This is a genomic window from Pseudomonas putida (assembly GCF_001636055.1).
In the GTDB taxonomy this organism is placed as follows: Bacteria; Pseudomonadota; Gammaproteobacteria; order Pseudomonadales; family Pseudomonadaceae; genus Aquipseudomonas; species Aquipseudomonas machongensis.
This window is the reverse complement of record NZ_CP011789.1, coordinates 856,992-914,662: the sequence shown is the minus strand read 5'-3', so window position 1 is coordinate 914,662 and position 57,671 is coordinate 856,992. Positions and strand designations below refer to the sequence as shown.

Sequence of the window (57,671 nt, the reverse complement as noted above, 5' to 3'; positions counted from 1 at the left end):
CATCTACTTCGACCTGCGCGTGGTCTGGGGCGATGAGCAAGGCTGCGAAGTGCTTCGCCAGGGCATCCTCGCCCAGGTTGCCGACAACCGTATCTTCCAGCGCATGATGGCTGACAACGCCCTGCGCCAGCGCCCGCCGGTCGGGCGCCTGCGCGAGTTCGTGCTGACCCGTCAGGGCAACGACAAGGCCGCCACCCTCGACCTCAAGGTCCAGGGCCTGACACCCTTCGTCGATGGCGCCCGCCTGCTCGCCCTGGCCAACGGCATCGGTGCCAACAACACACTGGAACGGTTGCGCCAGCTGGTGGCCAAGGGCGTCATCGATGCCCTCGATGGCGCCGCCTTCGAAGAGGCCTATCACTTCATCCAGCAGACCCGCATGCAACAGCACCAACGCCAGAGTCGCGATAACCTGGCCTACTCCAACCGCGTCGACCCGGACAGCCTCAACCATCTGGACCGCCGCATCCTGCGTGAATCGCTGCGCCAGGCCCAGCGCCTGCAAAGCAGCCTGGCGCAGCGGTACCAGCTATGAAGCTGTTCGCCTGGCTACGCTCCAGCGCACCGGCGCTCGACGATGAACTGCGCCAGCGCCTGGCCGCGCTGCCAGGCCCGGCAGCGTACGGCGTGCAGCCTCTGCGCGAGCAGCGCTGGGTAGTACTGGACCTCGAAACCAGCGGTCTGAACCTCAACCGTGACCAGGTGCTGTCGATCGGAGCCGTGGCCATCGAGGACGGCGGTATCGACCTGGGCCGCCAGTTCGAACGCACCCTGCACCGTCCCGAACAGAAGACCAACGCCAGCGTGCTGATCCACGGCCTGGGGCCCAGCGCACTGTCGGCAGGCAGCGACCCGGCCGAAGCGCTGGTGGACTTGCTGGAGTTCATCGGCGACAGCCCGGTACTGGCCTTTCACGCGCCGTTCGACCAGGGCATGCTCGGGCGCGCCTTGAAGGAAACCCTCGGCTATCGCCTGCAACATGTCTTCATCGATGTGGCGGAACTGGCACCGATGCTCAACCCCGACACCGTGCTACGTGAGGCAGGCCTGGACGACTGGGTGGCACGCTTCGGCCTTGAGGTACAGGCGCGCCATCATGCCAGTGCCGACGCCCAGGTCACCGCAGAGCTGGCCTTGATCCTGTTCAGCCAGGCACGACGCCAGCAACTGGACAGCCCGCTGCAACTGGAACAGCGGCTGAGGCAGTGGCGGCGGCGCGCCGTGCACAGCCATGGCCTGTAGGCAGGCACTGGCCTTTTCGCGGATAAACCCGCGCCCACAGGCATTCTGACCAGCGTCAATTGCATCCCCCCGCCCTCCTCTGCCACAATCGCGAATCATTATCGTTATATAACGCATTCTTCCCCGGGGAACGCCCTTGTCCTCTGCGCACAGCCCACATGCCGAGCTGGTCGGCAGCCTGTACCGCGACCACCGCAGCTGGCTGCTGGCCTGGCTGCAGCGCAGCACGGCTTGCCGCCAGCGCGCCGAAGACCTCAGCCAGGACACCTTCGTGCGCCTGCTCGGCCGCGAACAGTTGATCGCGCCTCGCGAACCCCGCGCGTTTCTTGTCGCCGTGGCCAAGGGGCTGCTGTTCGACCATTTCCGCCGCGCCGCCCTGGAGCAGGCCTACCTTGCCGAGCTGGCGCTGCTGCCTGAAGCAGAGCAGCCTTCGCCAGAAACCCAGCACCTGATCCTCGAGGACCTCAAGGCCATCGACCGCCAGCTGGGCAAACTGTCGAGCAAGGCACGCACCGCGTTCCTGTACAACCGTCTGGACGGCATGGGCCATGCCGAGATCGCCGAACGCCTGGGGGTGTCGGTGTCGCGAGTGCGCCAGTACATTGCCCAAGGCATGCGCCAGTGCTACGTGGCGTTGTACGGGGAACCGACGTGAGCAATACGCCGGTCTCGGCCAAGGTCCTGGAAGCCGCCATTGCGTGGAAACTTTGCCTGGAGGGCGGCGACGGCACCGCCGATGAGCGCAACGAATTCACGCGCTGGCACGCCGCCAGCGAGGAACATGCGCGCGCCTGGTTCCAGCTTGGCATGCTCGACCAACGTGTGGGCGCGGCTGCAGGCCCCGCCCGCCACGCCCTGCTGCAGTCACGCGCCGGCCTGCGCCAGCGGGTTGGCAAGCTCGGTGGCGGGCTGGCCGGGATGCTCCTGCTCGGTGGCCTGCTGGCCTGGATCGGCGCCCCTTCGCTGGCACCCAGCTACTGGCTGGCTGATCAACGCACCGGGACCGGAGAGCTGCGTACCCTGCGCCTGGAGGACGGCACACTGCTGAGCCTGGCCACCCACACCGCAGTCGATATCGACTACGAGGGCGAACAACGGGTGATCGTGCTGCACCAAGGGGAGATCTCCGTGGAAACCGGCCACGACGACCCTCGCCCGTTGTGGGTGCGCACCGACGATGGACGGCTGCGTCCGCTGGGCACGCGCTTCCTGGTCAAACGCGAAACTGCCGGCACACGCCTTGAAGTGCTGCAGGCTCAGGTAGCTGCGCAACCGAGCAACACGGATAACGAAGAAGTGCTGAACGAGGGCCAGCAAGTCTTGATGCACAGCAACGGCCTCGGCCTGATCGGCCCGGTCAGCGCCGGTGCCGACGCCTGGACCCGGGGCATGCTGGTGGTCGACAACGTGCGCCTGGCGGACCTGGTCGCCGAACTCGGTCGTTATCGCAGCGGGCACTTGGGGGTGTCGGATGAAGTCGCCAACCTGCGCGTGACCGGCAGCTTCCCGCTAACGGATACCGACCTGGCGCTGGCTTCGCTGGTGCCGGCCTTGCCGGTGAAGATCGAACGGCGGACGCCCTGGTGGGTGACCGTCGGGCCGCGGTGAATCAGTACCGGCCCTATCGTTCCTCACATCGGTGGTGCACCTGTAGGAGGAGCGGGCTTGCCCCGCGATAGGGCCGGAACATCCCTGCAATAACCCCAGACAAAAAAATCTCCACCCCCCTGTCACTTTCCAAATCTCGCTCGGCAAGGAAGCAGTTAGCACTTATCCGTCTAGGAGCCACTGCATGTCCCGTGCTGTCGAGTCTTACCTGCGTCCCAGCCTGATGGCCCTGGCCATCGGCCTTGCCACCCCTCTGGTCAGCCCCATGCTGCTGGCTGCCGAGCAGTCCAGCGTGCGGGCCTACGACCTGCCCAGCGCGCCGCTGGCCGGCACCCTGAACCGGATCGCCAGCGAGGCCGGCATCGCCCTGGCCCTGGACCCGAGCTTGGCCAGCGGACGTACCTCAGCGCCGGTCCGGGGCACCTTCAATGGCATCGGCGCCCTGCAGGCAGCCCTGCGCGGCACCGGCCTGCAACTGCAGCAGGGCAGCGCAGGCAGCTACAGCCTGGTCGCCGTGCCGGAAGGCAGCCTGGCGCTACCGGAAACCAGCGTGAACGCCTCCAGCGACAGCGAAAGCGCCTGGGGACCGGTCGATGGCTACCTGGCCAAACGCACCGCTGCCGGCACCAAGACCGACACCGCACTGGTCGAGGCCCCGCGCTCGATCTCGGTTGCCACCCGCCAGCAGATGAGCGACCGCGGCGTGCACAGCCTCGATGACGCGGTGAAGTACATGCCAGGTATCGTTTCCGCCAGCTTCGGCAGCGATACTCGCTACGACTGGATGCGCGTGCGGGGCTTCGAGCCGACCCAGTTCCTTGACGGCCTGCCACTGCCACGCGGCGTCTACGCCAACCCAAAACCGGAAACCTGGAACCTCGACCGCCTGGCCCTGCTACGCGGCCCGGCGTCATCAATCTATGGCCAGACCCCACCCGGTGGTTTGCTGGATATCGTCAGCCGTCGCCCGCAAGCCGAAGCCGCACATGAGATCAAGGTGCAGTACGGCAGCGACAACCATCGCCAGATCAACTTCGCCAGCACCGGCAAGATCGACGATGAAGGCCGGTTTCTCTACGGCGTCAGCGGTGTGATCCGCGATGGCGGCACGCAGATCGACCATATCGACGACAAGCGCTACAACATCGCTCCGAGCCTGACGTGGAACATCGACGAGGACACCTCGCTGACCTTCCTCAGCCAGTTCACCCGTGACGATACCGGTGCCACCAGCCAGTTCCGGCCGATACAAGGCACCAAGATCGACATGCCGTTTGGCAAGATCTCGCACCACAAGAACCTCGGAGACCCGGACTACGAGTTCTACGATCGCACCTATTACGCGCTGGGCTATGCCTTCGAGCATCGCTTCAACGACGTCTGGCAGTTCCGCCAGAATCTGCGCTACACCAAGTCGGACCTGGCGTTCCAGACCATCACTCCCGGTAGCTACTATCAACCCGGAGGCCCGGTGAAGGACGATGGCACCGTCAGCCGCATGTCCACCAACACCGATGAAGACATCAGCCAGTTCGCGGTGGACAACAACTTCCAGGGCGACTTCGCCACGGGGGACATCACCCATACGCTGCTGATCGGCCTGGATCACCAGCGTATGAACAGCAACTACCTGTCGATCTTTGGCTTCAACGTGCCAGACAGCAACGTCCTCAACCCGGTCTACGGGCTGCCGATCACTCGCCCGGATCGCTCCACGGCGTTCTACGACTACAACCAGAAAACCCGACAGACCGGCCTGTATGTTCAGGACCAGATGGCGCTTGGCAACTGGCGCCTGACCTTGGGTGGCCGTGAAGACTGGGTGCACACCGGTACCAAGTTCTTCAACAAGAACGATGCCACCAACACCCAGCGCGACAAGAAATTCAGCGGTAACGCGGCGATCAGCTACGTCTTCGACTCGGGCTTTGTGCCCTACCTTTCCTACGCAGAATCGTTCCAACCCTCCAGTAATGCCAGTGCGTCGCCCACCGACTCGTTCAAACCTACCGAAGGCCAGCAATGGGAGCTGGGCGTCAAGTACCAGCCGCCGGGCTCGAATACCCTGCTGACGGCTGCTGTGTATGACCTCACCCAGAAAAACGTCTCGGTCACCAACAACGTGGGTGGCGTATCGATCACCAGCCAGACCGGCGAAGTGAAGGTACGTGGTCTGGAGCTTGAGGCCGTCTCTGATGTCACCGAGAACCTGAAGGTGATCGCTGCCTACACCCTGGCCAAGTCGGAGGTACAGGATGGCATCTACAAAGGCAACCGCCTGCAACTGATGCCCAACCAGCAAGCCTCGCTGTGGGCCGACTATACCTGGCACAGCGGTGTGCTCGACGGCTTCGGCATCGGCGGCGGTGCGCGCTACACCGGCAACACCTACGGCGACCAGGGCAACACCTACCTCGGCAAGGCCAAGGCCTACACCGTGTTCGACGCTTCGGTGCACTACGACCTGGGCCGCCTGGACAACAGCCTCAAGGGCGCCTCGGTGGCGGTCAATGCCACCAACCTGCTGAACAAGGACTACATTTCGACCTGCGATTCGTACTACTGCTACTACGGCGACCAGCGTAGCGTTGTGGTCAGCGCCAACTACAAGTTCTGAGTGACGCATCGCGGGGCAAGCCCGCTCCTACAGGTACACCACAATCCTGTGGGAGCGGGCTTGCCCCGCGATTGCGTCCTGAAAGACAGCACAAGCTGCAAAGGCTGCAACCCTGATGAAAAGCCAAACCATCCGCCGCTGGTCGGCGATCCACACCTGGACCAGCCTGATCTGCACGCTGTTCCTGCTGCTGCTCGCCCTGACTGGCCTGCCGCTGATCTTCCACCACGAACTCGAACACCTGCTCGGTGATGCCCCGGAACTGCGCGAAATGCCTGCCGACACGCCGCATCTGGACCTGCAGCAACTGGTAATCAAGGCCGAGCAACACCGCCCCGGCGAGGTCATGCAGTATTTCGGTTTCGAGGATGACGAGCGCAACGGCGTGGTGGCGATCACCGCAGCCACCGCTGGCACCGAACCCAACGCCTCGCACACCTTCATGCTCGACGCCCGCACCGGCGAGGCGGTGGCCATGCCCGCCGCCAATGGCGGCTTGATGATGACTATCCTGCGCCTGCACGTGGACATGTTCGCCGGCCTTCCCGGCAAACTCCTGCTGGCCGCCATGGGCGTGCTGTTCGTCGTTGCCATCGTCTCGGGCACGGTGCTCTACGCTCCGTTCATGCGCCGCCTGCAGTTCGCCACGGTCCGCACCGATAAATCGCGGCGCCTGCGCTGGCTCGACATGCACAACCTGATCGGCGTTGTCACCCTGACCTGGGCGCTGGTGGTCGGTGTCACCGGGGTGATCAGCGCGCTGTCCGACCTGGTCATCGCGGCCTGGCGCAATGACAGCCTGGCGGCGATGGTTGCGCCCTATCGCGATGCCCCGCCACTCACCGAACGCGCGCCTGCCACGCAGTTGCTGCAGATCGCCGAACAGGCCGCACCCGGCATGCGTGCAGACTTCATCGCCTTTCCCGGTACACGCTTTTCCAGCGAACACCACTACGCGGTGTTCATGAAAGGCGCGACACACCTGACCTCGCACTTGCTGACGCCGGTACTGATCGATGCCCGTACCCTGGAAGTCACCGCCATTGGCGATCGCCCCTGGTACATGGACGCCATGGGCCTGTCACAGCCGCTGCACTTCGGCGACTATGGCGGACGGCCAATGCAGATCCTCTGGGCGGTACTGGATGTGCTGACCATCGTCGTCCTGCTCAGTGGCCTGTATCTGTGGTGGGGCAAGCAGCGCAAGCCCCGCGAGGTGCGGACATGAGCCACCGCTCGCAAAGCACTCGCCGGATCTTCGCCTGGCCAACCGCCATCGCCCTCCTGAGCGCTGCGGGGCTGTTCGCGGCTCTGCTCGGGGATGGCGCCTGGGATGTGCTGTCCTGGGCGGGGCTGGGCATACCGGTACTACTTGGGGTGCGCGGCCTGTCGAGACGATGAGGTAATCGGCTAACGCGCCCACCGAGGCCTGGCACGCCAAGCTGGCCGCTCCATCACTACGGAGCGCAGCCAATGAGCCTGCAACATTTCCAAGCCTTCGATCAACAGCTGAGCGACCTGCTTGCGTCGCCGCCCCGGCCTGAGGCCTCGCAGCCCTGGCTCAAGGCACGCCAGCGGTATTTCGCAGACCTCGCCGAGTATTGGCTCGACACCGGCGTCACCGGCGAAAGTCGTAAAGCACGACTGGTCAGCTTGCTACGCGCGCAACTGCTCGCACAGATCACCCTGCGCGTCGATGATCACACCCTCGGTTCGAACCACGCCGAACTGCTCAAAACCAGCATAGAAATGCCGCTGCCCGGGCAACGCCAGCACCTGCCTCCTGCCGAGCGCCCACAAATCTACCGCCCACTGCTGGACATCGGCACCCCTCACTGGCGCGAGTACCTGCCCGGCGCCTTCGTCATTGTCGAAGGCGGCCCCGAGGGCAGCATGCCCGACCCTGCCGAGTCCAGCGACTACGCCTTGCTGTGCAGTCTGTCCCATGGCATCGAGGCGTTCGACGACCTGGCAGAACTGCACACCGAGCTGTGCGAGCGCATGGACGACCTGCAGCAGAGCAGGCCGCTGTTGCAGTTGATGGCCGGCGATGAACAGCGGGAGCTTGCGCGCAATGCCGAACGCCTGCGCTACGAATGGTTCAACGATGATCCGTTGCAGTTGCAGGTACAGGCCCTGATAGATAGCCAACATGCACGCCTGACCCAGGTCTGGGAAAACGCTGCCCAGACATCGCCAATCGACTGGCCGAACCTGACAGCCCAACTGGACACGGCCGCCGACCTGCTGCCGCTGGCCGACAGCAGGGCGGCCCTGCAGACACGCTATGCCCTGCTGCTGGAAAGAAACAGCCCCGCCTGGCTCAAGAACGCGTCGACACAAGGTCTGATCCATATCATGCAAACCATGCAGGAGCTGGTGATCGCCATCGACAAGGCTGCCGCGCCAGGCATTCTCAGTCACGATCAGTTCCTCGACCGTGAAGGCCTGAGTACATGGATTTGCGAACAACTGCGTTCAGCCATGCGCCAGCAGTATCAATTCGATGCCGACCCGCTTGATCTGCATGTCAGCGTGACGATGGCACGCCAGAGAGGGCCAGTCTTCCATCCCGGCCTCACTACCGGCTACATCCCCGCTGCCAGCCGCCCGCAGGTCGGCGACACTGTGGAGTTGGTGTCGCAGAGCTATCGCCTGGATCAGTTGGCCATGCTCAACGTCAGCTGGCTTGACGTCGACTACTGGCTGACAGCACGAGTGCACCGTACGGACGGCAGCCCCGTGACCGAGATCACCCCGGCGCAGATCAAGCAGATGGTTCGCGCCCTGGACGTTGGCGAGAGCTACAGCCGCTACCTGCGCACGCACCTGCTGGAGTCACCGACGGCCAAGTGGCGACGCGACAGTTATGCCGCCATCAGCAGAGCGCGCATGCGCGCCGAGGCGGCCAAGGCGCGATACGCCGGCCATTACCTGGAAGACCCTTTCGAACGCGGCTATCTGTGGACCAGCACCGTGCTCGACCATCCCGACAGCGAGCAGCGCAAGGCACTGAAGGTTACGCGCCTGAGCGTGCGACAGCTGTTGATAGACGGCCATACCGTACAAGGGGTCATGTTCGTCACCCCCGAGAACGCCGGCATGCAGCGCTTTCTGGTCTATACCCCGGATGCCCCGGATCGCCGCGCCTGGCGTGAGTATCGCAACGCTCGGCACATGCTGCGCTCGCTACGCGAGAGACCAGCTCTGCGTGACTATGTCAAAGACCGCATGCCATTGGCCAACCCGGCCAATGTCGAACGCTGGCTGTCCAAGGGCGGCTTGGGCTCACGGATAAGCCGTCCGGAAATCACCGGCGACTTTCAGCACGCACGCTATCGGGCCGAGGTCCACGCAGCACTCTCAGCGGTGGACGCGGCCACCAATACGAAACTGGAGCTGCTGGGCGATTTCAGCCTGCATGTGCTGTGGGTCATCCTCGACCTGCTCAGCCTGGTTCTGCCCAGCCGGGCCTTGGCAGTACTGTCGTTCGCCAGAGCCGCGATCTCGGTGCTCGACACCCACAAGGCGTACGTCGAAAGTGATCGCATCGGCATGCTGCGCTCGCTGGTCGATGCCTTCAGCTATGCCAGCGACGGCATCAACAGCGTCTCCGGTTCAACGGTGGTTCGCCGGGCAATTCGAGCCATGCCACCGACGCCGCCACTGTCACTCCCCCCGGCCATGGTCAGTGCGGTCAATACCAGCAAGCTTCGCTACCGAGTCGACGGCATCCACAAGGAGGGTATTTATGAACAGCCCTCACCCTATCCAGGATTGACCTTCTACTTCATCAAGGACAGCGCCGGCCAGAGTTACCAGGTCGCGTTCGACGGTTACCGCTGGCGAGTGGTCGATCCGCGCAAGCCGGACGCTTACACCAAGGTCCCGGTCAAGCGTCGCGAGGACGGCGAATGGGTCGTCGACTCCCCCGTGCTGTGGTATGACGGCCTGCCAGACCTGAAAGCATTGTTCGACACCTGTCGGCTCGCCGAAGTGCCTGCGGGGGAAAAACACGAAGATGCCGACGGGTTGTACCAAAGCGACCAAGGGCTTTACCTGCTTGCCGGTGGCCATGCCCTGCAGCTGCGCGCGCATCTGCTCAAGCACCACTACCGGCTGCTACTTGACGGGCAAAACCACGAAAGCCCCGCCTCGGCCATCTTGCGCTGGCAAGACAGACAATGGAACCTTCGCGTGCGCCAGGCCGGTCGCAGCAGCGACTGGCTGACGCTGCCGCAGGCTTACTCGGTGAGCCGAGGCAGCAACTGATCGAGACGTTGGTGCAAGGCACTGCTGCTTGGCCAGTTGCGCAGCAAGCGCGCACGGTCACGTGCGTAGGCAGGAGCGAAGCTGAGCTGAGTGGCGTGCTGGGTCATGGCATCAAGGTCGATCAGCGACCACTGGCCGTTCTGCCAGAACAGGTTGTGGCCCTTGAAGTCACCATGGCTGATGCGTTCGGCAATCAGCCTCTGCATCAGTTTGACCAACGCCTGAACCTGTTCTTCAGGCACTTCGCCATTCTCGACGTAGGGCGCAAAACAGGCCGTGAGATCAGGACCGTCGGCGTATTCGGTCACCAGGTAGGCGGTGCTGCGCAACCCCATCACCCGTTGCTCGAGCACCGCTAGCGGGCGCGGCGTGGCGATGTCGAGAAACTCGAGGCGATGGCCTTCGATCCAGGAATGCCAGGCACGACTCGGGCGCCAGAAACGCTTGAACCAGTGGGCGGTGTTCTTGATGTTGTAGCGCTTGAGCACCAGCGTGCGGCCACCGGCCTCGATACGTGCCACGCTGGCGGCACCGCCGGTCTTGTACAGGTGGCCCTGCTCGATCAGCGTATCGGCCTGCTCCAGTACCGGCACCAGGGCAGACACCTCCTCGCGCCGGATCGCACGCAGGCCTGAGAGGCTTCGCTCGACGCTGAACAGCGTGCAGTCGCGCCCGGCTTTGTCCAGGTAGTCTTTCAAGCGCCAACTGCGCACCTTGTCGACCTGCTTCTGCAGGGCTTCGAGCGGCAGCGCATGCTCGCCATTGGCCAGCAGGTAATGCACCAGCGCCTCTTCGATGAACGGTTCCAGGCGCTTGGGCAACTGGGCGAACAATACCCCGAGGTTTTCCAGCACGCGCTGGCGCGACAGTTGCTGGCCCGGCGTTTCAGCCTTGATGCCGGCACCATCGATCAGGTAGAGGTGGCCCTCGTGGCGCAGCAGGTTGTCCAGGTGCAGGTCTTCCTGCCACAGCCCTTTGGCGTGCATCTGCGCCACTGCGGTCAGCGCCTCGCCGAGCACCCCATGCTGCTCGTCCGCCAGCATCGGCAGATGCTCGACCTTGGCCCAGGCGTCACCCAGGTTTTCAGCGTTTTCAAGAAACTCGAACAGCAGCCAGCCACCCTCGCCATCCTTCAGGCCATCGGCCAGCAGTCGGGGCGTGGTCAACCCCTGCGCAGCCATCAAGCGCGCGCCCTCCAGCTCACGCTGGAAATGGCGGGCGGCGCTGCTGCCGACCAGCAGTTTGGCCAGCACCGGCGTGCCGCGCCAGATACCGGCACCGACATAGCGCTGCCCTGGCAGTACGCGCAGAAGGCTGAGCAACTGCAGCTCGGCACTGCCGGCAGCATCTTCGAGCGTCACGCTCAAGGGCAGGCTCGGGCTGCGCCCGGCATCCTTCAGTTCAGACAAGCGCATCAGCGGGCCTCTTTTTCACGACGGCGTTGCGTCAGGCGTTGCAGCCAGTTGCCGACCCGCGCGCTGTCGGCCGGCTGCGCCAGGTAGGCGGCGAGCAGGCTGCGTACATCCGCCTCGCTCCAGGCACGGGCACGACGCAGCAAGGGCTCGAGGTCCTTGAGGCGGTCACGCATGCCGAACAGCAGTGGCCGGGTCTTTTCCAGGTCGATCAGCTGGGCCTGCCAGCCTTCGCGGCGTTCGCGCAGGAAAATATGCTTGGGATAGAAACAACCATGCACCTGGCCGGCGCCGTGCAGGGTACGCGCGAGCTCGCCACAGGCCGCGAGAATACCCTGGCGTCGAGGCTCGGGCAGTTGCGGCCATTGGCCGAGGAAGCTCTCCAGGTCGCTCCAGTCGTCGAGCGCGCGGGTCATCAGGATCGCCCGATGCTGGCCGCCCTGCTTGCGCTCGCCATAGAACACCGCCTGCAGTGCCGGGATGTTGAGCTTTTCGTAGCGGCTGATATTGCGGAATTCGCGGGCAAAGGTGGGCTCGCCGAACGGCCGGTGCAGGGTACGCGTGAGGTAGTCGCTCTGGCGCTTGAGGTAGTAGCCCTTGCCCTCGAGTTCCAGGCGGAACACGCTGCTCCAGCCGCCGCGCCCGGTGTTGGGTTCGTCGACGGCATCCAGTTGCAGCGCCCACAGCGCCTCGAAGTCGTTCAGGCCATGGCGTTGCAGCAGCGCATGGTCGGCGCTGGCCAGGTAATCGGTCATTCCCTTCCCTCGAAGAAGCTCACCACCTGGCGAATCCGTCGCTTGTCACGGGCATTGAGCCGCGCGTGCCCGCGATATTGCAGGTAGAAGCGCAGGCGCTGGGTGGCCGAGAGGTGATATTTGGCGACCTTGTCCAGGCACGCCAGATCCTTGATAAGCCGGTGGCGGAGCATGAAGCCACGCCAGAAATCGCCCGTCGGGCAATCGATGAAGAACAGCGTCGCCTGATCATCCACCAGCAGGTTGCGCCACTTCAGGTCGTTGTGGGCGAAGTGATGATCGTGCATGACCCGGGTATGGCGAGCCAGTTGACGACTGACATGCTCGACCCATGTGCGATCAGCCAGGCGCGGATCGTTGCGCTCGGCCAGCGCCGAAAGGTCTTCGGTGCGCGGCAGCTCGCGGGTGATCATCGCCCCACGGCCGAACGACAGACCCTTGCGCTCCAGCCCCCAGGCCACCACTTCGGCGGTAGGAATGCCCCACTTGGCGAACTGCTTGAGGTTCTGCCATTCAGCCTTGATCCGTGGCCGTCCGAGGAAGCGACGCATGTGCTTGCCGGCACCGGTGTAGCGTTTGACGTAGTAGTTGACCCCATCGCGCTCGATGCGGATGACCTCGCTGAGCGGGTCACGGGTCAGGCGCTCGCCGTCGAGGGCGAACACCGCGTCGATACTGCCGAAGTCCGCCGCCAGGTGTTCGTAGCCCGGCGCCAGTGTCCAACCCGCCATCAGAGCGCATCCCCATAGCGTTGCTTGCGATCGTAGAGTTTCTGCGCCTTGCGTTCGAGCCAGGCGAGCAGTGCGGCTTCCTCGGCGAGCACCTGGCGCAGCGGGCGCTGGAAATAGCCCTTGAGGAAGCGCAGCTTGTCGCGACGCGTCAGACCGATGTCCAGGGCCGAGAAATACAAGGCGGCCAGGTCCTTGTCGCGCCAGCGACGGGTGATTTTCGTACGGGTCTGTGCGCGGTGCAGGTCGATCACCGACAGTTTGAAGTCTTCAGGCGTCACGGGCCGGTCAGTGTGCAGCAGGAAATGGCAGATGTAGCAATCACGGTGGTTGACGCCTGCACGGTGCATGCCGCCGACCATCTTCGCCACCTCATCGATCAGCGCACGCTTGAGACGCGGCTCGGGGGGCTGCCTGAGCCAGTCGATGCTGAAATCTTCCAGGCTGACGGTGGGGGCCAGCTCTTCGGTGACGATGAATGAATGCTGGGTGGCCGGGTTGCTGCCACGTTCGCCATAGGCGACGGCGGTCATGGTCGGCACGCCGACCTCCTGCAAGCGCTGGATCGCCAGCCATTCCTGGCCGGCACCGAGTACCGGAAGCTTGGCGCTGAACAGGTTCTTGAAAATCTCGCCCCAGCCGATGCCGCGGTGGATCTTGACGAAATAGCCCTCGCCCTCGACCTCGGTGCGCAAGGTTCGGCGCCCTTCGAGCTCACGGTATACCTCGCCCTGCAGGGCTTCGACGGCATCGAAAGGGTCGCGCCCGGCCCACAGGCGCTTGAAGGGTTCGGCCAGCATCAGCTTCATGCGTGCTCCTGGCCGAGAATCACATCGGCGGCGTGCTGCGGCATGCTGTAGAGATCGGCGCTGTCGGCAAAGGCCAGGCCGTTGCGCGCCCAATCGGCGCGGGCCTGGGGGTCTTCGAGCATGTGCTGCAGGTAGGCGTTGAGCTGCTCTTGCTCGAACGGCTCGTCGAGCACCAGACCGCTGTCGGCCTCGGCGATGTAATGGGCGTAGCCACAGACCTTGGATACCAGCACCGGCAAACCGGCGACCAGCGCTTCGAGCAGCACGGTGCCGGTATTTTCGTTGTAGGCCGGGTGGATCAGCAGGTCGGCGCCGAGCAGGAAGCGCGGGATGTCGCTGCGCCCCTTGAGGAACTGCACCTGGTCACCCAGGCCGAGCGTGGCGCTCTGCAACTGGAACACCTTCGGGTCATCCTGGCCGATGACCATCAGCCGGGTGCGCTTGCGCAGGCTCGAAGGCAATGCGGCCAGGGCCTTGAGGCTACGATCGACGCCCTTGGTCTTGAACCCCGAGCCAATCTGCACCAGCAACAGGTCGTCATCGTCCAGCGCGAACTCCTGGCGAAACGCGGCGCGGATCTCGGCCGCATTGGTCGGCGCCCGGCGATCCTGGGAGATGCCCGGTGGCAACAGGTGGAAACGCTCCACAGGGGTGTCGTAGTGCTTGATGAACAGCGGCTGCTGCACTTCAGAGATCATCAGGATCTCGGTGGCAGCCTCCTTGGCGAACACGGCACGCTCGTATTCGGCAAAATGCCGGTAGCGGCCCCAGCGACGATACAGGCCGCCGCGCAGGGTCTGTGCCTTGTCCTCGAAGCAGCCGTCGGCGGCATAGTAGACGTCCAGCCCCGGCATCTTGTTGAAGCCAATCAGACGGTCGACCGGGCGTTTGGCCAGGTCGGCAGCCATCCAGGCGCTGAGTTTTTCGTTGCGGCGGTGGTTGAACAGGGCCTTGACCGGCGCCACCAGCACTTCGAAGCCTGGGGGGATGTCACCTTCCCAGATGAGTGTATAGACGCGGATCTGATGCCCACGCTTCTGGCACTCTAGGGCGATGCGCATGAAATCGCGCTGCAATCCGCCGAAGGGGAAATATTTGTAAAGCACGAAAGCCAGTTGCATCAACGAACATCCTCAGCCAGCAGCAGCGCGCTCAAGCGGCCCGCCACATGCTCGGGATTCAGGCGAGTGAAGCACAGCGGCCACTCGCGTTTGAGATCGAACCGGCGCAGGTCCTCGGCGCTCGGTTTGTAGGTGCACTTCTTCTGCAGGCAAGGCGCACAGGGGAAGTTGCTGGCCTGGTGGATCTGGGCGCGTCCGTAGGCACCGGTCAGACCAGGATTGGTGGGGCCGAACAGCGAGATGGTCGGCACGTCCAGCGCTGCGGCCAGGTGGCCGAGGCCGGTGTCCACCGCCACGCAGGCCTTGGCCGCCGCGAGTATGCGAGCGACCCCTGCGAGGTTCAATTTGGGGAGTACCTGGCAGTTTTCCAAGCCTTGGGCGATGCGATCGGCACGAGCCTTCTCCGCAGGATTGCCCCAGGGCAGCACGACTTTCATCTTGCGCCGCCCCATGCGCTCGGCCAGCTCACGCCAGTAGGCTTCCGGCCAGTGCTTGGTGGCCCAGGTGGTGCCATGCAGGAACACCACGTAGGGGGCTGTCGGGGGCAGTTGCAGGCGGTTCAGGTCCAGGCCGTACTGGCCGATGCCTTCAGGCAGGTCGTAGGCCAGGGACAAGGCGAACAGCTGGCGTACCCGTTCCACCGCATGCTGGCCGACCGCTACCGACAGGCGTCGGTCATAGAAGCGGCTGGCCCAGCCTTCGCGCGCCGAATAGCGGTCGAGCCCGGCCACCGGCGCCTTGACGTAACGGGTCAGCCAAGCCGATTTGACCAGCCCTTGGGCATCGATCACCAGGTCGTACTTGCGCTCGCGCAGGCGTTGCTTGAACGCCTTCCACTCGCCGCTCTTGAGCGTTTGCCAGAGATTCTTGCGCCAGCGCCGGATCGCCACCGGGATCACCTGGTCGACCGCCGGATGCCAGCTCGGGATCTCGGCAAAGCCCTCCTCCACCACCCAGTCGAAACGAATGCCGGGGATGGCGTGGGCGGCGTCGGTGAGCGCCGGCAGGGTGTGGATCACATCGCCCAGCGACGAGGTCTTGATGATCAGTACCCGCACTTAGTCGACCTCGGCCACGGTATCGATCAGGTTCGGACCACCCAGGCTGTGCAGGGCGGCAATGACTTTTTCGGGCTCGAGCAGGCGCAGGCAATTGTAGTGACCGAAGCGGCAGGTACGTTCGAAGCACGGGCTGCACTCGATACCGGTGCGCACCACCTCGACCTGGTCGGCCAGTGGCGGAGTGAAGCCCGGCGAGGTCGAACCATAGACCGCCACCAGCGGGCGGTTCAGCGCCGCCGCCACATGCATCAGGCCGGAATCGTTGGACACCACCGCATCGGCGCAGGACATCAGGTCGATGGCTTCGGCAAGCGAGGTCTCGCCGGCCAGGTTGACGGACTCTTCACGCAAGCCCGGAATCAGGCGGTCGCGGATCTGCTCGCCGACCGGATGATCGTTCTTCGAGCCGAACAGCCACACCTGCCAGCCCTGGCGAATCATCGCATCGGCAACGGCGGCATAATGCTCCGTCGGCCAGCGCTTGGCCTCGCCGAACTCCGCACCTGGGCACAACGCAAGCACCGGGCGATCCAGCTCCAGTCCGAACTTGGCCAGGGCGACCTCGCGGCTCTGGTCTTCGATGCGCAGGCTCGGGCGGGGATAGGGTTGTGGCAACTGGGCGCCCGGCTCATAGGCCAGGGCCATGAAGCGTTCGATCATCAACGGGTAGCGCGCCTTGTCGAGCTTGCGCACATCGTTGAGCAGCAGGTAGCGCATCTCGCCACGCCAGCCGGTGCGCTGGGGGATGCCGGCGAAATAAGGCACGAGTGCCGACTTGAGCGAGTTGGGTAAGAGGATCGCCTGGTCGTACTGGCCGGCCAGTGACTTGCCGATGCGCCGGCGCGTGGCCAGCTCCAGGGCACCGTGGCCGAGCGGGAAGCTCAAGGCCTGGCGCACCTCGGGCATGCGCTCGAGGATCGGCCGGCTCCACTCGGGGGCCAGCACGTCGATCACGCAGTCGGGGTGACGCTGTTTCACGCACTGGAAGAGGGTCTGCGCCATCACCATGTCGCCGACCCAGCTGGGTCCAATGATCAGTATTCTCATGCTTTATCCAGAAACATTCGGGGAGGCTGCAGGCTGCTCTACAACCTGGCCTCCCCTCTTTATATTCAGGCTATGTGGCGGACAGTGTACCACTGACATGCCTCATTCGCGGGCAAGCCCGGTCCCACAGGTACCACACAGACCTTGAGTGCTGTGGTGTACCTGTGGGATCGGGCTTGCCAGCGAATGAAGCCAGCACGATAGTCAGCTCAAACCCAGCTCACCCCAGATCCGCCGCACCTCGCGGCGCTCATCGACAAGCTGCCCGGCATCGATCACCCCGGCCTGTTTCTGCAGTGCCTGGCGGTGGGAGGCGGAGCGGAAGGTCTTGTACACCTCGCGCAACAAAATCGCGTCTTCGGCGGGCATCAACCCGGCCTGCTCCAACTCTTCGAGGATGCGAATGTTATCGGTCCAGCGCAGCAGGGCCGGATGGTCGTGGGACCAGGCCAAAGCGGCGTATTGCACCATAAATTCGATATCCACGATACCACCGGCATCCTGCTTGACATCGAACGGCTGGCCGGGCTCGAAGGCGTTGTCGGCGGTACCGGCAACGGTGCTCTTGCTGCCCAGGCTGGCGCGCATCTTGGCGCGCATCTCGCTGACCTCCTGACGCAGCGCGTCGAGATCGCGGGCCTTGCCCAGCACGCCGGCACGTACCGCTTCGAAGGCACTGCCGACCTGCTTGCAGCCCACCAGCACACGCGCCCGCACCAGGGCCTGGTGTTCCCAGGTCCAGGCCTCGTTCTGCTGGTAGCGCTCGAAGGCCCCGAGCGAGCTGACCAACAGCCCCGACGCACCGGAGGGGCGCAGGCGCATGTCCACATCATAGAGCTGGCCGGAGTTGGTCTGGGTAGTCAGCAGGTGGATGATGCGCTGGCCCAGGCGGGTGAAGAACTGCGCGCCGTCGATGGGCTTGGCGCCATCGGTCTCGGCGTTCGGGTCGCCGTCGTGGATGAATACGAGGTCCAGGTCCGAGCCATGTCCCAGTTCGATGCCGCCGACCTTGCCGTAGCCGACGATGATGAAACTTGGGTCGCACAGGGTGCCATCACTGCGCTTGGGCTGACCATGACGGGACACGGTCTGACGCCAGGCCAAGGCCAGCACCTGGTCGAGGATGGCCTCGGCCAGCCAGGTCAGGTAGTCGCTGACCTTCATCAAGGGCAGGTTGCCGCTGATTTCAGATGCCGCCACCCGCAAGCTGTGGGCCAGCTTGAAGTGACGCAGGGCCTCCATCTGCTGCTCCAGGTCGTCCTCGGGAATGCGCGTCAATCTCTCGCGCAGCTCCGACGCCAGCTCAGGCGCCAGCGGCGGGCTGAACAGGCGGCCTTCGTTGAGCAGTTCGTCGAGCAGCAGCGGGAAGCGCGTGATCTGCTCGGCGATCCAGGGGCTGGCGGCGCACAGGGTCAACAGACGGCGCAAGGCGCCTGGGTTTTCGGTCAGCAGCACCAGGTAAGCCGAACGCCGAGCCACCGCTTCCACCAAGGGGAGCACTCGCTCCAGCACCAAGTCAGGGTTCTGGTGCTCCACGGTCTGCGCCAGCAGGCGTGGAATGAAGGCGTCCAGACGCTCGCGGCCAATGCGCTGCATCGAACGCAGCGACGGGCTGGCACGCAAGGAGGCCAAACGACGCAGGGCCTCGCCCGACTGCTTGAACCCGGCCTCTTCCAGTTGGCGACCGGCGGCCTCCTCGTCCTGCGCCTGCTCCCACAGCGGCGACCACTCGCCGCCCACTACCAGCTCGCCCTCGGCTTCCTCTTCATCTGGATCGGCGATCACCTGGCGGAAGTGCCAGTCGACCCGGCCACGCCACTGCATCAGTTGGTCGTGGAACGCCTGCCAGTCGGCAAAGCCAAGGATGTAGGCGACCCGTTCGCGGTCGAGCTCCGAGTCCGGCAGCATCTGGGTCTGGCGGTCGGCGATGGCTTGGATCGCGTGCTCGGTGTAACGCAGGAACTGGTACCCATCACGCAGTTCGCTTACCACTGCCGGTGGCAGGTAACCCTGCCCCTCGAGCGTTGCCAGGACCTTGAGCAGCGGCCGCTGCTGCAGGCTCAGATCGCGCCCGCCGTGGATCAGCTGGAAGGCCTGGGCGATGAACTCGACCTCGCGGATGCCGCCGGCACCGAGCTTGATGTTCTCTGCCATGCCCTTGCGCCGCACTTCCTGCTGGATCAGCTGCTTCATGGTGCGCAGCGCCTCGATGGCAGAGAAATCCAGGTAGCGCCGATAGACGAACGGTCGCAGCATCTCCTGCAACTGCGCACCGGCCACCTGGTCGCCCGCCACCACGCGGGCCTTGATCATGGCGTAGCGTTCCCAATCGCGCCCCTGATCCTGGTAGTACTGCTCCAGGGCATTGAACGAGAGCACCAACGCGCCTGCCGAGCCATAGGGGCGCAGGCGCATGTCGACGCGGAACACGAAACCGTCGACGGTCACCGGGTCCAGCGCCTTGATCAGGCGTTGCCCGAGGCGGGTGAAGAACTCCTGGTTATCCAGCGAGCGCTTGACCCCTTCGGTCTCGCCGCCTTCAGGGAAGGCGAAGATCAGGTCGATGTCCGACGACAGGTTGAGCTCCACCGCGCCCAGCTTGCCCATGCCCAGCACCACCATGTGCTGCGGCTGGCCAGTGCGGTTGCCGATCGGCGTGCCGAACTGCTGGCAATGGCGCGGGTACAGCCATTGATAGGCTTCGTCGATCGAGGCGTCGGCTAGCTCGGACAGGTCGCGGCAGGTCTCGCCCAGTTCGGCCTGGCGGGTGATGTCGCGCCAGATGATCCGCACCTGCTGGCGATTGCGCGCACGGCGCAAGTTGCGCGCCAGCTCGTCTTCGCTCTGGGCCGCGTCTGCGGCAGCTTTTATATGGGCACGCAACTGGCCGGGGCCATAGGGGCGATCCATTTCGCCGCTGGCGAGCAGCTCGAACAGCGTTGCCGGTTCGCGCTGCGCCTGCTCGAGGACGAAATCACTGGCTGCAGCCACCTGATCGAACTGCAGGCGATGCACCGCGTTCCAACTGTCTGGATCAAGATCCGGATGCGCCGCCAGCGCCTCCTGCAGGAATTGTCGGTTACGGGCGACCAGCGGTTGCAGGGCGCCAGGCAGATCGAGCGGCAAAGGCAGGCGCATGGTCTATCCTTGATCGGCGTGAATGAGAGGGGTGAGTGCAGGCGAAAGAGGGACGGACCGCGGTTGGACTGTCATACAAAAGTTGTAAATAGCTGAAAAACTCAAATCATTGGTACGAAACATCAAGAAACCTCTTGTGCCAGTGCGATACCAACCAACAGGAACGTTTTTCTCCACAACCCGAAAGGCGGCCACAAGCCGTTTTTCTGTAGTATTACTACTCCCCCGACTGCTCAAAAGCATGAAATGCCGAAGCATTTGTAGTAAAACTACACGGCGCCGGATGACTGTCCGGCAAATCCAAGAATTCACGACGTCTGCCCAAAAGGCCAGTCGCAAACTCAGGCTTCCGATTCTGGTTGCCTTTCCGCCCTGGAGCAAGCCATGCAAGACCTCGATCCTATCGAAACCCAGGAATGGCTGGATGCCCTGGAGTCGGTCCTCGACAAAGAAGGCGAAGACCGCGCTCATTACCTGATGACCCGCATGGGCGAGCTGGCCACCCGCAGTGGTTCCCAGCTGCCTTACGCGATCACCACGCCATACCGCAACACCATCCCTGTCACCCACGAAGCACGCATGCCTGGCGACCTGTTCATGGAACGCCGCATTCGCTCGATGGTGCGTTGGAACGCCTTGGCCATGGTCATGCGCACCAACCTGAAGGACTCGGACCTGGGCGGACACATCTCGAGCTTCGCCTCCAGCGCCACCCTCTACGACATCGGCTTCAACTACTTCTTCCAGGCCCCGACCGAAGAACACGGCGGCGACCTGATCTTCTTCCAGGGCCACGCTTCGCCAGGCGTCTACGCCCGCGCCTTCATGGAAGGCCGCATCAGCGAAGAGCAGATGAACAACTTCCGCCAGGAAGTGGACGGCAACGGCCTGTCTTCGTACCCGCACCCATGGCTGATGCCTGACTTCTGGCAGTTCCCGACCGTTTCGATGGGTCTGGGTCCGATCCAGGCGATCTACCAGGCACGCTTCATGAAGTACCTGGAAGCCCGCGGCTTCATCCCGGCCGGCAAGCAGAAGGTCTGGTGCTTCATGGGCGACGGCGAGTGCGACGAGCCGGAATCCCTGGGCGCGATCGCCCTGGCCGGCCGCGAGAAGCTGGACAACCTGATCTTCGTCATCAACTGCAACCTGCAGCGCCTCGACGGCCCGGTTCGCGGCAACGGCAAGATCATCCAGGAACTCGAAGGCGTGTTCCGTGGCGGTGGCTGGAACGTCAACAAGGTCGTCTGGGGCCGCTTCTGGGACCCACTGCTGGCCAAGGACACCAACGGTGCCCTGCAGCGCCGCATGGACGAAGTCATCGACGGCGAGTACCAGAACTACAAGGCCAAGGACGGCGCGTACGTCCGCGAGAACTTCTTCAACACCCCAGAGCTCAAGGCCATGGTCGAAGACCTGTCCGACGACGAGATCTGGAAGCTCAACCGTGGCGGCCACGACCCGTACAAGGTCTACGCGGCGTACCACCAGGCTGTGAACCACAAAGAGCAGCCGACCGTCATCCTGGCCAAGACCATCAAGGGTTACGGTACCGGTGCTGGCGAAGCCAAGAACACCGCGCACAACACCAAGAAAGTCGACGTCGACAGCCTGCGTCACTTCCGCGACCGCTTCGACATTCCGGTCAAGGACGCCGACCTCGAGAACCTGCCGTTCTTCAAGCCTGAAGAAGGTTCCGCCGAAGCCAAGTACCTGGCCGAGCGTCGCGCCGCACTGGGTGGCTTCGTGCCACAACGCCGCGCCAAGAGCTTCAGCGTTCCGACCCCGCCACTGGAGACGCTCAAAGCGATCCTCGACGGCTCGGGCGACCGCGAAATCTCCACCACCATGGCCTTCGTGCGCATCCTGGCGCAACTGGTCAAGGACAAGGAAATCGGCCAGCGCATCGTCCCGATCATCCCGGACGAAGCCCGTACCTTCGGTATGGAAGGCATGTTCCGCCAGCTGGGCATCTACTCGTCGGTCGGCCAGCTCTACGAGCCAGTCGATAAAGACCAGGTGATGTTCTACCGCGAGGACAAGAAGGGCCAGATCCTCGAAGAAGGCATCAACGAAGCCGGCGCCATGTCGTCCTTCATCGCTGCCGGTACTTCGTACAGCTGCCACAACCAGCCGATGCTGCCGTTCTACATCTTCTACTCGATGTTCGGCTTCCAGCGTATCGGTGACCTCGCCTGGGCCGCTGGCGACAGCCGCACCCGTGGCTTCCTGATCGGCGGTACCGCCGGCCGTACCACGCTGAACGGCGAAGGCCTGCAGCACGAAGACGGTCACAGCCACATGATGGCGGGCACCATCCCGAACTGCCGCACCTACGATCCGACCTACGGCTACGAGCTGGCGGTGATCATCCAGGACGGCATGAAGAAGATGACCGAAGAGCAACAGGACATCTTCTACTACATCACCGTGATGAACGAATCCTACCAGCAGCCTGCCATCCCGGCCGGTGCCGAGGAAGGCATCATCAAGGGCATGTACCTGCTGGAAGAAGACACCCGCGAAGCGGCGCACCACGTTCAGCTGATGGGCTCCGGCACCATCCTGCGTGAAGTCCGCGAAGCGGCGAAGATCCTGCGTGAAGAGTTCAACATCGGTGCCGATGTGTGGAGCGTCACCAGCTTCAACGAACTGCGTCGCGACGGCCTGGCCGTGGAACGCGCCAACCGCCTCAAGCCTGGCCAGAAGCCACAGCAGACCTACGTCGAGCAGTGCCTGAGCGGTCGCAAGGGTCCGGTCATCGCCTCCACCGACTACATGAAGCTGTTCGCCGAGCAGATTCGCCAGTGGGTACCAAGCAAAGAGTTCAAGGTCCTGGGTACCGATGGCTACGGTCGCAGCGACAGCCGCAAGAAGCTGCGTCACTTCTTCGAAGTCGACCGTCACTTCGTGGTGCTGGCTGCCCTGGAAGCCCTGGCTGACCGTGGCGAGATCGAACCGAAGGTTGTCGCTGACGCCATCGTCAAGTTCGGCATCGACCCGGACAAGCGCAACCCACTGGACTGCTGAGGAGTAACTTAAGTGAGCGAACTCATTCGCGTACCTGACATCGGCAGCGGTGAAGGTGAAATCATCGAACTGTTCGTCAAGGTCGGCGACCGCATCGAAGCGGACCAGAGCCTGCTGACCCTGGAGTCGGACAAGGCCTCCATGGAGATCCCGGCCCCCAAGGCCGGCGTCATCAAGGAGCTGAAGGTCAAGCTGGGCGATCGCCTGAAAGAAGGCGACGAACTGCTGGTCCTGGAAGCCGAGGGCGCCGCTGCGGCGCCTGAGGCTCCGGCCGCCGCTCCGGCTGCTGACGCCCCTGCGGCCGCAGCACCCGCCGCTGAAGCCGCCCCTGCTCCTGCGCCTGCCGCAGCACCGGCTGCCGCCAGCGTGCAGGACATCCACGTGCCGGATATCGGTTCGTCGGGCAAGGCCAAGATCATCGAAGTGCTGGTCAAGGTCGGCGACACCGTCGAAGCCGACCAGTCGCTGATCACCCTGGAATCCGACAAGGCTTCCATGGAAATCCCATCGCCTGCCGCTGGCGTGGTCGAGGAAGTCCTGTGCAAGCTGGAAGATGAAGTCGGCACTGGCGACCTGATCTTCAAGCTGAAAGTCGCGGGCGCAGCTCCGGCTGCCGCTCCGGCACCTGCTGCTGCCCCCGAAGCCGCCAAGGCCGAAGCTGCTCCGGCCGCCGCACCCGCCGCTGCCGCCGCTGCCGCCCCAGCTGCTGCCCCTGCACCGGTTGCTACCGCACCGGCTGCTGGCAGCAACGCCAAGGTTCACGCAGGCCCTGCCGTTCGTCAGCTGGCGCGTGAATTCGGTGTCGACCTGGGCGCTGTTGCCGCCACTGGCCCGCACGGCCGCATCCTGAAAGAAGACGTGCAGGTCTACGTCAAGGCGATGATGCAGAAGGCCAAGGAAGCTCCGGCAGCCGCCGGTGCGACCGGTGGTGCCGGCATCCCGCCGATCCCGGCCGTGGACTTCAGCAAGTTCGGTGAAGTCGAGGAAGTCGCCCTGACACGCCTGATGCAGGTCGGTGCTGCCAACCTGCACCGCAGCTGGCTGAACGTACCGCACGTGACCCAGTTCGATTCCGCCGACATCACCGAGCTGGAAGCCTTCCGCGTTGCGCAGAAGGCCGTGGCGGAGAAGGCCGGCGTCAAGCTGACCGTTCTGCCGCTGCTGCTCAAGGCCTGTGCCCACCTGCTCAAGGAGCTGCCGGACTTCAACAGTTCGCTGGCGCCGAGCGGCAAGGCCATCATCCGCAAGAAGTACGTCAACGTCGGCTTCGCCGTGGACACCCCGGATGGCCTGCTGGTCCCTGTGATCAAGAACGTCGACCAGAAGAGCCTGCTGCAACTGGCTGGCGAAGCAGCTGCGCTGGCTGAAAAAGCCCGCACCAAGAAGCTGTCGGCCGACGACATGCAGGGTGCCTGCTTCACCATCTCCAGCCTCGGTCACATTGGCGGCACCGGCTTCACGCCGATCGTCAACGCGCCGGAAGTGGCGATCCTCGGTGTTTCCAAGGCGACCATCCAGCCAGTCTGGGACGGCAAGGCCTTCCAGCCGAAGCTGATGCTGCCGCTGTCGCTGTCCTACGATCACCGTGTGATCAACGGCGCTGCCGCTGCGCGCTTCACCAAGCGCCTGGGCGACCTGCTGACGGACATCCGCACGCTGCTGCTGTAATGCTGCACCCCGCCTCCCCCAACCGGGGAGGCGGTACCGATTTCGAGCTGCCACGCTCGTACCTCAACCCCGCCCCTGGCGGGGCTTTTTTTGCCTGGAAACACCCTCCCCATGAAGGGCCGCGAGGCGCACAAGCTTCAGATTTCCCACGCCCAGCCGACAACCTGCATACGCTGCCCCATATGGCCGCTTGCCAGCCCACGGGACATGATGCACCCTTGCTCAACGCACCGCCGCTTACCTGCGGCATACCGCGCCAAACGCCTTGTTCAAGCGAGTCTTCGATGAAAAGCCAACCCGATGCCGCCAGCCGTGTGGCGGCCGAGGTCGTGACGCAGTTACCCGTGCCCTCGCGGCTCGGGATGCTGCGTTTCGAGCGGCTGAACGAAGCCAGTTGGGCGATGCTCTACCTCGACCCTGGCTGCGATCGCCAGTTCGGCCTGCCCGCGGCCGAGCTCTGCGCCCTGATCGGCTCGCCCTATGCCAGCCTCATGGAGCCTGAAGCGCGCTACAAGCTGCATGACGAGATCCAACTGCAACTGGCGCGGCGCAACCACTACCGCGTGCGCTATACCCTGCACGCGGGCTCCGGGCCCCTGCGCTTGCTGGAAGTCGGCGAGGCCTACAAGCAGCACAATCGCCAGCTGCTGCGCGGCTACCTCACGGTGCTGGACGACCAGGCCGAGGAAACCCCAGGCCAGGACGCAAACGATCTCGAGTCACGCAACAGCCGCCTGCAGCTGGCCCTGCAACTCAACCAGCGCGCCCAGCAGGAGCAACTCGAACACCTGGAGCGGGTGCGTGCCCAGCAGGACCTGATCCTGCGCCTGGCACGCCAGCGCTACAGCGCCAGCAACTCCTTGCTCGAAGCGGCCGAACTGATCACCCGTAGCGCCTGCGAAATCTACAAACTCGACTGCGCCAGCATCTGGTACCTCAACGAGCAACGCCTGGAACCGATCACCGCCTGGTTCCAGCACGAGCAGGCCCACCGCCTGCCGCAGCCGATCGACGCCAGCCACTACCCGGATTACCTCGACGCCCTGCACGCCAGCCGCGCCATCGACGCCCACAACGCCAGCCATGACCCACGCACCCGGGACATGGTCCAGGGCCTGCTCAACACCGCCGACAATGCCATGCTCGATGCCAGTATCCGCGTCGACGGCCAGGTAGTCGGCGTGCTCTGTCTGGAGCAGACCGGCCAGCCGCGGGCCTGGCAGTCCGACGAAATCGCCTTTGCCGGTGAGCTGGCCGACCAGTTCGCCCAGGTCATCACCAACCACAACCGCCGCACCGCCACCAGCGCCCTGCACCTGTTCCAGCGCGCGGTAGAGCAAAGCGCCAGCGCCTTCCTGCTGGTCAACCGCGACGGGGTGGTGGAGTACGTCAACCCAAGCTTCACCGCCATTACCCAGTACAGCACCGACGAAGTGCAGGGCCACCACCTGGCCGAGCTGCCGGCACTGGAAAACCTCAGCCAGATCCTGTTCGACTCACCGTCGAGCCTGGCCATGGGCAACAGCTGGCAAGGTGAATTCAAGAGCCGGCGCAAGAGCCTGGAGCCCTACTGGGGCCAGTTATCGATTTCCAAGGTGTATGGCGACAACCGCGAGCTGACCCACTACATCGGCATCTACGAAGACGTCACCCAGAGCAAGCTTGCCCAGCAACGCATCGAGCGCCTGGCCTACACCGACAACCTCACCAGCTTGGGCAACCGCCCGGCGTTCATCCGCAGCCTCGACGAACGCTTCGCTCGCGACGGCGACAGCCCGATCTGCCTGCTGCTGGTCGACATCGATAACTTCAAGCGGATCAACGACAGCCTCGGCCACCAGACCGGCGACAAGCTGCTGATCAGCCTGGCCCGCCGTCTGCGCAACAGCCTCAGCAGCGGTGGCAGCCTGGCGCGCTTTGCCAGCAACGAGTTCGCCGTGCTGCTGGACGACACCAGCCTCGAAGACGGCCAGAACATCGCCCAGCAGTTGCTGCGCACCCTCGACAAACCCATGTTCGTCGACAACCAGCTGATCAACGTCACCGCCTCCGTGGGCCTGGCCTGCGCGCCCCTGCACGGCGCCGACCCGCAGACCCTGATGAAGAACGCAGGCCTGGCCCTGCACAAGGCCAAGGCCAACGGCAAGCATCAGGTCCAGGTGTTCACCGAAGTGCTCAACGCCGAGGCCAGCTACAAGCTGTTCGTCGAGAACAACCTGCGCCGGGCCCTGACCCAGAACGAGCTGGAGGTCTTCTACCAGCCCAAGCTGTGCCTGCGCAGTGGTCGCCTGCTGGGCCTGGAGGCGCTGCTGCGCTGGAACCACCCCGAGCGCGGCATGATCCGCCCCGACCAGTTCATCAGCGTGGCCGAGGAGACCGGCCTGATCATCCCCATCGGCAAATGGGTGGTGCGCCAGTCGTGCCGCATGAGCCAGGAATTGCGCGAGGCCGGCATGGGCAACCTGCATGTGGCGATCAACCTGTCGCCCAAGCAGTTTTCCGACCCCGAGCTGGTTAGCTCGATTGGCGCCATTCTCAAGGAAGAAGCGCTACCCCCGCACCTGCTGGAGCTGGAGCTGACCGAGGGCCTGCTGCTTGAAGCCACCGAAGACACCCGGCGCCAGCTCGACGAGCTCAAGCAGCTGGGTCTGACCCTGGCCATGGATGACTTCGGTACCGGCTATTCATCGCTGAGCTACCTGAAGAAGTTTCCCATCGACATCATCAAGATCGATCGCAGCTTCATCAGCGAGATCCCCGCCAACCAGGACGACATGGAGATCACCTCGGCGGTGGTGGCCATGGCCCACAACCTCAAGCTCAAGGTGGTCGCCGAAGGCATCGAGACCTCCGAACAACTGGCATTCCTGCGTCGCCACCGCTGTGACGTCGGCCAGGGCTATCTGTTCGACCGGCCGATCCCCGGGCGCGAGCTGGTCGACAAGCTCAGGCGCTACCCGCGCGGGCCGGTGGCCTGACAGGCGCGCAAACCTCGGGCACTATAGGGGCCATGTGGGCCTCTTCGCGGGCAAGCCCGCTCCTACAATGGCAGGCTGCAATGCAACCCTGCAGGAGCGGGCTTGCCCGCGAACAAGCCACAACCGCTCCCACTGTCAGACAGAGGAACAATCATGGTCCTGCGCTCGGAAATCCTCGTGAACAAAAACGTCATGCCCACTGCCGAACAGGCCCTGCCCGGCCGCGAAACTCCCATGCCCCTGCCCGAATTCCACTATGTGTTCGAAGGCACCCCCCTGCTCGGCCCATTCTTCGAGGGCAGCATCGACTTCGCCATCTTCGGCCTGGGCTGCTTCTGGGGCGCCGAACGACGCTTCTGGCAGCGTGAAGGCGTGGTCAGCACCGTGGTCGGCTACGCCGGCGGTTTCACCCCGAACCCGACCTACGAAGAGGTCTGCTCGGGGCTGACCGGCCACACCGAGGTGGTACTGGTGGTGTTCGACAAGGACAAGGTCAGCTACCGCGAACTGCTGGCGATGTTCTGGGAACTGCACAACCCGACCCAGGGTATGCGCCAGGGCAACGACATCGGCACCCAGTACCGCTCGGCCATCTATTGCACCTCGCCCGAGCAACTGGAGCAGGCCAAGGCCAGCCGCGATGCTTTCCAGGCCGAGCTGAACAAGGCCGGTTTCGGCGAGATCACCACCGAGATCGACCAGGCGCCGACCGTGTACTTCGCCGAGGCCTACCACCAGCAGTACCTGGCCAAGAACCCCGAAGGCTACTGCGGCATCGGTGGCACTGGCGTGTGCCTGCCGCCCAGCCTGCAGGGTAATTGACATGGGTATGGTGCTGTTCCATGCGCCGCTGTCGCCTTTCGTGCGCAAGGTCTTGCTGGTGCTGCACGAGACCGGTCAGCTCGACCGCGTACGCCTGCAAACCGTCAACATCAGCCCGGTGAGCGGTGACGAGCAGCTCAACCAGGACAATCCGATCGGCAAGATCCCGGCCCTGCGCCTGGAAGACGGTAGCGTGCTGCACGACAGCCGGGTGATCTGCGAGTACCTCGACAGCCAGCACGTCGGCAACCCGCTGATCCCCCGCGAGGGCTCGGCGCGCTGGCGGCGCCTGACCCTGGCCTCCCAGGCCGATGCGATCATGGATGCGGCGGTGTCGAGCCGCTATGAAAGCTTCCTGCGTCCTGAGGACAAGCGCTGGGATGGCTGGCTGCAGGCGCAGTCACAGAAAATCCGCCGAGGCCTGGCGGATCTTGAGCAGCATCACCTGGCAGAGATCGCCTCCGGCTTCGACATCGCCGCGATCGGCGCGGCCTGCGCGCTGGGCTACCTGGACCTGCGCCAGCCGGAGTTCGGCTGGCGTGAACAACAGCCTGGGCTGGCTGAATGGTATGCCCAAGTGAGCCAGCGCGCGTCGATGCTGGCTACCGTGCCGGTCGCCTGAAACCCCTTCGCGGGCAAGCCCCTCCCACAGACATATCCCCTCTGTAGGAGCCAGCCTGCCCGTGAATGCCTTACCCCGGCCTGGCAGGAAACAACGACCCCACCCGAACCGCCAACCAGCGCCCGATCACCTTGTCCTCCCTCATGCCGCCCTCCCCACCCGCGACCAGTCCAGCCGCCGGGTCAGCACCATGAACACGCCAAGCAAGCCAAAGCACAGCAGCGAGCCCATCAACAGCGCATAGTCCTCCGCGCTCAGCAGCCCGTACAGCAGCCCATAGAGCGCCGCCAACCCCGCCGCAAAACCCACCCCGCGTACCGGGCTGTGCAGCACATGGCTCAAGTAGAAGCCGATCAGCAGCACGCAGGCCCCTGCCGACAAGCCATAGGCCAGGCCAAAACCCAGGTGTTCCGACAGTGACAGCAGCAACAGGTAGAACAGCGCCAGCGCCGCCCCCACCAGCACGTATTGCATCGGGTGCACGCTGAGGTTCTTCAACACCTCGAACAGGAAGAAGCCGGCAAAGGTCAGTGCGATGAACAGCAGCGCATACTTGATCGCACGCTCGCTCCTGAGGTACTGGTCCACCGGATCGACGAAGCTCACACCGAAGGTGCGCCCACTGAAATCCGCGCACTTGTCCGCACCGGCGCATTGGCGCAGCGCGTCTTCCAGGTTGGTGGCAAAGAACGAGGTCTGCCAGCGCGCGGTGAAACCCTGGGCATCGATCTCACGGCTGGCCGGCAAGTAGCTGCCGATGAAGCTCGGATGGGGCCAGTTGGCGTGCATCTCGACCCGGCTGCTGCGCCCCACTGGCAGCACATGGAGTTGTCCGGTGCCCTGCAACGCCAGGTCGAAGGCATAGCCGAACTCGCGGGCAGCCTGGCCATCCAGCCCAGGCAGGGTGACGTGCACTCCACCGGCCATCCAGTCCAGGCCGGTGCCTGCTTCGAACGGCAGGCGCTGATCGTCGAGGCTCAGTTCCAGGGCATTCTCGATGCCTCGGATATCGCTGATGCCCACCACCATGAACGGCTTGTCGAACCGGTAGTCTTCGTAGTCCTTGTCGACGCCCCAGCGCTCAGGCAGCTTGAAGCGGCCACTGATACGGTTCCTGGCATGGAACAACCGCGCCTGGTAAATGCCGCGGGCGCGCAGTTCGGTATCGACCTGGCTGTCGACCTCGAAGGTTTCCGGCAGGAAGTACAGGTGGCCGCTGACGGTGCTGGTTTCCTGCACACTCTTGCCGTCCTTGTCGATCCAGCGGCGCTGGTACTTGCGGTACGGCACCACCAGCAGCGGGCCGCTGATCTGCTGGTCGAAGCTCGAACTCTGGGCGATGTCCTGCAGCACACCATCGCGCACGGCCTGCCGTTCATCGATCAGGCCACCAATCATCAACAGAGGGATCAATAACAGCAGCATCAGCAGGACGATCATGCCGAGCTTGAAACTCAGGGGCTTGTTCATGGGGCTTTGGCTCCAGTTGTGATGGGCGCAGCTTGCGCCGCGCACATGGAGCCGATAGGGAGGGTTTGTGCAGATTGTGTGGAGATGACGAGGCGGACAGCAGGAATCAGCTCACGCGCCGCGCAGGCAGCCACAGCCTGACCCGCACCCCGCCCTCGACGTTATCCACCGCCAGCGCTCCGCCATGCAGTTGCATCACTTCCTCGACAAAGTTGAGCCCAAGCCCGGTGCTCTTGCGCCCGGTGCCTGGCCGCGGCAGGGAATAGAAGCGCTCGCTGACCCGCTCGATGGCGTAATCCGGAATCGCCTCCCCCTGGTTGAACAGGCTCAACGCGACCCTATCGCCTTCGTGCATCAGCTCGAACGACAAGGCGCCGCCTGCCGGCGTGAAGTCGAGCGCGTTGTCCACCAGGTTTGCCAGCGCCTGACGCAGCAAGAAGGGGTCGCACAGCAACAACACCCCGCCCGTCACCTGTTGCCTGATCTGCAACCCGGCACTGTCGATCCGCGCCGCATACCCGTGCAGCAACTCGTCGACCAGCGCAGCGAGCGGCACCTGCTGCTCGTCTTCCAGCGCCTGCATCTGCTCGACCCGCGCCAGGTTGAGCAAGCGCTCGATCATCTGCTGTAAACGCTCGCTCTCGCGCTCGATATTGCTGGCAAAACGCGCCCGCTGCTCATCCGGCATCGGCCCCTGCAACAGCTCGGAAGCCCCACGAATCGCCGCCAGCGGGCTTTTCAGCTCATGGGTGAGGGTATGCACATAGCGCTCGACATACGCCTTGCCCTCCAACTGGGTGCGCATGCGCTCCACCGCCGTGGCCAGTTGCAGCAGTTCACCGCCCTTGTAGTGCGGCAGCGCCGCGCGCTCGCCCTCACTTACCGCCTGGGCGTAACGGGTGAGGCGGCGCAACGACCGCGCCAGCCACCAGGACAGCGCAGCGCCCACCAACAGCCCGAGCACGATCAACCCCAGGCCTAGCGTCAGCAAACGTTGCTCGGAACGGTCGATATAGGGCTGTAGCGAACTGTTGGGCTTGGCCACCGTCACCACACCGATGACCTGGCCGTTATCCATGATCGGTGCCGCCACATGCATCACCGAGGTGCTTTCGTCGTCCGGGTCGCTGCGGGTCGAACGCGCGCCATATTGGCCTCGCAGGGTCAGGTAGACGTCGTTCCAGCGCGAGTAATCCTTGCCCAGGGCCTGGCCACTGGAGTCGAGCAGGACGATGCCCTTGGCGTCGGTGACATAGATACGGTGGCTGACCTGGTTTTTCGCCAGCCCCCAGATATCCGCACCTGGGCGGCGCTGACCGTAGGATTCGAGTACTTGAGGCAGACGACTTTGCCCAAGCGTGCCGGCCTTGACGTCATCGTGAAGGATTTCTGCCAACAGGTTGGCGGTGTCCACCAGGGTTTCCTCGGAAGACTGGCGCACCACTGGGCGAATCTGTTCGCGCACGGTATTGAGCAGGAAGTAACCCGACAACCCGACGAACAGGAAGTACACCAGAAAGATCCGGATCCCCAGGCGCATCAGGCGTGATCCGGGCTATAGCTATAGCCCAGGCCGCGATGGGTCTGGATTGGTTCGGCATCGCCAGACACCAGGCGCAACTTCGCGCGCAGGCTCTTGATGTGGCTGTCGATGGTTCGCTCGTAACCGGCATCTGAAGCCACGCCCAGCCCGTCGAGCAATTGCTCGCGGCTGAACACCCGACGGGGTTGCTTGAGCAGGCATTGCAGCAAGCGGAATTCATGGCGAGTGAGCGTCAGCGCCTGGCCACGATAGAGGATGCGCATCCCCAGCGTATCGACCTCGAACAGCTTCGCATCGACTGCCGTCTCGGCTCTGGGCGCCATGCGCTTGAGGATCGCCCGCACCCGCGCAGCCACCTCGCGCGGGCTGAACGGCTTGACCACATAGTCGTCGGCACCGATTTCCAAGCCTACGACCCGGTCGATCTCACCATCGCGGGCACTGAGGAACATCACCGGCACCTCGCTGAAGCGGCGCAGTTGGCGGCAGGTTTCGAAACCACTGATATCTGGCAGGCCGATGTCGAGGATGACCAGGTCGGCCGGGCGCTGGCGCATCTGTTCGAGCGCGGCGCTGCCCAGGGTCACCCAGGCGGTACTATGGCCGTCGGCCTGGAGGGCATAGACCAGGGTGTCGGCGATAGCGGACTCGTCTTCGACGATGAGGATGTGGGGCATGGGTGAGACTCTGAGGGGCTGGTCGTCGATTGTCTGACCGAGCCCCTTCGCGGGACAAGCCCACTCGCACAATTGCAGGCTGACGCTGCAGCTGCGGGGATCGGGCTTGCCTGCGAGAGGCCAGGCCGGACGATCAGCAGTCCGGCTTGTCCGCCGTATACCGCCGTGCCGGGTTCACCGCCGCCTTGAACTCACGCAACGCCTTGGCGCCGATCAGCAGCGGGTAGTTGAAGTTGCTGCGGTCGGTCAGGTTGACCTCCACCGTACGCTTGACGTCACCCAGGCACAGCTCCAGGTCCACCACCGGACGGCGGGCAGCCTCGGCCGGTTCGTCCTCGTCTTCCTCATCGCCTGAGCGGGCCTTGATCTTGCTGATGCGCGCCACCTTGTGTTCATAGACCTTGCCGTCGGCATCCTTGGTCGCCAGGCGGAAACGCACCCAGTCCTCGCCGTCGCGGGTGAAGGTCTCGATATCCTTGGCCGACAGCGATGCGGTCAGCGCGCCAGTATCCATCTTGGCCTTGAGGGTCTGGCCGATCTCGGGGAGCTTGATGTACTCATAGCGGCCATAGAGTGTCGGCTCGGCGGCCATCACCGGCAACGCCAGCAGCGACAGGAGGGCAAGCAGTGGTTTCACGGGAAGCATTCCTTGAGATGAGACAGTGCTTAGACTACGCGGGGAGGATAGGTTCGTTGTCACAGCCTATCCAACATAATGTGAAACATTTGTCCCTTCCATTGGGCATTGGCCGTTTGGCGTAGGACGTTACCCTGCTTATCATTGCCAACCGCAAATCTCACACAACACTTTCATACAACAAGAGTCTCCTTATGCGTCGCCTGCTGACCGGCATCCTTACAACTGTCCTGCTGCTGCTCAACACCCTCGTGTTGATCTGCCCGCTGATGGTCTTCGCCCTGCTCAAGCTGGTGCTGCCCGGCCGTGGTCGCGACTATGCCTCCTGGGCGGTGATGTGGATCGCCGAGACCTGGTCGGAAATCGACAAGGCCATCTTCGCCCTGTGCATCCCCACGCAATGGGACATCCGCGGCATCGAGACGCTGAACGCGAACACCTCCTACCTGTGCGTCAGCAACCATCAGAGCTGGGTCGACATTCCCGCACTGATCGAAAGCCTCAACCGCCGTGTGCCGTTCTTCAAGTTCTTCCTCAAGAAGGAGCTGATCTGGGTACCGCTGCTGGGCCTGGCCTGGTGGGCGCTGGACTACCCCTTCATGAAGCGCTACAGCAAGGCCTTCCTCGACAAGCACCCCGAGCTCAAGGGCAAGGACCTGGAAATCACCAAGGCCGCCTGCGAGCTGTTCAAGCGCCAGCCGGTAACGGTGGTCAACTACCTCGAAGGCACGCGCTTCACCGAAGCCAAGCGCGAACAGCAGCAATCGCCGTACCGCCACCTGCTCAAGCCCAAGGCCGGCGGCGTCGCCTTCGTGCTCGCCGCACTGGGCGAGCAACTCGACGCCCTGCTCGATGTGACCATCGTCTACCCCGGCAACAAGGCCCCAGGGTTCTGGGACCTGCTCAACGGCAGCATCAGCCGGGTCATCATCGACATCCGCGTACGCGAGCTGGACCCGGCATTATGCGAAGGCGACTACGAGAGCGATCCGGCGTTTCGCCAGACCGTGCAGGCCTGGGTCAACCAGCTGTGGGAAGACAAGGACGCCCGAATCCAAGCATTACGCGCGGAATTGACGTGAAGCGAGCGAACACTGGCATGAAACAACTTGCCGAAAAGCCAGGCGGAGGGGGCTTTTCGGCAAGCCGGACGATCAATCGTAGAAACGGATATTATCGATACGTCGTTCGAAGTCTTGGAATTCGATGTATCTTATTTTCTTTCCAGCAGGTGCACTGAAATCAAACCCAGGGAATGGAGAGTTGATCCCATGCCCTGTTCCATCCGTGTATTGGACCGAAGAGTGATTATAGGGGCGATCCCTAGAAGGATTATCCACATCCAAAACTATACGACTCGCAGGCGTAATAGGCATGATGATCAGCTCTGCGCGCAAATTATCAGTATTATTTGTCATGTGCAGAAAGCGCCCCGTAATGCCATTTGACGGAGTACCAGCGTTGCGTATTGCCAACTTACTATTACCGCCGTTGGAGGAGAAATAAAACCGCGCTTGTGGAAGTGATATTTCCGTTACCCCTTCCTGAAAAGCAACGTTCTCAAAATCGATAAATCTCGACGAGCCACCGCCACCTACGACTTGATCGCTCTCACGATAGACAAAAGCCGCTTTTTCGCTCACATTCGACGGCAACGTGAGCTGAATAACAGGCACTGTTTGCTGATAGCTCTGGAAATAACGCCGTTGGTCATCTTGTGCACTCACCAGACCGTTGCTGCCTGCAAGGTAGAAGAACGATTGGATAGGCAACTTCGCCCCGCTCCCCGTCGCCCAGGTTGCGACACGCAACTCATCGTTGGCCGTTCGATAGAAGCCCGTGAGCAGATTTTTCGCAACTATCGTCTGATTGAAACGATCGGCCGTGTTGGCTTGCCCCTGACGCCGATCCCAGCCACATTGAGCTTTATGCTTATCAGAGACAGAGTTGAAATGGGACAGCCACTGCGCCGCCGCATTGATCCCCTGCTCATTGCAAGGCTTGCTCTGAGCAGGGTACTCGGGTGATATCCCGCACCCCTGTTGTTGACGATTGTCCGTCCAGCCGTCGAACGGAAAAGAACACAGCACCTGGACAGCTGTCTTGGACGCTGGCACTTCCTGCGCTGGATATAATATATAACCGTTATTGTAGTTGAGCGGCAATGTAGAGAAATTCATATCCGCCCTGATCCACGCAAACGACACGCCACCACTGGTAATTGAGGGAGGGCTGGGATCCCAGGGTAAATAGCTCTGCCGGCTCAACGTTCCGCGAAGCATGATGCCCGAACATAAATAGGCTGGTAGCGCCGCGCCACCGCAATTCTGACGCACTTGGTTATACCAGCCCGTCAATTGCGCCGCAGCGTCTGCACCTTTGACGCCTACATCCTGTGCTGCTGGGGCTTGCGCTGGAGTTTGAGTGATCATAGTTCCCGAAGGCTGCGCGTCCGGAACTCCAGAAGTTCTGGCGCAAGCCGCCAGTAACAACAATACTCCGGGAATGGCAGCGTATCTTATCCGCATGTGAACACCTCACGTATCGACTGGCACACCGTGTCCGCTTTAGACTCTTGAACCATCCCACCGAAACATCAGATGGTCGATGTTTGCCAGCCGAACCTAACAAGACTGACAGTCACGCGAAACTGGTAAATATGCCAGGTGACAGCGAGGAAATTGCTGAGCAATATAGTTGATTAATTCGCGCTCACAATCACGATGTCACCCATGACCACGAGGCTCTATTATTTGAAGCGGCGGTAATACGGGGGGAGATAAAATGCCTTCAAACAAGAAGGCACGCATGATGATTATCTGATGGACTCAGTACCCTCAAGCTACCGGCCCCTCCAGATCTTAGATCGAGGGTATCGCGCCGGGAGCCTGCCACAATCCGGCCAGATTCTGCAGCAACGAGCCGGCAATGCCCTGCTGCCCCAGATATTGCAGGATCAACGGCGCGAACTGGCCAATCATGCCGGTATCCATGCCCAGCGCCTTGAAGGCGTTATCCAGGTCGTTGCGATTCTCGACATTGCCCAGGGCATTGCTCAGCGCCGACGAGCGCTGGTTGTTCTGCCCCAGCAACTCGCCCAGCCCGTTGAGCCCGCCCAAGGCGTTGGCACCGGACAACAGGTCAAGACCGGGCACCGCCTTGGTCAACTGGCCATAGTCGTCATTGCTCAGGTTGTTGCGCGCAAGGCCCAGCATGGCGCCAGCGCCGCCGACAGCCTGTTCGGGGGTGATCTTCAGTTCGCTGCCCAAGGTATTGAGCAGATTGGCCTGGGCGGCCGGCGCCTGGACCTGGCCTTTCGGGGTCTGCATGGCCGAGACAGCGTTGGCGGCATCGTTGAGGTTGAAGGCGAACACCGGGCTTGCGGCCAGGGTCATCAGGGTTGCCAGGGTGAATGCTTTCATCGGAGGACCTCGTAGGCCGGGATGGCCTGGGAAACGAGGCGTTGGACTGGGGGGCTGGAGCTTTGTTCCGGGCCGGATGTCGGTAAGGGACGAACCCGCCCCCACAGGCAGTCACCCCACCTGTGGGAGCGGGCTCGTCCCGCGATTGGCCCGCAAAGCGACGCCAAAGGCCTCAGGCAGCGCTGAAGGTCCTGTGCGGATCGATCACGAATTTCTTCGGCACGCCCGCATCGAACTCGCCGTACCCTTCCGGCGCCTGGTCCAGGCTGATCACCTGAACACCGACCACTTCGGCAATATTGATCCGATCCCACATGATCGCCTGCATCAGCTGGCGGTTGTACTTCATGGTCGGGGTCTGGCCGGTGTGGAAGCTGTGCGACTTGGCCCAGCCCAGGCCGAAGCGGATGCTCAGCGCACCGATCTTCGCCGCCGCGTCTACCGCACCCGGATCTTCGGTCACGTACAGGCCCGGAATACCGATCTTGCCGGCCACACGGGTGACCTGCATCAGCGAGTTGAGCACGGTCGCCGGAGCCTCGTGCTTGGCGCCTTCATGGCCGTGGCCGCGGGCTTCGAAGCCTACTGCATCGACGGCGCAGTCCACTTCAGGCTCACCGAGGATGTCGATGATCTGCTCGTGCAGCGGCGTGTCCTTGGACAGGTCGACCACCTCGAAGCCCTGGGACTTGGCGTGGGCCAGGCGCAGCGGATTGAGGTCACCCACGATCACGCACGCGGCGCCCAGCAGGCGTGCCGAAGCGGCAGCGGCCAGGCCGACCGGGCCGGCGCCAGCCACGTAGACGGTGCTGCCCGGGCCGACGCCCGCGGTGACAGCGCCGTGGTAGCCGGTGGGCAGGATGTCCGACAGACAGGTCAGGTCGCGGATCTTCTCCATGGCCTTGTCGCGGTCGGGCAGTTTCAGCAGGTTGAAGTCGGCGTACGGAACCAGCACGTATTCAGCCTGGCCGCCGGTCCAGTCACCCATGTCGACATAACCGTAGGCACCACCGGCACGGGCCGGGTTGACGGTCAGGCAGACGCCGGTATGCATCTCCTTGCAGGAACGGCAGCGCCCGCAAGCAACGTTGAACGGCACCGACACCAGGTCGCCGATCTTCAGGCGCTCGACATCACGGCCCAACTCGACGATTTCACCGGTGATTTCGTGGCCGAGCACCAGGCCGACCTGAGCGGTGGTGCGGCCACGGACCATGTGCTGGTCGGAGCCGCAGATATTGGTGGAGACCACCTTGAGGATCACGCCGTGCTCGATCTTCTTGCCGCGCGGATCCTGCATCTTGGGGTAGTCGATCTTCTGCACCTCGACCTTGCCTGCGCCGAGATACACCACTCCACGATTACCAGACATGCTCTTACCTCGCTTGATTTGTATTTATGCAGCGGTGGTTGAAGCGCCGCCATCCTTGGGCGGCCTGTGTTACTGGAATGAGGGGAATTGTGGGCTTGATGGGGGATGTCGCAGTGACTGGATGCGACAGGGGGTTGTCTGTTTACGGCAGCTCGAAAGCGGTGATGCCATTCGCGGGCAAGCCCGCGCCTACAGGCACAGTGCCGTTCTCAGACACGCGATCCCCCTGCAGGAGCGGGCTTGCCCCGCGATAGGGCCAATCAGAGCACCACAGTCCTGTTGGCGTTCAAAAACACCCGTCGCTCGATGTGATACCCCACCGCCCGCGCCAGGGTCAGGCATTCGATATCACGCCCCTTGGCGATCAGATCTTCGGGATAGTGGCTGTGATCGACCACCTCGACGCCTTGGGCGATGATCGGCCCTTCGTCGAGGTCGTTGTTGATGTAGTGCGCGGTCGCGCCGACCATCTTCACACCCTTGTTGTATGCCTGGTGATAGGGCTTGGCCCCCTTGAACCCCGGCAGCAGCGAGTGGTGGATGTTGATCGCCCAGCCATCCAGGCGCCGGCACAGCTCTGGCGACAGCACCTGCATGTAGCGGGCGAGAATAACCAGTTCGGCGCCGGTTTCCTCGATCACCTTGAGCACCTTGCGCTCCTGGCCCGGCTTGTCGTTCGGGTCGAGCGCGAAGTGGTAGTAGGGGATCTTGTGCCAGTGCGCCAGCGGCTCCAGGTCGGGGTGGTTGGAGATCACTGCGACCACCTCCATGCCCAGTTGGCCGATGCGCTGGCGATACAGCAGGTCGTTCAGGCAATGGTCGGCCTTGGACACCATGATCACCACCTTGGGGCGGTGATTGGGTGCAGTCAGCTCGAAGGCCATGCCAAACGCTTCGCTGCGCTCGGCGAATCCGGCACGGAAGGCATCTTCATCGAAACCGTCAGGTGCGCGGAACTCGACACGGATGAAGAAACGCCCCGACAGTCGATCATCGAAGGAATGGTGCTCGGTGACGTAGCAGCGCTGCTCGAAGAGATGACGCGTGACCACATCGACCGTGCCGAGCATGCTCGGGCAGTCGGCGGTGAGAATCCAGGTGTCCGGTGCCCGACTCATGATCTGCGCTCCTTATGCCTCGATGGCCAGGCCGTACTCGGCCGATGCGTCCTGCAGCCACAGCCACCAGTAGTCGGAGAAGCTGCGGCGGATCACCAGCTCCCAGGTGTCTTCGGCAGTGCGACGAATCACCAGTTGCGACTTGGCGAACACGGTACCCACGGCCTTGCCGACCGGGAAGTTGTTCGGGTGTACATCATAGCTGGTGGATTTCATCAGCACGTCGCGCACGTTCGGGCCGCGCAGCTCGAGCAGGGTCTGCCCGCCACTGACATTGACCACCTGGACGTGCTGGCCTTCAAGGGCATCGCGCAGCTTCTGCTCGACGCTGAACTCCTGGCCGCCCGGGACGATCAGCAGCCATTCGTCGGGGCCCACCCACTGCAACGACATTTCACTGTTGGCGACCACCGTCAGCGCCACCGGCAGCTCCAGGCCCAGGGCCTTGTGCACGGCACCGGCGAACTGCGGGTCATGGCCGTCGCCACGAAGGGTCAGGTGACCGAGGAATTTCTTCTCGCGCAGGGTCACGCCTGCGTTGTTGCGGCCCTTTCCGACCAGGCTGGCCAGGTCTGCATGGTGCAGCGGCGATTGGGCCTTGGCATCACTGCCGGGGTTCTGCTGGAAGACGTTGATAGCGCTCATTTCTTACCTGCCTTGAATTCTTGTGCCAGGAACGGCGCCGACCTGTAGGAGCGGGCTTGTCCCGCGATTGGGGCGCAGAGGCCACCATCGCAATCGCGGGGCAAGCCCGCTCCCACAGGGTCCGGCGTGGTCTTCCAATGCCTTAGACGTTCTGCCGCTCACCCTTCGGATCGAAGAACACCGAAGACACGATCTCTGCCTCGATCACGCTGCCATCGGCCTGTGGCGAATAGACCCGCTCGCCGAGGCGCTTGAGGCCACCCTTGACCACGCCCATGGCGAACGAATAGCCCAGGGAGTTGGCCTTGTAGCTGGAGGTGACGTGACCGACCATGTCCATCGGGATTGGCTGCTTGGGATCGAATACCAGCTGGGCGCCTTCAGGCAGCCACACGTTCGGGTCGACAGGCTTGAGGCCAACCAGTTGCTTGCGGTTCTCGCGGGTGGTGTCCTCGCGGTTCATACCGCGCAGGCCGATCCACGAGTACGGCTTGTTGCGCCCCACGCACCAGCTCATGTTGAGGTCGTCCGGGGTCATCGAGCCGTCGGTGTCCTGGCCGACGATGATGAAACCCTTCTCGGCGCGCAGCACGTGCATGGTCTCGGTGCCGTATGGCGTGAGGTTGTACTGCTTGCCCGCCTCGATGATCTTTTCCAGCACGCCCATGGCGTAGTTGGCCTGGACGTTGACCTCGTACGACAGCTCGCCGGTGAACGAGATACGGAACACCCGCGCCGGTACACCACCGACGTTGCCTTCCTTCCAACTCATGAACGGGAAGGCGTCCTTGTCCAGGTCGATGTCGCTGATCTGCTCCAGCAGCTTGCGGCTGTTGGGGCCGGACAGGGTCATGGTCGCCCAGTGGTCGGTCACCGAGGTGAAATACACCTTCAGCTCCGGCCATTCGGTCTGGTGGTACAGCTCCAGCCACTGAAGCACACGGGCGGCACCGCCAGTGGTGGTGGTCATGATGAAGTGGTTGTCGCCGACGCAGGCGGTCACGCCGTCGTCGAAGACCATGCCGTCTTCCTTGCACATCAGGCCGTAGCGGGCCTTGCCCACATCGAGCTTGGTCCAGGCGTTGGTGTAAACGCGGTTGAGGAACTCGCGCGCATCCGGGCCCTGGATATCGATCTTGCCGAGCGTGGAGGCATCGAGCAGGCCCACGCTGTCACGCACTGCCTTGCACTCACGTGCCACGGCGGCGTGAATGTCTTCGCCAGGCTTGGGGAAGTACCATGGGCGCTTCCACTGGCCGACATCCTCGAACTCGGCGTTGTTCTTCACGTGCCAGGCGTGCAGCGCGGTGAAGCGCACCGGCTCGAACAGGTGGCCACAATGACGGCCCGCCACCGCGCCGAACGTGACCGGCGTGTAGTTGGGGCGGAACATGGTGGTGCCCATTTCCGGAATGGTGATACCCAGCGAGCGGGCGGCGATGGCCAGGCCGTTGATGTTGCCCAGCTTGCCTTGGTCGGTACCGAAGCCCAGCGCGGTGTAGCGCTTGACGTGCTCGACCGACTCGAAGCCTTCGCGGGTGGCCAACTCGATGGCGGCCGCAGTGACGTCGTTCTGCTGGTCGACGAACTGTTTCGGCGCGCGCGCAGTGCCCTTGTCGTGCGGCACCTGGAACAGCGCCACAGTGGCCTCTTCCTTGCGTTGCAGGGCCTTGGGCAGGCTGCCGACGCTGGCCTTGAAGCCGGCCTCGGTGGCGGCGCGAGCCCCCCCTTCGAAGCCATCGGCGAGGGTGTCGCCCAGCGCATAGACGCCGTTCACGCCACCGACGCACACGCGCTTCTGCGGCGCGTCGCCCGGCACGAAGCCGAGGATATCGTCACGCCAGACCGGGCGTCCGCCCAGGTGCGAAGCCAGGTGCACCACCGGGCTGTAGCCCCCGGACGTGGCCACCAGGTCGCATTCGAGCCATTCGCCAGGGCTGGTGACCTTGTGCGCAGGCACATCGATGGCCGCCACACGGGCACCGGTGACGTGCTTGCCGCCACGGGCTTCGATCACTGCACTGGAGGTGAGGATGCGGATGCCCTTGGCACGCGCCTCCTCGACCAACGAACCGCGTGGGTTGTGGCGCGCATCGGCGATGGCGATCACCTGCAGGCCGGCATCGTGCCAGTCCAGGGCGGTGCGGTAGGCATGGTCGTTGTTGGTCGACAGCACCAGCTTGCGGCCCGGCGCCACGCCATAACGGCGCACATAGGTGGAAACCGCTCCGGCCAGCATGTTGCCCGGCAGGTCGTTGTTGCCGTACACCAGCGGACGCTCGTGGGCGCCGGTGGCCAGCACCACACGCTTGGCCCGCACACGGTGCACGCGCTGGCGTACCTGGCCGATCGGCGCGCGATCGCCGAGGTGATCGGTGAGGCGCTCGTGGATGGTCAGGAAGTTATGGTCGTGATAACCGTTGACCGTGCTGCGCGGCAGCAGGGTGACTTCCGCCAGCCCCTGCAGCTCGGCAAGGGTCGCAGCCACCCAGTCGGCGGCCGGCTTGCCGTCGAGGGTCTCGCGGCTGTCGAGCAGGCTGCCGCCGAACTCTTCCTGTTCGTCGGCCAGGATCACCCGTGCACCGCTACGGCCAGCCGCCAGTGCGGCGGCCAGGCCTGCCGGGCCGGCACCGACGATCAGCACGTCGCAGTGCTGGTTCATGTAGTCGTAGCTGTCCGGGTCGTTCTGCAGCGGTGCACGGCCCAGGCCCGCCGCCTTGCGGATGTACTTCTCGTAGGTCATCCAGAACGACTTGGGATACATGAAGGTCTTGTAGTAGAACCCCGGCGGCATCATGTTGCCGCCGACCTTGCCGATGATGCCCATGACGTCGTTGTTGACGTTCGGCCAGCCGTTGGTGCTGCTGGCCACCAGGCCCGAATACAGCGCCTGCTGGGTGGCACGCACGTTGGGAATCTGCGTGGCTTCGCTGGAGCCGATCTGCAGGATGGCGTTCGGCTCTTCAGTACCGGCGGCGATGATCCCGCGTGGGCGCGAATACTTGAAGCTGCGCCCGACGATCTCGACACCGTTGGCCAGCAGCGCGGCGGCCAGGGTATCGCCGGCATAACCCTGGTAGGTCTTGCCGTTGAAGGTAAAGTTCAGAACCTTGCTGCGGTCGATGCGACCGCCGCTGGCGAGGCGATAGACCTGGCTCATACTTTTTCTCCCTGGCCCTTGGCGGTCGCCGGTGCGGCGCTTTGTCTGGATGCAGCGGTCACCTGAGGTTTCTCACCGATCTTGTAGGTTTCGAGAATCTCGTAGGTCACCGTGTCGCGGGTCACGTTGAAGTACTGGCGGCAGCCGGCGACGTGGTCCCACAGCTCATGGTGGATACCGCGCGGGTTGTCGCGGAAGAACATGTAGGTACCCCACTCTTCGTCGGAGCAGGCGTTCGGGTCCAGCGGGCGGGCGATGTGCGCCTGGCCTGAAGCGTGGAATTCTTCTTCGGAGCGCAGCTCGCCGCAGTGGGGACAGAAGATTTGCAACATGACGATTGTCTCCGGGTCAGTGGGCGACGGCAGCAGCGCCGTGTTCGTCGATCAGCGCGCCGTTGTAGAAACGGTCGATGGAGAAAGGCGCGGCCAGCGGGTGCATCTCGCCCTTGGCCAGGCTCGCCGCAAAGACGTTGCCCGAACCTGGCGTGGCCTTGAAGCCGCCCGTGCCCCAACCGCAGTTGAAGAACATGTTCTTGACCGGAGTCTTGGAGATGATCGGGCAGGCATCGGGAGTGGTGTCGACGATGCCGCCCCACTGACGGTTCATGCGCACGCGCGACAGGATCGGGAACATCTCGACGATCGCCTGCAGGGTGTGTTCGATGATCGGGTAAGAGCCACGCTGGCCATAACCGACCCAGCCGTCGATGCCGGCACCGATCACCAGGTCGCCTTTGTCGGACTGGCTGATGTAGCCGTGCACGGCGTTGGACATGATCACCGAGTCGATGATCGGCTTGATCGGCTCCGATACCAGTGCCTGCAAGGGGTGCGACTCCAGCGGCAGGCGGAAGCCAGCCAGCTTGGCCATGTGCCCGGAGTTACCGGCGGTGACCACGCCGACGCGCTTGGCACCGATGAAACCCTTGTTGGTTTCCACACCGATCACAGCACCGTTCTCCTTGCGGAAACCAATGACTTCGGTCTGTTGGATCAGGTCCACACCCAGGGCGTCGGCGGCCCGGGCGAAGCCCCAGGCGACCGCATCGTGACGGGCCACGCCGCCGCGACGCTGCACGGTGGCGCCCAGAATGGGGTAACGGGTGTTCTTCGAACAGTCCAGGTACGGGATCTCGGCTGCGACCTGGTCGGTGAGGATCAGCTCGCCGTCGACGCCATTGAGACGGTTGGCGTTGACCCGCCGCTCGGAATCACGGATGTCCTGCAGGGTGTGGCACAGGTTGTAGACGCCGCGCTGGGAGAACATCACGTTGTAGTTGATGTCCTGCGACAGGCCCTCCCACAGCTTCATGGCATGCTCGTAGAGGTGCGCGGACTCATCCCACAGGTAGTTGGAACGCACGATGGTGGTGTTGCGCGCGGTGTTGCCACCACCCAGGTAACCCTTCTCGACCACCGCGACGTTGGTAATGCCATGTTCCTTGGCCAGGTAGTAGGCCGTGGCCAGGCCATGACCGCCGCCGCCAACGATGACCACGTCGTAGACCTTCTTGGGAGTTGGCGTGCGCCACATGCGCTGCCAGTTCTCGTGGTGGCTGAGGGAGTGCTTGAGGAGGCCGAAGCCCGAATAGCGTTGCATGGTGTTCTACTCCACTCAGCGGTAGACCGGGAAGTCGGCGCACAGGGCGGCGACGTTCTTGGCGACATCGGCTTCGACGTCGGCGTCGCCCAGGTTGTCCAGCACATCGCAGATCCAGCCAGCCAGCGCCACGCACTGGGCAACCTTGAAGCCGCGGGTGGTGACGGCCGGGGTGCCGATGCGCAGGCCCGAGGTGACGAACGGCGACTGCGGATCGTTGGGCACGGCGTTCTTGTTGACGGTGATGTGAGCGCGGCCGAGGGCGGCGTCGGCATCCTTGCCGGTCAGGCCCTGGCGAATCAGGCTGACCAGGAACAGGTGGTTGTCGGTACCGCCGGAAACCACGTCGTAGCCACGCTCGATGAACACCTGGGCCATGGCCTGGGCATTCTCGATGACCTGTTTCTGGTAAGTCTTGAACTCGGGCTCCAGCGCCTCCTTGAAGCACACCGCCTTGGCGGCGATCACGTGCATCAGCGGGCCGCCCTGGGCGCCGGGGAACACGGCGGCGTTGAGCTTCTTCTCGATCTCTTCGTTGGACTTGGCCAGGATCAGGCCGCCACGCGGGCCGCGCAGGGTCTTGTGGGTAGTGGTGGTGACCACGTCGGCGAAAGGAATCGGGTTCGGGTACAGGCCCGCAGCGACCAGGCCGGCAACGTGGGCCATGTCGACGAACAGCAGCGCACCGACTTTATCGGCGATCTGGCGGAAGCGTGGGAAATCGAGGGTTTTCGAGTAGGCCGAGAAACCTGCGACGATCATCTTCGGCTTGTGCTCGACGGCGAGGCGCTCGACTTCGTCGTAGTCGATCAGGCCGGTATTGGTGTCGATTCCGTATTGAACGGCGTTGTAAAGCTTACCCGAGGACGACACCTTGGCGCCGTGGGTGAGGTGGCCGCCGTGGGCCAGGCTCATGCCCAGGATGGTGTCACCGGCCTGCAGCAGGGCGAGGTAGACCGCACTGTTGGCCGAGGAGCCGGAATGCGGCTGGACGTTGGCGTAATCAGCGCCGAACAGCTGCTTGGCGCGCTCGATGGCCAGCGCCTCGACCTTGTCGACGTGCTCGCAACCACCGTAGTAGCGCTTGCCCGGATAGCCTTCGGCGTACTTGTTGGTCAGGCCGCTGCCCTGGGCCTGCATCACGCGCTTGCTGGTGTAGTTCTCCGAGGCGATCAGCTCGATGTGATCTTCCTGGCGCTGTTCCTCGGCATTCATCGCCGCCAGCAGTGCATCGTCGTAACCCTGGATCTGGTCTTGCTTGCTGAACATCGTGTTTCTCCCGGCAGCGATCGCTTCTTGTCTGATGAGGGTCTTCTCACCCTATGCAGCGATGGTATGACTGGGCCGGGGGGCACAGATGCCTGCGCGCGCCTTGCAATGGCGCGTTTACGACATTGTGGTGCAGGGACCGTGATGCCCCTGCAGGAGCGGGCTTGTCCGCCAAGAAGCCGGCACTGACACCCCACACCCGGCTTGTATAGGCAACTGCTGAATCGATGGTTTAGAGTGCTGCCTTGCGTCGTAAAAAGGACAGGCGTCATGACCGATAACAACCAACAATTCGCCAGCGACAACTATTCCGGCATCTGCCCCGAAGCCTGGGCGGCGATGGAAAAGGCCAACCAGGGCCATGAGCGCGCCTACGGCGACGATCAGTGGACCGAACGCGCCTCGGAATACTTCCGCAAGCTGTTCGAGACCGACTGCGAGGTATTCTTCGCCTTCAACGGCACCGCCGCCAACTCCCTGGCCCTGGCCTCGCTGTGCCAGAGCTACCACAGCGTGATCTGCTCCGAGACCGCCCACGTCGAGACCGACGAATGCGGCGCGCCGGAGTTCTTTTCCAACGGTTCAAAGCTGCTGACCGCACGCAGCGTCAACGGCAAGCTGACCCCGGACTCGATCCGCGAGGTCGCGCTCAAACGCCAGGACATCCACTATCCGAAGCCGCGCGTGGTCACCATCACCCAGGCCACCGAAGTCGGCAGCGTGTATCGCCCCGACGAGCTCAAGGCGATCAGCGCCACCTGCAAGGAACTGGGCCTGAACCTGCACATGGACGGCGCACGCTTCTCCAACGCCTGTGCGTTCCTCGGCTGTTCGCCGGCGGAGCTGACCTGGAAGGCGGGCGTCGATGTACTGTGCTTCGGGGGCACCAAGAACGGCATGGCGGTGGGCGAGGCGATCCTGTTCTTCAACCGCGAACTGGCCGAAGACTTCGACTACCGCTGCAAGCAGGCCGGGCAACTGGCCTCGAAGATGCGCTTCTTGTCGGCGCCCTGGGTCGGGCTGCTGGAAGACGGCGCCTGGTTGCGTCACGCACGACATGCCAACCACTGCGCGCAGTTGCTGGCGTCGCTGGTCAGTGACCTGCCGGGTGTCGAGCTGATGTTCCCGGTGGAGGCCAACGGGGTGTTCCTGCAACTGCCGGAGTTCGCCATCGAGGCCCTGCGTAACAAGGGCTGGCGCTTCTATACCTTCATTGGCAGCGGCGGCGCACGTTTCATGTGCTCATGGGATACCCAGGAAGCACGCGTGCGAGAGCTGGCGGCGGATATCCACGCGATCATCAACGGCTAAGCGAGAAGGCTGGCGGCGGGAGCGGGCTGTCCCACTCCCCGCAAAACGCGTCAGTTCAAGATCATCAGCAGGACAGTCATCCTGCCTCGGGAAGGGTTCAGGCCTTGCCAATGGTCCGGGCGATAGCGTCCACCGCAGCATCCACCTTCGCCTGGGTGCGCTCCAGCGTCTGCGCGTGCTCGCGCTGCAACTCGATCTGCTTGGAGCACAGGTTCAAAGCCGCCAGCACCAGCAACTTGTCGCCGATCAATGTGGGGTAGTTGCGCTTGGTCTCGGCCAGAGCGACGTTGAGCATGCGCACGGCCTGCGAGAGCGTCTCTTCCTGGCCCTCGGGCGCCTTCAGCGAGTAGTCGGTGCCGAGAATGTTCACCACATTGATCGGCTGCGCTTGCAGTCTCATGCGCCTACGACACCTGCACTGGCACGCTCGACCAGCGCCTGGATACGTGCGGCGGTAGCGCCGTGCTTCTCTTCCTGCTCCATCAGCGACAGCTGCAGGGTCTCGTTCTCTTCCTTGGCCTGGGCCAGTTCCTGATCGAGCTTCTGGTTCTGCTCGGTCAGTTGCGCGTTCTTGTGCATCAGGTCGCCGACCAGTTGCTCCAGTTGATTCAGGGATGCTTCCAACATGCGTCTATCTCGGTTGTTGCAAAGGGCGCACACGATAAAGAAAAGCTCGCGCCCCCGCCATTAAAAATCAGGTAAGGGAGGGTGTGTTCCGGCAGATTGACAGGCTTGCGGGCACCTTGTTCCGGCCTGGATCAACCGCCTGTCAGGAAGAACGAGTGTAAATCCTCGTTTAGCCCCCCGTTGCCTAAAGACTCGTGCGTTCCGACCGATAGGCAGGTAGGTCAAATTCCTTCGCATGGACGCGAGCCTTCCCTCCGGATCTCGACGTCATGTCCCTACGCAATCTGAATATCGCCCCACGCGCCCTGCTCGGCTTTTCCCTGATCGGTGTGCTGATGCTTAGCCTGGGTATTTTTTCCCTCATCCAGATGGGCAACATCCGGCAGGCGGGCATCATCATCGAGCAGGTCAATGTCCCGAGTATCAAGCTGCTGGATGAAATGACCGCGCTCAACCTGCGCCTGCGCACCCTGTCCTATCGCCTGCTGGTCAACCGGGAATCCCAGGCCGATACCATTCGCCTGATGGACGAACGCAACGCCCAGATCGACAAGGCCCGCAGCGCCTACGCACCACTGATCGCCGAGCCTGAGGAACAGGCCGCATTCGACCAGTTCGGCCAGTTGCTGACCCAGTACCGCCAGCTCGAAGCGCGCATGCGCAGCCTGAGCCAGGCCGGCCAGCTCGACCCTATGCGCGAGATGCTCAACCGCGACCTGCTGGCCAACTCGGACCAGATCAACAAGGCCATGGAACACCTGCTGCAGATCAACACCGCGCAGACGCGCAAGACCAACGAGGAAGCCGCACGCCAGTACGACAGTGCCTTCATGCTGGTGATCGGCCTGCTGGTCGCTGCCACGGTGCTCACACTGCTGTTCGCCCTGATCCTGACTCGCAGCATCGTGGGTCCGATCGACGACGCCCTGCGCGCCGCCGAGCAGATCGCCGAAGGCGACCTCACCCAACGCGTCACCACCGACGGCACCGACGAAGCCGCTCGTCTGCTGCAGGCCATGGCCAAGATGCAGGACAAGCTGCGCGACACCCTGCAACTGATCGCAGGCTCTGCCACCCAGCTCGCCTCGGCCGCCGAGGAGCTCAACAGCGTCACCGACGAAAGCGCGCGCGGCCTTGCCCAGCAGAACAACGAGATCCAGCAGGCAGCGACTGCGGTTACCGAGATGACCAGCGCTGTCGAAGAGGTCGCACGCAATGCCGTCAGCACCTCGGAGGCCTCGGGTGAAGCCAGCCGCTCCGCTGGCGATGGCCGCGACCTGGTGATCGAGACGGTCGGTGCCATCGAGCGCATGAGCAGCGACGTGCAGACCACCGCCAGGCTGATCGAGGACCTGGCCGGGCAGTCCCGCGATATCGGCAAGGTGCTGGACGTGATCCGCGGCCTGGCCGACCAGACCAACCTGCTGGCACTCAACGCCGCCATCGAAGCGGCACGTGCCGGTGAAGCTGGACGGGGCTTCGCGGTGGTAGCCGACGAGGTGCGGGCATTGGCTCACCGCACCCAGCAGTCGACCAGCGAGATCGAGCGGATGATCGGCAGCATCCAGGGCGGCACCGAGCATGCGGTGGAATCGATGCGCACCAGTACCGATCGAGCCGAATCGACCCTGAACATCGCTCGCGGCGCTGGCCTTGCATTGGACACCATCACCAGCGCCGTGGCGCAGATCAACGAACGCAATCTGGTGATCGCCAGCGCCGCCGAGGAACAGGCCCAGGTGGCCCGCGAAGTGGACCGCAACCTGGTGAACATCAATGACCTGTCGGTGCAGAGCGCGACCGGCGCACACCAGACCAGCATGGCCAGCGCCGAGCTGTCACGTCTGGCGGTGGATCTGAACGGGTTGGTGGCGCGGTTCAGGACCTGAACACGCAAATCCTGCAGGAGAGGCGGTTCGCCGCTCCTGCAGGTACGGTGCAACGGATCAATACTCGATCCGCACATCCCCCTTGGGCACGCTGCAGCATGACAGGATGTACCCTTCGGCTTCGTCTTCCTCGGTGATCCCGCCGTTGTGGTCCATCTCTACCTCACCGCCGAGCTTGAGCACCTTGCAGGTGCCGCAAATGCCCATGCCGCAGGCCTTGGGAATCATCAGCCCGACCTTCGCCGCCGCCGCATGCACCGTCTCGCCCGGGGCGATGCGGATGCTCTTCTCGCTGCCGACGAACTCCACCAGGTTGAGGTCGGCCACATCCACTTCCGGCGCCTCGGCGGCCGCTTCGGCGTGCTCGACCGCATCGGCCTTGGCCTCGGCCGGCGTCGCACCGAACGATTCCTCGTGGTAGTTCTTCATGTCGAAGCCGACCGCTTCGAGCATGCGCTTGACCGCGTTCATGTAGGGCGTCGGGCCACAGCAGAAGATCACCCGCTCGAGGTAATCCGGCGCGATAAGCTCCATCAGCCGTTGGTTCAGGTAGCCGCGATAGCCCGCCCAGGGCTCGCCCAAGCCGTGCTTCTCGCAAATGATGTGCAGGCTGAAGTTGGGAATGCGCGAGGCCATGTGTTCCAGCTCGCGGTGATAGATGATGTCCTTGGGTGAGCGGGCACTGTGCACGAAGACCATGTCGACATTGGCGTTGGTGTCGTAGAACCAGCGCGCCATGGACATCACCGGGGTGATGCCGACGCCGCCGGAGAGGTACAGCGCCTTGTTGGCCGGGAAGTCGATGGCGTTGAACAACCCCACCGGGCCGTGCACGGGAAGCTCTGCGCCTTCGTGCAAGGTGTCGTGGAGGAAGTTCGACACCAGCCCGCCAGGCACACGCTTGACCGTGATCGAGAAGCTGTAGGGGACTGAAGGCGAGCTGGAGATGGTGTAGGAACGCATCACCGGCTTGCCTTCGATCTCCAGCTCCAGCGTCACGAACTGGCCCGGCTTGAAGAAGAACATGATCGGCTGGTCGGCCATGAAGCAGAAGGTGCGCACGTCCCAGGTCTCCTGGATGACCTTGACGCAGCGCACGATGTGGCGGCCGTTGGCCCAGGTCTGGGTGGTGACCGGATTGAGGAAGGTTTCGGACATGTTCTTCTCCAGCAGCCGACTATCGGCCTTCTTATGGCTGCGATAATGCGCAACGCCGAGACGTCGCACATTCCCATCCGCGACATCGGCGTGCTTATCGCGACCAGCCCCGAGGTACAAGGGCTGGCGCGTCGGAATTCGATTCGGCCATGTCGCCCATGGATATGGTTCGCGAACGGCGCGAACGCACACTCCTCGGCAAATAGAACCGCTGTTCTTTCGCTGACAGCCTTGCGCCAACCACAACAACGATTAGCCACCTTTCGCCGGCCGACAACGGCCTTGAGGATATAACGATGGACGTCACCGCAACCCTGAGCCTGGGCGATCCACTGGAACCTGCACGCAAGGCCACCGCCGAGATGCTGCAGACCCGCGAGCGGACCTACTCGCTGCCGCAGCCGTTCTACTGCGACGAGCGCCTGTTCCAGATCGACATGCAGGAGATCTTCCACAAGGAGTGGCTGATCGCGGGAATGACCTGCGAGATTCCGGCGAAAGGCAACTACCTGACCCTGCAGATCGGCAAGAACCCGGTGATCGTGATTCGCGGCACCGAAGGCAAGGTGCACGCCTTCCACAACGTCTGCCGCCACCGCGGTTCGCGCCTGTGCGTCAGCGACAAGGGCAAGGTGGCCAAGCTGGTGTGCCCATACCACCAGTGGACCTACGAGCTCGACGGCCGCCTGCTGTTCGCCGGCACCGAGATGGGCGCCGACTTCGACATGAACCAGTACGGCCTCAAGCCGATCAACGTGAAGACCGCTGGCGGCTATATCTTCATCAGCCTGGCGGAAAATCCGCCGGCCATCGACGAGTTCCTCGCCACGCTCGACCACTACATGGAACCGTACGACATGGAGAACGCCAAGGTGGCCGTGCAGACCACCTTGATGGAAAAGGCCAACTGGAAGCTGGTCCTGGAAAACAACCGCGAGTGCTACCACTGCAACGGTTCGCACCCCGAATTGCTCAAGACCCTGCTGGAGTGGGACGACACCAACGATCCGCGCGCCGACCAGGCGTTCAAGGACCACGTCGCCGCGTCCGCCGCTGCCTGGGAAGCCGAGAAGATTCCGTACCTGCACAAAAGCCATGGCCTGCGTAACCGCATCGTGCGCATGCCGCTGCTCAAGGGCACCGTATCGATGACCATGGACGGCAAGCAGGCGTGCAAGAAGCTCATGGGCCGCATCAAGAACCCCGACCTGGGTTCGATGCGCATCCTGCACCTGCCGCACTCCTGGAACCACTGCATGGGCGACCACATGATCGTCTTCACGGTGTGGCCGATCAGCGCCCAGGAAACCATGGTCACCACCAAGTGGCTGGTGCACAAGGATGCCGTCGAAGGCGTCGATTACGACCCTGAGCAGATGCGCAAGGTGTGGGACGCCACCAACGACCAGGACCGCCGCCTGGCCGAAGAGAACCAGCGCGGGATCAACTCCACCGCCTACCAGCCGGGCCCGTACTCCAAGACCTACGAGTTCGGTGTGGTCAACTTCATCGACTGGTACAGCAACCGCGTCCTGGCCAACCTGGGTGCAGAGCCCGCGCCATACCTGAAGGAAGTCAAGGTTCAGTAAGCCTTCACGGAGGGTGATAAACGCCACGACCGAGTGATCGGCCGTGGCGTTTTACATTGCAATCCAGAGGAACTGAACATGTTATCCACAGAGTTGTTCAGATGGGTTGTGGACAGGAATCGAATATCTGCCGAAAGCCGATTGATCATTATTTGATCAAATCCTTGCAAGCCTTTGATTCAAAGGCCTGCAGGCAATATCGAACACCTTGTCCACAGATACGCCAACAGATTTTGTGGGCACATGCAGGATTGTTGGAAAAGTGCTGTGGATAATGGCCCAGGAGCCTTATCAATCATGATCTTGAGAGTGATCATCGGGGTTTTGATCAATTATTGATCATTATCTTGCAGGCCAATGAAATCAAGGCATCTAGCGGTTGCCCAACATATTATCCACAGAGCCGCCAACAGTGATTGTGGGAAACATCATGGGAATGGCCGGTGATTGCCACGGACGATTCACGAAGCGGGCTGTATGTTTTTTGATCAATCCCCTACAGGCTTTGATTTCAAAGGGCTGTAGAGAAGCGCGAACACTTTATTCACAGGGTCGCGAACAGATTTGGTGGGCAACTCTCGTCCTGGTGAAGACCAGACGTACGGCGGGTGCGGTACCTCTGGGGACAGATGTCTTGTTCAAAATCTAGAAGCCAGCCCAATCCCAGTGGGAGCGGCGGTTCGCCGCTGCGACTTGTCCCGCGAACACGGGCGTAGCCCGTGCCAGGCAGTGCGGTGTTCTTTTCGCGGGCAAGCCCGCTCCTACAAGCCCCAACCAGTCAGCGCAACACGCCTTCCTCCACCAACAACTTGAGGATCGCCTCGGCGCCCTCCTGTGGAGAAACATCCTTGAGCACCTTGCCGCCGCCACCGCTGGCCTTGGCCGTGGCCGCCTTCATCCGGTCGGCACCGCTCTTGGCCTTGATCACCTTGAGCCGCTTGGGCCGCGGGCGGGCAGGCTGCAAGGCGTCGCCTTCGAGCAACTGATCCTCCACCACCGCCACGTTACGCGCCGCCAGCACACCCCGCCGTGCAGGGCCAAAGGCGCTCTGGCGCGGCTTGGGCGCCGCGTTATCCACAGTCGCCAGCAACGGCAGGCGCACCTTCAACCGGCGTCGTTGACCGCGCGGCAAGGCTTGCAGGACCTGGGCGGTGCCATTCTCGATCGATTCCACCTCGGCCAGGCCCACCACCAACGGCCAGCCCAGCCGCTCGGCCAGCAGAAACGGCAACATGCCCGAGCCTTCACCCGTCTCGGCCTGGCTGCCGGTGAGCACCAACTGGGCACCGGCATCGCGCAGGTAATCCCCCAGTACCCCCAGCACATCGGCCCCCGCAGGCTGCTCGAGGACATCCAGATGCTCCAGGCCCATACCCAGATAGGCGCGCAGGGCCTCTTCGCGCGGGTCGCCGGCATGCACCACCTGCAAGTTATCCCCAGCCAGCTGCAAGCCCAATTCGACGGCGCGTGCATCCTGCTCGGCGCGGCGGGCGCGGCGAGAGCTGGGGTGGGCACCGATGGAAACCAGGCTGATGACTTTCGTACTCATGCTCGTGCCCTTATGCCGCGTCGCGCTGAGCGCCGCTGCGGTAGTTGTCCACAGCCTCGATCAGTGCCTGAAGAATCGCCGCGCTGTCGCCAATCACAGACAGGTCGGCCCGTTTGATCATGTCGCAACCGGGGTCCATGTTGATCGCCACCACCTTGTCGCAGGCACCGATCCCCTGCAGGTGCTGGATCGCCCCGGAGATACCCACAGCCACGTAGACCCGCGCCGTGACCCAGGTACCGGTAGCGCCGACCTGGCGGTTGCGCGGCATGAAGCCGTCGTCCACCGCCACCCGCGAAGCGCCTTCGGTAGCGCCAAGCGCCACGGTCGCCCTGTGGAAAAGCTCCCAGTCTTTCACGCCGTTGCCACCGGAGACGATGAATTCCGCCTCGGCCATGGCGATCGAGGCTGGATCTACCGCGACTGGCCCCAGGTCTTCGATACGCGACAGGCTGCGCGCCACGCCTGTGGACAACTCCACCGGCAACGCTTCGTGACGGGTTTCGCTGACCGGCTCGGCGCATTCGGCGGCGGCCAGGATCAGGCGCGGCAGACCTCTCTGCAGGTCCTGCTGACCGGCACCGGCGCGGCCGATGCACTGGCCGTCCTTGATCTGCCAGACCCGCGTCGCCGGGCGCTCGCCCAAGGCGGCGCCCAGACGCCGACCCAGTTCGCCGCCACCGGTGCGGCTGTCGGGCAATAGCCAGTGTCGTGGCGCGAACTGGTTATCCACAGCCCGCAAGCCCTGGACAAGCTGTTCGGGCACATAGCCTTCGAACGCTTCGCCTTCAATGACCAGCAGGCGGTCGACGCCGGCTGTGGAAAAGTGGTTTTCCTTGTGTTCACCAAACACCACCGCCAGCACCGCACCGTCACTGCCGGCAAGGCTGCGGGCAAGGCCGAGCAGGTCGCAGTCGTGGCTGCCCAGGCGGCCACCGACCATGTCAGGCACCACGGCGATGTAGAACGCCGGATCCGCCACTTGATGCAAGGGCAATTGCACCTCGGCGGCTGCCGTGCGCCGACCACCGATCGCCGTGCCCTGCTGGGCGCCGCTGCGGTCGATACGCTTGAGGCCACTGGGGCCGATGAAACCGGCGGCGATGGCGTGAGGATTCTTGCGGATGAGCCCATAGGGGCCCATCCAGCGGGTCTGTTGCGTCTGCATCGCCGCGTGCAGCGGATGCAGGCGGTTGCGGGCAATCCACTCGGCGCGGGGATCGCGGCGGATGATGTCGCTCATCAGTGCACCTCCGCAGGTTCACGTTTTACCTGGTTTGATTTGCTCGCGGCGGCGGGAGTGTCGTCCTCGATCAGCACGTCGGCGACCAGCTCGGCCAGGTCCTTGATCTGTGGCCGCGGTTCGACCACACCTTCAAGCATTGCCGTGCACTGTGGACAACCCACCGCCACCAGTTCGGCCTCGGTCTCGCGGATATCGTCCATGCGCATGTCGGGAATGCGCTGCTTGCCTGGGATGTCGGTGATCGGCGCACCGCCGCCACCGCCACAGCAACGCGAACGGAAGCCCGAGCGTTGCATCTCGCGCACCTCGATGCCCAAGGCCTTGAGCACGTCGCGCGGGGCTTGGTACTCGCCGTTGTAGCGCCCCAGGTAGCACGGGTCGTGGTAGGTCACGCTACCGCCCTTGTGCTGGGCGAGGTTGAGCTTGTTGGCGGCGATCAACTCGGCGATGTAGGTGCTGTGGTGCTGCACCTGGTACTCGCCGCCCAGGGCGCCGTATTCGTTCTTCAATACATGGAAACTGTGCGGATCGCAGGTGACGATGCGCTGGAAGCGGTATTGGCCCAGGGTCTGAATGTTGCGCTTGGCCAGTTGCTGGAAGGTCGCTTCATCGCCCAGGCGGCGGGCTACGTCTCCGCTGTCGCGCTCCTCCAGGCCCAGCACGGCGAAGTCCACACCCGAGGCCTTGAGCACCTTGACGAAGGCACGCAGGGTGCGCTGGTTGCGCATGTCGAAGGCGCCGTCACCGACCCAGAACAACACCTCGGTGGTCTTCACCTCCGACAGCAGTTTCAGGTTCAGGTCGGCGGCCCAGTTCATCCGCCCACCGGGGTTGAAGCCGCCGGGGTTGTCGGTGGCGATCAGATTGTCCAGCACCTCGGCGCCTTTGTTCGGCGTCGCGCCCTTTTCCAGCGTGAGGTGACGGCGCATGTCGACGATGGCATCGACGTGCTCGATCATCATCGGGCACTCCTCGACGCACGCGCGACAGGTAGTGCACGACCACAGCGTCTCGGCATCGACCAGGCCGTTGACGATCGGCTGGTGCGGATGACCGCCGTGCTCACCCACCGGTTTACCGGGGTACGGGCTACCGGCAAAGGTCGCATCGGTGCCACCGGCCAGGCCGATGACCATGTCCTGGATGAGCTTTTTCGGGTTCAGCGGCTGGCCGGCGGCGAATGCCGGACACATCGCCTCGCACTTGCCGCACTGCACGCAGGCGTCGAAGCCCAACAGTTGGTTCCAGGTGAAATCGACCGGTTTCTCCACACCCAACGGTGCGTTCGGATCTTCCAGGTCGAGCGGCTTGAGGCCAGTGGAGCGGCCGCCACCGAAACGCTCGGCACGGCGGTGCCAGGCCAGGTGCAGGGCACCGGCGAAGGCGTGCTTCATCGGCCCGCCCCAGGTCATGCCGAAGAACAGCTCCGACACACCCCACAGCACGCCCAGGCCGAGAATGCCGACCATCACCCAGCCGCCGGTATTGGCCGGCAGGATGCCCGCGACCGGCAAGGTGGCGATGAAAAAGCTCGCGGCGAACACCAGCAGGCTTTTCGGCAGGCGCATCCACGGGCCCTTGGACAGGCGCGCGGGCGGATTCAGACGACGCTTGAAGACGAAAATCGCGCCGCTGAACATGATCACCGTGGCCACCAGCAGTGCGTAGCCAAGGATCTTGCTCTGCAGGCCGAAGCCGTGCACCAGGATCGCCAGCAGGGCCGACAGCACGAAGCCGCCTGCGGTGGCGACGTGGGTCTTGGACATGTACTTGTCGCGCTCGACCACATGGTGCAGATCGACCAGGTAACGCCGCGGCATGGCCAGCAGGCCACCGAGCAGGTCGACCTTGCTTGGCCGCCCGCGTCGCCACATGCGCACGCGGCGCAGGGCGCCGAGCACCGCCAGGGCGAGCGCGGCGAACAGCAGGATGGGTAGAAGGGTGTTCAACATGGGAGGCTCCCACAACAGCGGTTGCAAGGGGTTCAGGCCCCTGGAATCCTGCACCGGCCCTGTGGGAGCGGGCTTGCCCGCGAATGCGCCAGGTCAGACAACCCTGTTGTTGGTGCTGACGCTTTCGCGGGCAAGCCCGCTCCCACGGGGGCCGGTGTGTGCCGACAGATCGATCAGAAATCCTTGCACAACCGCAAGGCGTCATAGATCGCCGCATGCACGTTGCGCTGGGCCACGCAGTCGCCGATGCGGTACAGCAGGTAGCCCTCGCCCGGCTGGCTGAGGATCGGCTGCGGCTGGATCGCGAACAGGGCGTCGATGTCGATCTGGCCCTTGTTGCGCGAACCCTCCTTGAGCCCGTAGTACAGCTCCTCGTCCGGACGCACGCCGTTTTCGATCACCACCTGGTCGACCACACGCTCTTCCTTGGCCCCGGTGTATTCGTTCTCGAGCACCGCCACCAGCTTGTCGCCCTCGCGGTAGACCTTCTCCAGCATCATGTCCCCGG

Annotated in this window: 45 protein-coding genes and 1 pseudogene (2 of these 46 cut by a window edge); 18 read left to right on the top strand and 28 right to left on the bottom strand. The window is 63.5% G+C overall.

Annotation, left to right across the window (positions count from 1 at the left end; all coding sequences use genetic code 11):
* The 8 genes from AB688_RS04035 to AB688_RS04005 all read left to right on the top strand — a co-directional run.
* Positions 1-535 carry the 3' portion of a putative nucleotidyltransferase substrate binding domain-containing protein gene (locus tag AB688_RS04035; protein WP_063542328.1) on the top strand. The gene continues 1,403 nt to the left of window position 1, outside the view, so the window shows 535 of its 1,938 coding nt (coding positions 1,404-1,938); its start codon lies off the left edge, out of view; its stop codon occupies positions 533-535.
* On the top strand, positions 532-1,242 hold the full coding sequence (locus AB688_RS04030) for a PolC-type DNA polymerase III (RefSeq protein ID WP_063542326.1): 711 nt from the start codon (positions 532-534) through the stop codon (positions 1,240-1,242). The genes AB688_RS04035 and AB688_RS04030 overlap by 4 nt, the downstream gene beginning before the upstream one ends.
* A 136-nt stretch (positions 1,243-1,378) precedes the next feature.
* The gene (locus tag AB688_RS04025; RefSeq protein WP_054892176.1) at positions 1,379-1,897 is read left to right on the top strand and encodes an RNA polymerase sigma factor; all 519 of its coding nucleotides are present in this window, start codon (positions 1,379-1,381) and stop codon (positions 1,895-1,897) included.
* On the top strand, positions 1,894-2,850 hold the full coding sequence (locus AB688_RS04020; protein WP_063542324.1) for a FecR domain-containing protein: 957 nt from the start codon (positions 1,894-1,896) through the stop codon (positions 2,848-2,850). Before AB688_RS04025 ends, AB688_RS04020 begins: the two co-directional genes overlap by 4 nt.
* A gap of 184 nt (positions 2,851-3,034) precedes the next feature.
* Positions 3,035-5,467 carry a TonB-dependent siderophore receptor gene (locus tag AB688_RS04015; protein ID WP_063542322.1) on the top strand — a complete coding sequence of 811 codons (2,433 nt, stop codon included), beginning with the start codon at positions 3,035-3,037 and terminating at the stop codon, positions 5,465-5,467.
* A gap of 115 nt (positions 5,468-5,582) precedes the next feature.
* The gene (locus tag AB688_RS04010; RefSeq protein ID WP_063542320.1) at positions 5,583-6,695 is read left to right on the top strand and encodes a PepSY-associated TM helix domain-containing protein; all 1,113 of its coding nucleotides are present in this window, start codon (positions 5,583-5,585) and stop codon (positions 6,693-6,695) included.
* Positions 6,692-6,868 (top strand): hypothetical protein, encoded by a 177-nt coding sequence (locus AB688_RS26975; RefSeq protein ID WP_172964795.1) that lies wholly within the window; start codon positions 6,692-6,694, stop codon positions 6,866-6,868. Before AB688_RS04010 ends, AB688_RS26975 begins: the two co-directional genes overlap by 4 nt.
* 72 nt (positions 6,869-6,940) lie before the next feature.
* Positions 6,941-9,739: a dermonecrotic toxin domain-containing protein gene (locus tag AB688_RS04005; RefSeq protein WP_063542318.1), complete on the top strand. Its 2,799-nt coding sequence runs from the start codon at positions 6,941-6,943 to the stop codon at positions 9,737-9,739.
* Here AB688_RS04005 and AB688_RS04000 read toward each other — a convergent pair.
* The 8 genes from AB688_RS04000 to glnE all read right to left on the bottom strand — a co-directional run bounded on the left by AB688_RS04000 (position 9,712) and on the right by glnE (position 19,810).
* Positions 9,712-11,154, bottom strand: a complete 1,443-nt coding sequence (locus AB688_RS04000; protein WP_063542316.1) for a lipopolysaccharide kinase InaA family protein — start codon at positions 11,152-11,154, stop codon at positions 9,712-9,714. The two genes, AB688_RS04005 and AB688_RS04000, sit on opposite strands and share 28 nt — an antisense overlap.
* Positions 11,154-11,906, bottom strand: coding sequence for a lipopolysaccharide kinase InaA family protein (locus AB688_RS03995; protein WP_063542314.1), 753 nt, complete (start codon positions 11,904-11,906; stop codon positions 11,154-11,156). Before AB688_RS03995 ends, AB688_RS04000 begins: the two co-directional genes overlap by 1 nt.
* Positions 11,903-12,637 carry a lipopolysaccharide kinase InaA family protein gene (locus tag AB688_RS03990; protein ID WP_054892170.1) on the bottom strand — a complete coding sequence of 245 codons (735 nt, stop codon included), beginning with the start codon at positions 12,635-12,637 and terminating at the stop codon, positions 11,903-11,905. The genes AB688_RS03995 and AB688_RS03990 overlap by 4 nt, the downstream gene beginning before the upstream one ends.
* Positions 12,637-13,443, bottom strand: coding sequence for a lipopolysaccharide core heptose(I) kinase RfaP (rfaP, locus tag AB688_RS03985; protein WP_054892169.1), 807 nt, complete (start codon positions 13,441-13,443; stop codon positions 12,637-12,639). Before rfaP ends, AB688_RS03990 begins: the two co-directional genes overlap by 1 nt.
* Complete coding sequence (locus AB688_RS03980; protein ID WP_063542312.1) at positions 13,440-14,564, bottom strand: glycosyltransferase family 4 protein; 1,125 nt, start codon at positions 14,562-14,564, stop codon at positions 13,440-13,442. Before AB688_RS03980 ends, rfaP begins: the two co-directional genes overlap by 4 nt.
* Entirely contained in the window at positions 14,564-15,622 is a 1,059-nt protein-coding gene (waaC, locus tag AB688_RS03975; RefSeq protein WP_054892167.1) for a lipopolysaccharide heptosyltransferase I, read from the bottom strand. The genes AB688_RS03980 and waaC overlap by 1 nt, the downstream gene beginning before the upstream one ends.
* Positions 15,623-16,672, bottom strand: coding sequence for a lipopolysaccharide heptosyltransferase II (gene waaF, locus AB688_RS03970; protein ID WP_063542310.1), 1,050 nt, complete (start codon positions 16,670-16,672; stop codon positions 15,623-15,625).
* A gap of 204 nt (positions 16,673-16,876) precedes the next feature.
* Positions 16,877-19,810: a bifunctional [glutamate--ammonia ligase]-adenylyl-L-tyrosine phosphorylase/[glutamate--ammonia-ligase] adenylyltransferase gene (glnE, locus tag AB688_RS03965; protein WP_063542308.1), complete on the bottom strand. Its 2,934-nt coding sequence runs from the start codon at positions 19,808-19,810 to the stop codon at positions 16,877-16,879.
* Between the two features lie 384 nt (positions 19,811-20,194).
* Between glnE and aceE the strand changes: the two genes are divergently transcribed.
* The 5 genes from aceE (at position 20,195) to AB688_RS03940 (ending at position 28,930) form a co-directional block, all read left to right on the top strand.
* Positions 20,195-22,840 carry a pyruvate dehydrogenase (acetyl-transferring), homodimeric type gene (gene aceE, locus AB688_RS03960; protein WP_054892164.1) on the top strand — a complete coding sequence of 882 codons (2,646 nt, stop codon included), beginning with the start codon at positions 20,195-20,197 and terminating at the stop codon, positions 22,838-22,840.
* Between the two features lie 12 nt (positions 22,841-22,852).
* Positions 22,853-24,508: a dihydrolipoyllysine-residue acetyltransferase gene (gene aceF / locus AB688_RS03955; protein ID WP_063542306.1), complete on the top strand. Its 1,656-nt coding sequence runs from the start codon at positions 22,853-22,855 to the stop codon at positions 24,506-24,508.
* A 284-nt stretch (positions 24,509-24,792) separates the two neighbouring features.
* On the top strand, positions 24,793-27,486 hold the full coding sequence (locus AB688_RS03950; RefSeq protein WP_063542304.1) for a putative bifunctional diguanylate cyclase/phosphodiesterase: 2,694 nt from the start codon (positions 24,793-24,795) through the stop codon (positions 27,484-27,486).
* A 153-nt stretch (positions 27,487-27,639) separates the two neighbouring features.
* Positions 27,640-28,308: a peptide-methionine (S)-S-oxide reductase MsrA gene (msrA, locus tag AB688_RS03945; protein WP_063542302.1), complete on the top strand. Its 669-nt coding sequence runs from the start codon at positions 27,640-27,642 to the stop codon at positions 28,306-28,308.
* A 7-nt stretch (positions 28,309-28,315) separates the two neighbouring features.
* Positions 28,316-28,930: a glutathione S-transferase gene (locus tag AB688_RS03940; protein WP_063546614.1), complete on the top strand. Its 615-nt coding sequence runs from the start codon at positions 28,316-28,318 to the stop codon at positions 28,928-28,930.
* Between the two features lie 141 nt (positions 28,931-29,071).
* Here the strand turns inward: AB688_RS03940 and creD are convergent, their stop codons facing one another.
* The 4 genes from creD to AB688_RS03920 form a co-directional block, all read right to left on the bottom strand.
* Positions 29,072-30,400: a cell envelope integrity protein CreD gene (gene creD / locus AB688_RS03935; protein ID WP_063542300.1), complete on the bottom strand. Its 1,329-nt coding sequence runs from the start codon at positions 30,398-30,400 to the stop codon at positions 29,072-29,074.
* A 106-nt stretch (positions 30,401-30,506) separates the two neighbouring features.
* A complete protein-coding gene (creC, locus tag AB688_RS03930) occupies positions 30,507-31,940 on the bottom strand; it encodes a two-component system sensor histidine kinase CreC (RefSeq protein WP_063542298.1) in 1,434 nt (477 codons plus the stop codon).
* Positions 31,940-32,620 (bottom strand): two-component system response regulator CreB, encoded by a 681-nt coding sequence (gene creB, locus AB688_RS03925; protein ID WP_063542296.1) that lies wholly within the window; start codon positions 32,618-32,620, stop codon positions 31,940-31,942. The genes creC and creB overlap by 1 nt, the downstream gene beginning before the upstream one ends.
* Before the next feature lie 133 nt (positions 32,621-32,753).
* Positions 32,754-33,257 (bottom strand): ATP-dependent zinc protease, encoded by a 504-nt coding sequence (locus AB688_RS03920; protein WP_054892157.1) that lies wholly within the window; start codon positions 33,255-33,257, stop codon positions 32,754-32,756.
* Positions 33,258-33,451: 194 nt separating this feature from the next.
* Here AB688_RS03920 and AB688_RS03915 point away from each other — a divergent pair, with 194 nt between their 5' ends.
* The gene (locus AB688_RS03915; RefSeq protein WP_063542294.1) at positions 33,452-34,339 is read left to right on the top strand and encodes an acyltransferase; all 888 of its coding nucleotides are present in this window, start codon (positions 33,452-33,454) and stop codon (positions 34,337-34,339) included.
* Between the two features lie 72 nt (positions 34,340-34,411).
* On the opposite strand, the gene AB688_RS26710 is transcribed toward AB688_RS03915, so the two are convergent.
* The 9 genes from AB688_RS26710 to AB688_RS03875 all read right to left on the bottom strand — a co-directional run bounded on the left by AB688_RS26710 (position 34,412) and on the right by AB688_RS03875 (position 45,842).
* Positions 34,412-35,689: a hypothetical protein gene (locus tag AB688_RS26710; protein ID WP_155738183.1), complete on the bottom strand. Its 1,278-nt coding sequence runs from the start codon at positions 35,687-35,689 to the stop codon at positions 34,412-34,414.
* 429 nt (positions 35,690-36,118) lie between these two features.
* Positions 36,119-36,679, bottom strand: a complete 561-nt coding sequence (locus AB688_RS03910; protein ID WP_063542292.1) for a DUF2780 domain-containing protein — start codon at positions 36,677-36,679, stop codon at positions 36,119-36,121.
* A gap of 172 nt (positions 36,680-36,851) precedes the next feature.
* On the bottom strand, positions 36,852-38,051 hold the full coding sequence (gene fdhA, locus AB688_RS03905) for a formaldehyde dehydrogenase, glutathione-independent (RefSeq protein WP_054892154.1): 1,200 nt from the start codon (positions 38,049-38,051) through the stop codon (positions 36,852-36,854).
* A gap of 260 nt (positions 38,052-38,311) precedes the next feature.
* A complete protein-coding gene (gene purU, locus AB688_RS03900; RefSeq protein ID WP_054892153.1) occupies positions 38,312-39,169 on the bottom strand; it encodes a formyltetrahydrofolate deformylase in 858 nt (285 codons plus the stop codon).
* Between the two features lie 12 nt (positions 39,170-39,181).
* A complete protein-coding gene (locus tag AB688_RS03895; RefSeq protein ID WP_054892152.1) occupies positions 39,182-39,814 on the bottom strand; it encodes a sarcosine oxidase subunit gamma in 633 nt (210 codons plus the stop codon).
* Positions 39,815-39,956: 142 nt separating this feature from the next.
* Complete coding sequence (locus AB688_RS03890) at positions 39,957-42,974, bottom strand: sarcosine oxidase subunit alpha (protein ID WP_054892151.1); 3,018 nt, start codon at positions 42,972-42,974, stop codon at positions 39,957-39,959.
* Positions 42,971-43,306, bottom strand: coding sequence for a sarcosine oxidase subunit delta (locus AB688_RS03885; protein ID WP_054892150.1), 336 nt, complete (start codon positions 43,304-43,306; stop codon positions 42,971-42,973). Before AB688_RS03885 ends, AB688_RS03890 begins: the two co-directional genes overlap by 4 nt.
* 16 nt (positions 43,307-43,322) lie before the next feature.
* Complete coding sequence (locus AB688_RS03880; protein WP_054892149.1) at positions 43,323-44,573, bottom strand: sarcosine oxidase subunit beta family protein; 1,251 nt, start codon at positions 44,571-44,573, stop codon at positions 43,323-43,325.
* Between the two features lie 15 nt (positions 44,574-44,588).
* The gene (locus AB688_RS03875; RefSeq protein ID WP_063542290.1) at positions 44,589-45,842 is read right to left on the bottom strand and encodes a serine hydroxymethyltransferase; all 1,254 of its coding nucleotides are present in this window, start codon (positions 45,840-45,842) and stop codon (positions 44,589-44,591) included.
* 270 nt (positions 45,843-46,112) lie between these two features.
* Here AB688_RS03875 and AB688_RS03870 point away from each other — a divergent pair, with 270 nt between their 5' ends.
* The gene (locus AB688_RS03870) at positions 46,113-47,153 is read left to right on the top strand and encodes a low specificity L-threonine aldolase (protein ID WP_054892147.1); all 1,041 of its coding nucleotides are present in this window, start codon (positions 46,113-46,115) and stop codon (positions 47,151-47,153) included.
* A 97-nt stretch (positions 47,154-47,250) separates the two neighbouring features.
* On the opposite strand, the gene AB688_RS03865 is transcribed toward AB688_RS03870, so the two are convergent.
* Both AB688_RS03865 and AB688_RS03860 read right to left on the bottom strand, forming a co-directional pair.
* Complete coding sequence (locus tag AB688_RS03865) at positions 47,251-47,553, bottom strand: cell division protein ZapA (RefSeq protein ID WP_063542288.1); 303 nt, start codon at positions 47,551-47,553, stop codon at positions 47,251-47,253.
* Positions 47,550-47,780, bottom strand: a complete 231-nt coding sequence (locus AB688_RS03860) for a hypothetical protein (RefSeq protein WP_054892145.1) — start codon at positions 47,778-47,780, stop codon at positions 47,550-47,552. The genes AB688_RS03865 and AB688_RS03860 overlap by 4 nt, the downstream gene beginning before the upstream one ends.
* 269 nt (positions 47,781-48,049) lie before the next feature.
* Here AB688_RS03860 and AB688_RS27430 point away from each other — a divergent pair.
* Both AB688_RS27430 and AB688_RS27425 read left to right on the top strand, forming a co-directional pair.
* Positions 48,050-48,766 (top strand): annotated as a pseudogene (locus tag AB688_RS27430) (MCP four helix bundle domain-containing protein); the annotation flags it as partial.
* A gap of 30 nt (positions 48,767-48,796) precedes the next feature.
* Entirely contained in the window at positions 48,797-49,669 is an 873-nt protein-coding gene (locus AB688_RS27425) for a methyl-accepting chemotaxis protein (RefSeq protein ID WP_370671078.1), read from the top strand.
* 57 nt (positions 49,670-49,726) lie between these two features.
* Here AB688_RS27425 and gbcB read toward each other — a convergent pair whose 3' ends face one another.
* The gene (gene gbcB / locus AB688_RS03850) at positions 49,727-50,827 is read right to left on the bottom strand and encodes a glycine-betaine demethylase subunit GbcB (protein WP_063542284.1); all 1,101 of its coding nucleotides are present in this window, start codon (positions 50,825-50,827) and stop codon (positions 49,727-49,729) included.
* Positions 50,828-51,123: 296 nt separating this feature from the next.
* Here gbcB and gbcA point away from each other — a divergent pair, with 296 nt between their 5' ends.
* A complete protein-coding gene (gene gbcA / locus AB688_RS03845) occupies positions 51,124-52,416 on the top strand; it encodes a glycine-betaine demethylase subunit GbcA (RefSeq protein ID WP_054892142.1) in 1,293 nt (430 codons plus the stop codon).
* Between the two features lie 778 nt (positions 52,417-53,194).
* Here the strand turns inward: gbcA and AB688_RS03840 are convergent.
* From AB688_RS03840 to dgcA, 4 genes are all read right to left on the bottom strand, one after another.
* Positions 53,195-53,965, bottom strand: a complete 771-nt coding sequence (locus tag AB688_RS03840) for an electron transfer flavoprotein subunit beta (RefSeq protein ID WP_063542282.1) — start codon at positions 53,963-53,965, stop codon at positions 53,195-53,197.
* 10 nt (positions 53,966-53,975) lie between these two features.
* On the bottom strand, positions 53,976-55,208 hold the full coding sequence (locus AB688_RS03835; protein WP_063542280.1) for an electron transfer flavoprotein subunit alpha/FixB family protein: 1,233 nt from the start codon (positions 55,206-55,208) through the stop codon (positions 53,976-53,978).
* Positions 55,208-57,163, bottom strand: coding sequence for a dimethylglycine demethylation protein DgcB (gene dgcB / locus AB688_RS03830; protein WP_063542278.1), 1,956 nt, complete (start codon positions 57,161-57,163; stop codon positions 55,208-55,210). The genes AB688_RS03835 and dgcB overlap by 1 nt, the downstream gene beginning before the upstream one ends.
* A 173-nt stretch (positions 57,164-57,336) precedes the next feature.
* On the bottom strand, positions 57,337-57,671 hold the final stretch of the coding sequence (gene dgcA, locus AB688_RS03825; protein ID WP_054891725.1) for a dimethylglycine demethylation protein DgcA. The gene runs 1,726 nt beyond the window's last position; 335 of the gene's 2,061 nt are visible here — the last part of the coding sequence; its start codon lies off the right edge, out of view; the stop codon is at positions 57,337-57,339.

Bases quoted from the DNA above. Each gene is read 5' to 3' on its own strand.
- AB688_RS04000 (WP_063542316.1), bottom strand. From the start codon at position 11,154: ATGCGCTTGTCTGAACTGAAGGATGCCGGGCGCAGCCCGAGCCTGCCC.
- AB688_RS03980 (WP_063542312.1), bottom strand. From the start codon at position 14,564: ATGCAACTGGCTTTCGTGCTTTACAAATATTTCCCCTTCGGCGGATTG.
- gbcA (WP_054892142.1), top strand. From the start codon at position 51,124: ATGGACGTCACCGCAACCCTGAGCCTGGGCGATCCACTGGAACCTGCA.
- AB688_RS03940 (WP_063546614.1), top strand. From the start codon at position 28,316: ATGGTGCTGTTCCATGCGCCGCTGTCGCCTTTCGTGCGCAAGGTCTTG.
- AB688_RS03860 (WP_054892145.1), bottom strand. From the start codon at position 47,780: ATGTTGGAAGCATCCCTGAATCAACTGGAGCAACTGGTCGGCGACCTG.
- AB688_RS04030 (WP_063542326.1), top strand. From the start codon at position 532: ATGAAGCTGTTCGCCTGGCTACGCTCCAGCGCACCGGCGCTCGACGAT.
- gbcB (WP_063542284.1), bottom strand. From the start codon at position 50,827: ATGTCCGAAACCTTCCTCAATCCGGTCACCACCCAGACCTGGGCCAAC.
- AB688_RS03875 (WP_063542290.1), bottom strand. From the start codon at position 45,842: ATGTTCAGCAAGCAAGACCAGATCCAGGGTTACGACGATGCACTGCTG.
- AB688_RS03895 (WP_054892152.1), bottom strand. From the start codon at position 39,814: ATGAGCGCTATCAACGTCTTCCAGCAGAACCCCGGCAGTGATGCCAAG.
- glnE (WP_063542308.1), bottom strand. From the start codon at position 19,810: ATGCGCCTGCCTTTGCCGCTCGATCTGCCTGGCGCCCTGCAACCGCTG.
- AB688_RS04015 (WP_063542322.1), top strand. From the start codon at position 3,035: ATGTCCCGTGCTGTCGAGTCTTACCTGCGTCCCAGCCTGATGGCCCTG.
- AB688_RS04005 (WP_063542318.1), top strand. From the start codon at position 6,941: ATGAGCCTGCAACATTTCCAAGCCTTCGATCAACAGCTGAGCGACCTG.
- AB688_RS03910 (WP_063542292.1), bottom strand. From the start codon at position 36,679: ATGAAAGCATTCACCCTGGCAACCCTGATGACCCTGGCCGCAAGCCCG.
- AB688_RS03885 (WP_054892150.1), bottom strand. From the start codon at position 43,306: ATGTTGCAAATCTTCTGTCCCCACTGCGGCGAGCTGCGCTCCGAAGAA.
- AB688_RS04010 (WP_063542320.1), top strand. From the start codon at position 5,583: ATGAAAAGCCAAACCATCCGCCGCTGGTCGGCGATCCACACCTGGACC.
- fdhA (WP_054892154.1), bottom strand. From the start codon at position 38,051: ATGTCTGGTAATCGTGGAGTGGTGTATCTCGGCGCAGGCAAGGTCGAG.
- AB688_RS26710 (WP_155738183.1), bottom strand. From the start codon at position 35,689: ATGATCACTCAAACTCCAGCGCAAGCCCCAGCAGCACAGGATGTAGGC.
- AB688_RS26975 (WP_172964795.1), top strand. From the start codon at position 6,692: ATGAGCCACCGCTCGCAAAGCACTCGCCGGATCTTCGCCTGGCCAACC.
- AB688_RS03870 (WP_054892147.1), top strand. From the start codon at position 46,113: ATGACCGATAACAACCAACAATTCGCCAGCGACAACTATTCCGGCATC.
- creD (WP_063542300.1), bottom strand. From the start codon at position 30,400: ATGAACAAGCCCCTGAGTTTCAAGCTCGGCATGATCGTCCTGCTGATG.
- AB688_RS03950 (WP_063542304.1), top strand. From the start codon at position 24,793: ATGAAAAGCCAACCCGATGCCGCCAGCCGTGTGGCGGCCGAGGTCGTG.
- creB (WP_063542296.1), bottom strand. From the start codon at position 32,620: ATGCCCCACATCCTCATCGTCGAAGACGAGTCCGCTATCGCCGACACC.
- AB688_RS03840 (WP_063542282.1), bottom strand. From the start codon at position 53,965: ATGAGTACGAAAGTCATCAGCCTGGTTTCCATCGGTGCCCACCCCAGC.
- AB688_RS03995 (WP_063542314.1), bottom strand. From the start codon at position 11,906: ATGACCGATTACCTGGCCAGCGCCGACCATGCGCTGCTGCAACGCCAT.
- rfaP (WP_054892169.1), bottom strand. From the start codon at position 13,443: ATGAAGCTGATGCTGGCCGAACCCTTCAAGCGCCTGTGGGCCGGGCGC.
- AB688_RS03915 (WP_063542294.1), top strand. From the start codon at position 33,452: ATGCGTCGCCTGCTGACCGGCATCCTTACAACTGTCCTGCTGCTGCTC.
- dgcB (WP_063542278.1), bottom strand. From the start codon at position 57,163: ATGTTGAACACCCTTCTACCCATCCTGCTGTTCGCCGCGCTCGCCCTG.
- creC (WP_063542298.1), bottom strand. From the start codon at position 31,940: ATGCGCCTGGGGATCCGGATCTTTCTGGTGTACTTCCTGTTCGTCGGG.
- AB688_RS03865 (WP_063542288.1), bottom strand. From the start codon at position 47,553: ATGAGACTGCAAGCGCAGCCGATCAATGTGGTGAACATTCTCGGCACC.
- aceE (WP_054892164.1), top strand. From the start codon at position 20,195: ATGCAAGACCTCGATCCTATCGAAACCCAGGAATGGCTGGATGCCCTG.
- AB688_RS03990 (WP_054892170.1), bottom strand. From the start codon at position 12,637: ATGGCGGGTTGGACACTGGCGCCGGGCTACGAACACCTGGCGGCGGAC.
- AB688_RS27425 (WP_370671078.1), top strand. From the start codon at position 48,797: ATGGCCAAGATGCAGGACAAGCTGCGCGACACCCTGCAACTGATCGCA.
- purU (WP_054892153.1), bottom strand. From the start codon at position 39,169: ATGAGTCGGGCACCGGACACCTGGATTCTCACCGCCGACTGCCCGAGC.
- AB688_RS03890 (WP_054892151.1), bottom strand. From the start codon at position 42,974: ATGAGCCAGGTCTATCGCCTCGCCAGCGGCGGTCGCATCGACCGCAGC.
- waaF (WP_063542310.1), bottom strand. From the start codon at position 16,672: ATGAGAATACTGATCATTGGACCCAGCTGGGTCGGCGACATGGTGATG.
- AB688_RS03835 (WP_063542280.1), bottom strand. From the start codon at position 55,208: ATGAGCGACATCATCCGCCGCGATCCCCGCGCCGAGTGGATTGCCCGC.
- AB688_RS03880 (WP_054892149.1), bottom strand. From the start codon at position 44,573: ATGCAACGCTATTCGGGCTTCGGCCTCCTCAAGCACTCCCTCAGCCAC.
- msrA (WP_063542302.1), top strand. From the start codon at position 27,640: ATGGTCCTGCGCTCGGAAATCCTCGTGAACAAAAACGTCATGCCCACT.